Source organism: Pseudomonas parafulva NBRC 16636 = DSM 17004 (assembly GCF_000730645.1).
Taxonomy (GTDB): domain Bacteria; phylum Pseudomonadota; class Gammaproteobacteria; order Pseudomonadales; family Pseudomonadaceae; genus Aquipseudomonas; species Aquipseudomonas parafulva.
Map to the genome: position 1 here is coordinate 111,827 of NZ_BBIU01000011.1, position 51,882 is coordinate 163,708.

Sequence of the window (51,882 nt, forward strand, 5' to 3'; positions counted from 1 at the left end):
ATGGCCACATCGATGAGGTCCAGCGACTTGTTGAAGCTCTCGAACGTGGCAATCCGCTGCCCCAGCTCGGCGAAGCTGTAGCCAAATCCCCCAACACCTTTATCCAGGTAGGCGACCATCTGATCAGCAAACCCGCTGAACAGATCATTGATCGCCGCCTGGATTTGCTCCTGGGTTTGACCCTTGGTGGATATCTGCTTGCGGGCAATGGTCAGGCCAGAAAAGGCGCCCTCACCCACAGACACGCCGATGCGTGCCAGTAGGTCCACCACGCTGTCTTGGGTCTCGCTGTAGGTTTGCTCCAGCGCGGCCTGGAATTCAGGGTTGAGCGCCGAGTAGCGCGTGCGTTTTTTGCTGGAACTGAACAGCCCCCCCTTTTTCTTCTGGTAGATGTACTCCCAGCCCTGAAAGTCTCCGTTGTTGACGCCCAGCTCAAAGCCGCCGTCCTTGGTCTGCCACTTGCCGCCGAACAGCGCGGAACTGACTTTACCCAGAACCGCCGAGGCCAGAGTCGAGCCAGTGAGCATGGCCGCCATCTTGCCGCCCACCAGTTTGGATGCAATCTTGTCGGTCAGGCCCAGGCTGGCCATCATGGTTTTTGCGAGGGGGTCGTATTTGATCAGGTCGAGATTCGTGACCTCGCTTGTCTTGAACCTTACGCCCTGGTCGTACAGCTTGCCGCTCTGGTAGGCGCCCGTGATGGCCGCCACCACCCACCCCACGGGGTTGGAAGCCATGGCCGCCAACTGCCCCATAAGGCCAGTGCTCACACCCGCAGCAGCGCCGCCGGCTGCCGCAGTGCCGGCATATGCTGCTCCCCCGACGCCGATGCTGCTGCCCACGGTAGCAGCGCCTTGGGCCACCGCGCCTTGAAGCGCTGCCGAGGTAGCCGCGTTCGCGGCTATCTGCGAGCTGGTAGAGCCCAAGATCGAGCTGACCACGCTGCTGAACCCACTGGAGAGGCTGCTAGTCAGTCCGCTGAACAGGTTGGCGTAATAGCTGTAGCCGCCATTGATAGCCCCACTCAGGCCGCCAGACGCCCAGCCGGAGGCAACGCTTGAGCCCACCCCTGTGATAGCACTGTAGACCTTGTAGAGCATGTTGCCGGTGCTTGCCAGCGAACTGAGCTGGCCAGTGCCGCCACCGCTCGAACCACTGCCGAGCAGTTTGCCCCACACCGAGGAAAGGCCCTGTCCATTGTCTGTACCAGTCAGCCAGTTGCTGATTGAAGCCAGCAGCGGCTTGGTAGTGAGCATGTGGATGATCTCGCCAAGAGTCTGCTTGAACCCCTTGACCAGGTCGTCCCGGAGTTTGCTCGCTCCGCTACCAATGTTGGACCAGGCGTTGGCAAAGGCTTGGTCCACACGGTCGATCGCGCCCTCGGTCATCTGCCCCCAGAGAGTGGACTTGCTCCTATTGACCTCATACTCGTTGCCGAGCTTGGCCAGAGCCGCCTGGTATGCAGCGGCATTCTCGGGATACAGCGCCATCGCCGCGTTGAGCGCCTTTTGATCCTCGATGTAGTCCTTGAGCAGCTTCTGCTCAGGATAAAGGCGCTCCATGAGCGATCCTGCCGAGGACGCCTGCTTCGCCACTTCGATAGCATCAAGCTGGGCTCGGGTGGCCGCCACCAACGCATCGTACTCGGCGCTGGACTGGGCAATGCTCTTCCCGGCCAAGGCAACCTTCACGGCCTTCTGAGCATTGTAGGAAGCCAGCGCGGCAGCCCCTTGAAGCGTCGCCTTCGCTAAAGCCGTCTGATCAGCTGCTTCCTGCTGCAGATCATAGGCCTGCTTGCTGACCGCGAGTTTGTCCTCAGCAGCCATCTGCCTGGTGATTGCGGAGGTGACCGCATCACGCGCCCCCGCCCCGGACTTCAGCAGTGCCTCCTCCACTTTCTGCTTGAGGGTGAACTCGCGGGAGCGATCGTTGCCGGCCAGGTAAGCAGCCGCCAACCCCTCAGCCGAGGCAACAGCGATGTCCGCCTGAACCTTCAGATCGGACAATGCTTTGGCTTGATTTTTGGCCTGGGTAGCTGCCTCCTTGGCCGCGCCAGTCGCCCCCTTGGTGGCCTTGGTGGCGGCATCATCCGCCGCCTTCTGCGCATCCTTGGCAGCAGCCGCAGAGCGGATTGCGACGACCATTTCGTCAGTGAGCAGCTTGTTTTCAGCGATGAACCGGTTGGCTGCCTGCAGCGCGGTTTTATCCTGAGCAGTTGCCAGTTGCTTCTGCAACTGCTCCAGATACTTCTGCCCCTCACCGGCAGCAGATGCCTTGGCAGCTGCATTCTCACGCTCCGCCCGGGTGTTGTCATCGGTAGCACCAGTCAGCTCGGCGAGCGCTTGCTTCTGGTTTTGCAGCAGCGCGCTCAGCTCGGTGACCGGCTGTTGGCTGGACTCAAGCGCCTGCGCCATGTCTTCCGTGACACCAGGCATCAGGCGAAGCTGATCAGCAACCGCTTTCCAATCGACAGTGATGCCAGCGGCCTGATCTTTGGACGCTTTTCGTACCAGGTCCAGGGTTGACTGCATGTCAGCCGGCAGGCCGACGAGCCCCGCCATCAGCCCATCCGCGCCAGCAGCCCCCATGTTGCGCAGGTCGGACTCGAACTTGTCGGCGAGCGCCCCGGACATTTGCGACAGCTTGTCTTGCGTTTCCTCAATGCTCGATCGCAGCTCCCGCAGAGTAACTGCTTGAGTTGCCCTGTTGAGCTTATTGAAACGCTCGGCGAGCTTGTCGACTGGGTCAGCTAAATCGCCGAGTTTCTTCTCGAGCGATCCAGTGTTGTCCCGCAAGGTCAGAAAAGCGGTGGCGGCGCCCACAGCCAGCATGGCAATCCCGGCTGGTCCGCCGAGCAGGCCGAGCAATGTCCGGCCAGTACCCACAATTGCGCTTTGCGCAGCACCCACTGCGGCTGTGGCTCGGGCCTCAACCATCCTGGCTTCAGCGAGCTGCAGCGCCAGCTGCTTCTCAACCGCCATGCCGCTGATGCGAGTTTTGGAAGCCGCCAGCTCTTTCTCAGCCAAGAAAACGGCGGTTTGGGCCTTCCGCTGATCCGCCTGGGCAGCAAGCAACACAGTGGCAGCCTGCGCACGACGCGCCATGAAGTCTTCAATAGCCGCCTTCGTTGCGAGCACAGAGCCTGCTGCAGAAGCGCTCAAAGACCTTGCATAGACCGCCAACGCGCCAGCTGCAGCGACGCCGGCAATCTCGGCGATGGTACCGAAATTGTCAGCCAGAACCGAAATGCCGGACGCGAGCAAACCGGTGAAGTCAGTGGATTCGTTCAGCTGACCGACGTATACAGTGAAGGCGTTGTTCAGCGCGGTCAGAGCATCGCGAACCGCAACCCCCATGCTATCTGCCAGAAGCCCGTTGGCAACTGCGCTTTTCTGCAACCCCTCGGTGAGGGTGTCGAGACTGAGCTTGCCCTGGGCACCAAGGCTGCGGATCTCCTCAGCAGTCTTACCCGTGGCCTGCGCAATGGTGTCGACGACAGTAGGCATGGCGGCGAGGATCGACTGCCAGCCGTCCGCGTCGATCTTCCCGGTTTGCAGCGCTTTAGAATAGGCATCAATGGCCGAACTGGCCTTGTCCACCGAAGCGGAGTTGGTCACCAACAGATAGCTGAAACTGTCCATGACATCCATGGACTCATCAGCACTGAGACCCATCGAGCGAAGGCTGTCGGCAGTCCGGATGTAGAGCTCTTGAGCTTCTTCCAGCGGTCGGTAAGTGCGATTCGCCGTGGCCAGAAGCCGATCCTGGACAGCGCTGTACTCCCCAAAGCTCTTGGTCGCCAGGCCGATCCGGTCCGACATCTGGGAGTAAGAGTCAGCAGTCTTGAGAATGGTCCCAATGGAAGCCGCACCAACAGCGGCCGCCAGAGCGCTCTTCAGCAATCCACCTGCAGTTTGGGCGCTCGCGCCTACACGATCGAACGCATCGTCTACCCGGGCCAGGCTGCCGTCCATCTTCTTTGAGGTGGACGCGACCGCCGATTCGCCACGCGCAATCTCCTGCCGCAACTGTGCGGTCGTGGCCTCGATCCGGACCAACATACCCTGAACGTCGCTATCTGCCATGTTTCCCCCAGGCGATAAGCAACCCGCCTGGGCGGGTCAATGGTTGGCCGCCAGACGCGATGCGGCAGCCCCCCGCAGGCCACGCCGAAGGTCTTTCGCCACGGCCGCCTTGGAGGGCTTCGTCTCCGGCTGGCCGAACGGATTGGTTTTTTTCAGGAAGTCAGCTTTCGCTTCCCAAGCCAGGATGATCTCGACCACCGGGGTTTCCCAGGCGTCGCGGGGAGACCACCCTAGCCAACCTGTGGCTATTCCGAAGAGCTCGTCGACGTAGCTGCCGTTGCCAGGTCGCTCGGTTCGTTTCCCTGCGACTCTTCGAGTTCTTCATCGGTCTTGCCGCCTGGATTCAGCAGTGCCTTCACGAACTGCAGTACCTGGGTTCCGACCTTGTTCACGCCGCCCTCGAACACAGCCTCCTCGACCGCCTCGAGCTCTTTGCGCTTGTTGGTATCGATACCGGCGCCGGCGGCAATGATGAATGCGGTGGCAGTGATGTTGGCCGCGCCCAGTGCCTGCATCGCGGGCAGAATGCCGCCGAAACGGTTCTCCAGAGCGCGAGCAGCCCGGAGGGTGGGCTTGAGGGTAAAGCTGTCGCTGCCGGCTTCGACAGTGACGGTGCCATGATTGGTCTTGGACATTGCGAGTTCCTTGAATTACGAGGGGTGAATAACGGAGGCGCGGCCAGTGGCGGCGCCTCAGGCGTGCATTACGGAGCCGGCTGTGCCTCGTAGATCTCGGAGTTGATGCCGACAGTCACGGTGCGCTTGAGAACATCCTCGGCACCGCCGACCTGCTTGCGAGACGACATGACCTTGGCGGCGAAGTAATCAGCGACACCACTTTCGTACAGCACCTTCACCGGGTAGTCGAAGCGGCTGCGATCTTTCTGTGCGGCCTGGAGAGCCAGCTGGCCTGCGTCGTCGTCCAGCAGACCGATGGACAGGTCTACAGACCCGGCATCGGCCAAGCCTTTGAGGTGCCGGGTTCGGGAGGCGGCGAGCGAGGCGAACGTGACATCACCTACCTCATCGCCGTAATCGCCGATGTTCTCAACTTCGCCGATCTCGGTGTAGGTGATGGCGGCCAGCAAGGTCAGGGCGGCAGCGTTGTCTTTGGGCAGTTCAGCGGCCAGGCGCGGGCCGATGAAAATTTTCGTGCCGGCTGCGGTAGTAACAGGCATGGGTAGTCCTCCTGGGACAGGTGATATGCCGCAACGCGGCGGTTTCAGGGGTAAATCAGTGTTGGGTGAGGACGCGCAGCGTCACCGCACCCTGGTAGGTCATGCCATCAGGCTCGCGGCTGGTCTGCTTGCGCGTGACCTGCATGCCGATGACATGACCGGTTGTGAGCACCAGCGGCTGGTTGTGAAGAAGGGCGTCGATCTTGGCCATGATCTCGTGCACCTCTTTCTGGCCCTGGTATTGGCTCCAGACCGACAGATACAGGAAGCGCTGGTCTTTGCGGCTGGCCAAGAAATCCGCTGCATCGCTGACTGCACTGTCGAGAGTCACGTAAGGAAACGGCGCGTTGTCGGGCACGCCGTCGTGTACTGGGCACGGCAGGCCCGCGGCCAAGCGGTCATACAGTGCGACCTGCAGGGCCCATGCTGGATCTGCCATGTCACTGTCCTCTGGATGCCCTGTCGAGCGTACGAGCGACTGCCGCCCTGATATCGGCGAGAACAACCTCGCGGTTTACGTCCATCGCCGGCCTGAGCCAAGGGTGGGCGGGCATGGCAGGAATGTCAGGCGATTTGCCAAACCAGTGGGTACCGTCGGTTTTGTTCGCGGCCCTCCCCGCTCGGCGGCCGTTTTCCTGGCCCTTGAAGTTGCCTTTGGTACCGTACTCAAGGAAGCGCAGGTAGAAATACCGGCGATTCGCCTTTTTACCGCGCAGACCAATCTGAGCATCCAGGCCGCTGGGGGCTACATAGGCAGTCAAAGCGGCTGCGCCGGCACCGGTATCCTTCGGCACAAACTCCTTCATGCTGGCCAAGATCTTCTCGGCCCCATCCTGCATGGCACCTCTGACCTCGTTGTCCACAGTCTGGTGGATGGCCCGAAGCGTTTTGCGCAGCCTGATATCGCCGGTCAGGCGCGAGCGGCGGGCCACCCTACTCGCCCGAGGAGGCCGTTTCAGCCCTGGACTTATCGGCGGCCTTGGCGGCGGCGGTGACCTCTTCCGCCTGGTTGTTTTCGATCAGGCTGCGGCCATCCTCTGCCTTCACATCGAAGACTTCACCTACAGCCTTTTCACCCATGGGGCCAGAGAGACTGGCCAGAGCTCGTACTTTCATGATGGTTCTCTCAAGGATTGATGACGTTGGAGCAGAGCAGCCGCAGCATGTCTCGCTCATTGCTGGGCAACACAGCTTCGATCAAGTACGTGTCGCCAGCCGTTATGTGGAAGAGACGCATACCGTTTTTGAAAACGCGTGAAAAACGCACCCGGATTTCTGCAGACACAACGTTCTGGATTTGGTTGGCAACCGGATCAACCCGCCCAGTGGGCAGCTGGATCTCTGCCCAAATAGGCTTGACCACCTCCCAAGACTTTCGCTTCCCGCCACCTGGCTCCGGCGTTAGCGTCTCTTGCTGCAATTGGCAACGATGGCGAAGCGGGCCGGCCCTCATATGCCCCACCCGACCCGGTAAGGTGTCAGCAGCGCTTGAGAACCCCGGGGCAGGTCGGTGGCTATGGTGCCGATCACGACGTCTTCGCGGTTCGCGTACAGGTGGCCCAGGATCAGCAGGCAGGCCGACTTGAACGGCGCGTTGCTGAGCATGGGCTTCTCCCCCGCAACTTCGGCTGCGATCGCCTCTGCCATTGATTGCGCATCGACGTAAACCTGGCGGTTGAGGTAGTCCATGGCCGATTGCTCAGCGGAGTCGATCAGCAGCTGCAGGTAATCGTCGTCATCGTCCGGATCACGCAGGTGGGCGCGAGCAAGCGCCATGCTGATCACAGACATGGCTCACTCCTCCAGCGGAGTGCGTGAAACCAGGTTGCGCTGCTCGAGGTCCTCAGCGTGAAGCCGCGGTACCAAGTAGCTTGGACCGCCGCGACGGCGCAGCTCGCCCTCGTCCATGAAGGAGCGCAGCGGATAAACCTTGACCTTGGCGGGGTTCACTTCTGCCGAGTCACTGGAGGTGACTTCATTCGGCCCGGACGTCTCTGGAGAGGTATGCAGCTCGCCAGCAGTCTGACCTGATTGGCTCGTCAGGTTGCCGGCATGCCCAGCATCACCGGTTGAAATGATCGCCGAAGCCAGTTCCACCGGCAGATCTGTAGCCGGACCGCCGGCCCCCTGTTCGGCACCGAGCCCTGGGTCAGTGCTGGGCACAGTGGTAGCCACACCGCCTCCAATCGCCTCAGCAGTGGCAGTGTGGCTGCTGCCGGGCGTCGAATTCGTTGCCTGGTCAGCGGGTGCTGTTGCAGCCTGCTCCGGTACTGGGGTTGGCTTGTCCTGCTTCTTGGTATTAGCCATGAGATCGCTCCTGTACGGCGCCATTACTGACGCCTTTGAAGTGGAGGGCTTACGAACCGCTGCCGGTCAGCGGACCAGTAACGAAGGCTTCGCTACGGTAGATGGCGAAGGCCAGGCGCTCCTCGGCCCGGATGGTCGCCATGTTGTTCTCGAAGTCCTTGTCGTTCTCGGTCGAGATCAGCACTTCGATTTCCATGCGGTCGAAGATCTGTGCGCCCAACTTGAACGCGCCGACGAGGAAGTCGTCCTGGGTCATGGCCTGAGTGGACACCACTGGGCGGTTCCAGAGTTTGGCGTTGGTGCCCTCCTGTGGCTGCCCGATGATGTACCGGCCCTCGCCGTCCTTGGTGAGCTCAATCGCTGCCCAGTCGATCGGGTTGAGCACAATGCCGTCGGATGGGAACTCGGCCAACTCGGCCTGGAGCAGAGCCAGGCGAAGACGGTCAATGCGTTGTTCGCCGACGACAGCGACGCCGGCAGGTGCCGCGTACAGCTGGGCAACGGTCATGAGGCCCTGCAGATTGGCGCCGGTGCCGTTTCCGTAGAGCAGTTGAGCCTCTTCCGCCATGGTCAAGCCATAGCGAGCACGGCCATCGATGTAGCTCTGCAGGGCCTTGGCGTCATCGAGCATCTGCCGACTAGCTTTGAAAAGGTGGGCGATGGTGCGCACGTTGGCCGTAGCCAGCGCGAAGGTCAGGTCGGAGTATGGCTTGGCGGTGGTCTCCGCGACGGTACGCGCGTTGTTGGTGAAGCCCGTCTCGCGGATGTACTCGATCGAGTTCGATTCGGTGGTGCCAGGCGCTACCAGGTCGCGGATGGTCAGGCGGCGTTGCGGCGGAGCAATGATCCCAGGCAGGCGCTGAGTCTGCACCAGGTCACCGCCAGTTGCAGTGGTGATAGCTGACCGCGGCACCGAGACGCGACGCGAACCGCGGAAGGACGAGTTCATATCCTTCATCTCTTCGCTTTCGATCACGAGCGCACCAACCGACTTCTGCGGCTCTTCCTGGTGATGGCGTTCACGATTGGCGTTTACGAGCTTCTGCTCAGCTTCGCCCAGGCGGGCCTGCAGCTCCCCTTGCTTCACCAGCAGCTCATCTACCTTCGCCTTCGTTTCTTCGCTCATCGCGCCAGAAGCTTTGAGCTGCTTCTCGGTGGCCTCGGCCTGACTTTTGATTTGATCGCCAATGCCCTTCAGGCTGGCGTTGAGTTCTTTGACTTGGGCTTCAAAGTCCATGGTCACTTTCCTTTCAGAGAATTGAGAATGTTGGTTGCCGCGCTCAGGGAGGCGGAGAGGTCTGGCGCGACAGCGCTGGGCTTATCGGTCGGGGCAGCGTTATGCGTACCCCCGCCGGCAGCGCGAGGCATACCGGACTTGAAATTGGCGAATAGTTCGCGGCGCTCAGAGCGGGGCATCCCGGCCTTGGCCAACGCAATGTCCATTGCCTTGAGCGCATTGCTCTGCGTCGACTCTTCAGTCTCGCGCTCGGTGATCTCGGTTGACGACAAGACGCTAGTGGCCAGGCCGATCTCCACCGCGCGCTTACCACGGATGAAGGTCTCGTCGTCCATCAGTTCAGCCATGTCATCGACAGCCTGGCCGCTGGTTTCTGCATAGAGGTCGGCCATCGCGGTATCGAACTCCTGCATGTCATCAGCCACGTCGCGCAGGTAATGACGGTTCCCCGCGAGGAACGTCCAGCAGTTGTGGATCATCAGGAAGGCGCTGCTCGCCACCTGGCGGTCACTGCCGGCCAAGTAGATGATCGATGCAGCGCTGGCAGCCATACCAAGCACCTTGGTGGTGACTTTGTGGCTGTGCTCCTTAAGGCGGTTGTAGATGGCAATGCCTTCGAACATGTCACCGCCTGGCGAGTTGATGTAAACCGTCACATCCTTTTCACCGATAGCGCGAAGCGCAGCATCGATTCGCTTGAGGGTTACACCCTCGCCGTACCAGTCCTCACCGATCACGCCGTACACGGTGATTGTGTCGGAGGTATTCTCCACGGCCGCCTGGATCGCCGGGTTCCATTTGTCGAGCGCACGCGGGCTCATCTCGCTGCGCAGGCCGCGAGACTGGATCTTGTGTTTCATGGGTTACTCCCCGGAGTTGCTTTGGAGCCAGTTCATCAGCGCCGCGCGTGCGGCTTGGCTGTCGTTTTGTTTGCCCAGTTGGTCAAGCGGCACCAGGTTCGATTGCACGGTGAGAATGTCGCCACCGGGCATGCTGGGCAGGTTCTCTTTGTGCCGACCTTCATTTCGGGTCATATAGCCGTTTTGGCCCATGGTGCTGAGGTAGGCGGCACGGCCGGCACTGTCAGCACGCAGGAAAGCTTCCAGCGAAAACTCTGCGTAGTGCTTAATCCGATCTACCGCTGTCAGGCATCGCTTGTTCACGCACTGCTCGATCGGCGCCGTGTACGTCATGATGCAATAGGTCAGGAACGCGATCTGCTGTTGCTCAAGGCCTGTGCCCCAGTTACTGCCCTTGTCGGTCTTCATCACCATCCAGGGCGGCACGCCGAACCAACGGCAGATCTCCTCGATGCTGTGCCCACGCGATTCAAGAAGTTGGGCGTCAGCCGGGTTGATGCCGATCATCTCGGGCTTCACGCCCTGTTCGAGCACCGGGCTTTTACCCGCATTCAGCGCGCCGGAGATTGTCTTGACGTAGTCTCGAAACTCAGCGCGCTGCGTCGGGTTAAGCGTCTTGTCCACAGAGAAGGCTACGGTGGGCATCATCCCGTTCTTGAAAGTGGTATTAGCCGCATCGTCGGCCGACATGGCCGAGCCGAATACATCGGCGCCGTAACGAATCGCCGACAACCCCATTCGCCCGTCCAAAGTGAAGGCTGGGATATGCAGCATGTCGGCCTGGGCGATCTCCCGGCGGGCACCCTTTCGCGGCTGGAAGAAATAACGCAGCCTGCCATCGTCGTCTGGCTCGGGAGTCACCCGCGACGGCATCAAGAAATCCAGTGCAATGACCCTTCCACCGGACCGGTGAATCTCGCAGTAGGCATTTCCCCAAAGCAGCATCGAAGCCACAACCGCCTGCCAGAAGTGGAAAGCCGCCATGTCCTCGTTCGGGCTGTTGTGCACCACATCGTAGAGCGGGAAGTCTCGCGCCGTCTCACGCCCGCCGTCCGGAAGGCGCCGGTAGATGCTGAGCGGCAAGCCTGCAACCGAGGTAGAGATGATGCGCACGCACGCCCAGACCGCCGATAGGCGCATGGCCTTGTCGACCGTGACAGCCTTGCCGCTACTGGACTGGGCGCCCAAGCAAGCGCTCCAGAACCCACCGTCCGACAACCGAATGCTCTTGCCCAGCCAGCTGCTCATGCTTGCCGAGGGTTTGGCGGCTGCAGTGCCGAGTGCTTGAGAGAGGGTTTTAATCACTGCTCAACCCTCGACGAATGAACGCTGCAATGCTGAACAGACTGACCGAGCCCGCGAGCAGAGACCAGCCCGTACCCGCCAGCATCCAGACGCCCGCGCAGGCTAGGCCGAATCCGCACACCGCGCAGATGATGAAATAGTGAAATGCGTTCATGCGATCAGTGGATCCCGAATGCCGGCCATGAAGTTTTCCATGCCGCCCTGGCCCTCTGGATTGAGGGCCATCAGCGTCACAGCGTTGAATAGCGCCATCAGCGGGTCGATTTTGGCCGAGCCGCTGGCCTGCTTAGTAATGAGGATCGAGTTGCCACGGGGCTCGACTTTGGCGTTACCGCAGCACCAGGCCATCATCGGCTGGCCCCCGTGTAGCAGCGTGCCCTCGGCCAGCTTGCGCTCGGCGGTCTTGATGGCTCCGCCTAGGCGCCAGCCCTGTGAAATGCCGTCGATCTTTTCGCGTGGTATCCCTTCTGCCTCCAGCGCATCGAGAATCGCTCCGACGCCGGCTGGGTCCAGCCCGACCTTGTCGAGCAGGCCGGCTTGCTCAACCTGTGCCACCAGTTGCGCCACCGCCTCGATGTCGTCACCGATGCGTTCAACCAGGGTCAGGTGCCCATCCTTGGCGAAGTCACGAATGCGCGGTGCTTCGGCTTTACGCCGCTCCAGTACTGATGGATGGGCCCAGGCGTGGGTCCAGGTCAGCCAGCGGCGTGTACCTTGCTCACGCCCGACTGCTGCCAGGCCAAGCAAATCATCCAGCCCCCCGCCATCCACGCCGATATCGATCACTTCGCAGCGCTCGATCAGGTCTTCCAGCGTGCGACATAGCCCGGAGGTCTGCGCCTCCCAGAAATCGGCACCCGCCCAGCGATCCGAAAGCAGTGCCAAGCCGATCTCGACATTGAGGTGCTTGGCCAAAAAGCCGCGGAACGATTCTTCTCCGTCGAGCTGGGCCTGTGCGTACCCACGCTCGATGAAGGGTTCGTCGACCGACAGCCCCAAGTTTGGGTTGGTGATGTACGCGTTGGAGAAGTCCCGGTGTTCGCCGGCGTCCAACATCGCCTTGGGGAACTCGTACAGCACCGGCAGGAACGACTTATCGGCGATCTCCCCGTCGCGAACCTTGCGGGCGTACAACAGCTTCTGCCGAAAGACCCCGGCCGGCGGCGCATCGGACTGGGTTGTGGCCCAGATGATGAAGCCCTCGGGTCTAGATGCCAGGCCACCGGTAGCCTCTCTCAGCATCGCCTCAGCATTGGCGCGTTTGCCGAACACCCACAGCTCGTCGATGAACACACCGATGGCTTTCTTGCCGGATACGGTCTCGCTGTCTGCCGCTACTACCTTGAGCGTGGCGTTAGTCTGACGGTGCGTCACGGTGCGCAGGTGATCCTGCACCTTGAGCAAGGCCTTGAGCTCTTCGTCAGCACCCACCATGTCCCGGATCGGGAGGTAGGAGTTATCCGCGATCTCCTTGGTCGGCGCCAAGATGATGAACTCACCCGACGCCCGCCAGTTGAGAATCAGTGCGGTGAGCATGATGCCGGCGGCGATGGTCGACTTGCCGTTCTTTTTGCTGATCAGCAGCATGAACTCGCTGACCAGGCGCCGGCCTGAGTCTGGGTCGTAGGCCCCGAAGATTGCGGCCACGAACTGGTTGACCCAGTCACGTACGGTCTCGCACATCAACGGACTGCCAGTGGCGTCCACCATGCGCAACGCACCGAACACGTCCAAGGCCTCTTCAGCCTCAGACGGAAATAGCGGCTCGAATGGAATCAGACTCTGGCGGGCAACGATGCGCTGCTCCCAGTCTGGGCAGGCAGTCGACCATTCCATTATTTCACCGACTGCAGCGGGCCGCGGCGAGTACCGAACTTGCCGGTAGCTGCCTTATCGGCGTTGGCCTGGGCCTGGTCCTTCTTACCGCTCTCGCCTTTTCGTGGATGGACGAATGGCATGAGCGCCTTTGCCGCGTCAACGCGTAGCTTCGGCTCGCTACCCATGTCGTTCATCACCGACAGGAGAAAGTCCTTGGGATCGCGGTGCAGGAGTGCCTGGGCCAGGTCGAAGCCGGCGGGTTCCGGCTCGGAGTTATCCTCCGGTACCGATGGCGATTCATGACCAGGCTCTGGCTCTTTGACGGCCTTGGCGGCGGGCCTGGCTTTAACATCCGGTTTAACATCGCCTTTAACATCTGGGGGCATCAGCCCCAGGGCGCGTAGCTTCATCAGCTCAGCCGCTACATCCTTGTCTTTGACCAGCCGAGAGCCCGCCGCAGACGCTGTCTTCTCGGAATAACCGGCCGCCACGGCAGCGTCTCGATTGGACGCACCTTCCCTCAGCGCAGCGATGAAAGCGCGCTTGCGGGATGTTAAAGCCATTTAACAAAAATCCTGTGGGGGAAAAAAATCTGTACGTGTGGTCGGGAGCGGTCTAGCTAGATGAGAATCCCTAGCTTTTGACCCCCCTACCCCATTGAGGCACGTCACTGGCGTGCCTCGGACAAGAGCCCGCACCTATTTAGTGCACCGCGCGGTCAACCCACTACGCCTGCGGCCTCTTCGGCCTGCTTGACCGTGTCGTGGCAGGGCTTGCAGAGCGGTTGCCAGTTGTCCTGGTTCCAGAACAGATCTCGGTCACCGCGGTGCGGCACGACGTGGTCGACAATAGTGGCGGCAGTCGTTCGCCCGATCTTCGCGCAGTAGGCGCAGAGCGGGTGTTCTTCGAGATATCGTTCCCTCGCCTTCTGCCACTTGTAGTTGTACCCGCGCTGCGAGCTGGTCATTCCACTACGCCAACTGCTGGGGTCTACCAGCTTGATCCTAGTGTTTGCGGCTTCCTGTAGGCGGGGGCTGATCGTCTTGAGCCTGGCCATTAACGCACCTCGACCACGATGCCGCGCTCTATCCAGCGCGTGACGCGACCAAGGTGAGGATCACGCCCGGTGAGGTGACACGCGAGCAGCACGCCAGCCAAGTAATACTTCAACCACCAGCGGTGGCGGAAAGCGATCGTTGCGTAAGCCTTGGCCATGGCCGGTGTTCCTTATCTCTTGTACCAGGTCAGTTGGTAGCACCGTGCACCAGCCGGTATCTCAGCTATGGGCCAGCGCAGGCAGTCCATGTGCTTTCGCTCTGGCCGGGTTCGGCTCACCCTCAGCGTCTGCACCAGGTAGGCGGAACCAGCAGCAGTGGTTATGTAGTCACCAACCGCGATGCCGTCGGCGCCGTCCACGTAAAGCTTGCAGGGTGTACACGGCGCTCGTGACCTAGCCACCTCTCACCCCTCTCGGCGCATACCAATTTGGCTGGCGATATCGGTGGCGCGCTCGCGAACCTCAAGCGTTTGGCCATCGAACGTATGGACGATGGCGCAGATGCCGTGCCACTGAGAGCTGGCGCTGGCCTCGCTTACACGAGCGATAGCAGCAGGCGCCAGGTAGTGATTGTTGCCGTTGGTGCTGGTCAGCTTGATCACGGTCGTTCCTCGCTCTGTACTCGGTTGAGGGCTTCGTCAGCCTTGTCGGCGGCCTGCGTGGCGGTGGTTGCTGCCTTCGATGCCTTTGCGGCAGCGCTACCGGTCTGCCTGGCCAGCTCATCCAGGCGCTGGTCTCGCTGCAGACTGGCTTCGTCATAGGCGGCGCGGATCTCGGCGACCTGCTCCAGGTAGCTGCGGGCAAGGGCCCATTGAGCGAGCTGGTAGCCGCCGAACCCGCCACCCACCACGAGCAACAGGGCGATTACCCAAACCTCGATTCGCCGCCACCAGCGGCGGGCAATGAATTCAAGTGCGCATCTGTCCATCACGACATACCTCCGAGCTTGGTGCGCAAGCGGGCGATCTCTTCGCTTTGCAGCGACACACGCTCAGTGAGCTGGCCAACCTGGCTGGTCAGAGCCTCGATCTTCCCTTCCATGCGTCCAACTGTGGCCGCAAGGTCGTTGCGCTCCTTGGCGAACTGGTCGGCCCGGGCCTCGGCAAGCTTGCGGGCCTCGCGTTCCGAGTCGAGCAGTTCGTTCAGGCGACGCACCGTGCCGATGTCGGCGTTATCCATCGCGCGATCTGCCGCGTCTTTCGATAGGAACTTGCGCAGCCAAAGGAAGCCGCCCAGCAGGACGGTGCCCGTGCCGCCCAGCCAGGTGGCTGTGCCTGGGCCGAGATCGGTCGGGTCCATCCATTTCTCCAGAAACAAAAAAGCCCCGGCATATGCCGAGGCTTCAAGGTGGTTGCTGATGATGGTGAGTTTGCTCTCGCGCACCTACCGCAAAGTAACACGAAATATAGGGATGAGGACCGGGGATGTCAAGCGGCAAGACGGCGGGTTTCCAATGCCCCATCGACCCATGCAACACCAGCCTTCCATAACTGCCGGGTCTTCTCCTCTTTGAACCCGAGTTTCTTGCCCGCGTCCTTCAAAGATAAATCACGGGCCATGTAGTACTTCATGAGCACCGCGCCGCATTCTGGGTAGCGCTGGCACAGACGACCTAGCAGGCGATCAATTACCAAAGCCTCCTCATCAGTGATTGCAGCATCCAGGGTGGCGTTCTCCCGCGATGCACATGAGGCCACGCCTGACCCCAGGATCGCCCAACGCCCCCAGTTCTCAAGCAGTTCTTCAGCACTTCTATCCAAATGGCTCATAGCTTCCCCTCAATCCCCGGTGTAGTTGGTGCCGCCGGCGCCGAGCCGGTTGCCATCCTGATAGTTCCGCTCTGCGCCCCACGCCTTGCTGAGCGCTTGGCTGTTCGCAATAAGGCGCTGCTGGTAAATGTTCAGCAGCAAACCCAACTGAGTGACCAATACCTCCGGCGGCAATGCTTCGCCCGTGTCAGCCGATACCCAGCCGGAAGCATGGCAGGCGGTGCAAGGAAGCTCGTGGAACACCCCCATGACGACCGCCTTGCCCATGCAAACTTGGCAGTGCTTTAGATCGATCGGCTTCGCCTTGAGGGACGGACCGTGGCTCTTCCCTGTCATTTCGAATCCTCGCTTATGGTGGATACCGGAAGTGCCCCGAAGCCCGCGCGTTCTGCGGCCCGCGAGAGAATCCCTGAATCCGTCGATCTATCGCCGGTCAAGCCGTGAACCGACTCGAAACCCTTCTGATCAAGGTGTGCGTGCCACTTCTCCAGCGCCTCACGCTTGCGGGCCATAATGTCGGACTGGATGTACACCTTCACGTTGTGGCCCATGGCGTGATTGATCAGCAGCTCACCCACCAGGTGGTCAACGCCCAGGTCAGCCCAGCCTGTGCGGGCCAGCTTGCGCAGGTCATGGCTTGTCCACTCACCCTGCCCCATCACCGTGAAGACCGCCGATGCCTTGGCTTCGCTCATGGGCTTGCCCTGGCGACCCGGGAAGACGAACTCCCCGTCATAGCCCTGATTACGCTGGATCTCGCGGTAGGCCATCAGCAGGAATCGCACCTGGTCGGTCAGGGGCAAGCGGTGCTGCACGCCCGTCTTGGTGTGCTCGGCCGGGATGTACCACTCACGCTCGGCCAGGCTGATGTGGCTCCAGCGGGCCAGGCGGGTTTCGCCCAGCCGGGTGCCGTGGCAGAGCATCATCAGGGCCAGCACGCCGTGCTGTGGCTGGTTCGCCAGGGTGCTCTTCATGCGGCACATCAGGTCCCCAAGGTGTACACCACGCAGGCGCGATGGCTTGACCGTGACCTTGGCCTTCGTGAAGTCCCCGAAGCGGATACCAGCCATGGGGTTGGAGCTGATGTGGCCCAGCTTGAATGCTTGCCGGAAGGCCAGGGCCAGCAGCTGGAAGACCAACCGCACGTAGTCGATGGACAGAGTTTCCTGCAGCGGCCACATCAGCTCCCGGTCGAGCAGCGCCTTATCGATCTGGGCCAGCGGTACCTGCCCGAGGCGCGGCACCAGATGCTGCTTGATCGCCGATGCAGCGGTGCTCTTGCGCTTGCCAGACAGGTTGCGGTCCCGGACCATGCGCTCAGCAAACCAGGTCAGCAATTCACCGGTGAGTACCCAGCTCGACAGGCTAGACCTCTCGCCGGCTTCCAGGCGTAGGCGGATATCCGGCAGCGCAGCGGCCACCTTGGCGGCGCTCAGCTCTGGGAATGAGCCGATCCGGTGCCATTTGCCCTTGATGACCAGGTACCAGGACCCTCGATCACGGGACCGGTGAAAACGGAAATACAGGCCTTTGCTGGCCAGGCTGCGCAGGTCTTTCACCGACCCGGCGGCCTGCCGGCGGATCTCGGAATCGCTGATTTTCACAGCAACGGTGTTGGTCATTGCACTACCTCGGTTTTGGGCAGGGCCATGTAGGCTCTCAAGCACTCCATGGCGTCGAAATGGCCGTAGCAAACGACCGCCAGGTAACCCTCGCGAGCCAGCCGCTCGATGCAGGCGTACTGCTCAGGCGAGACAGGTGCCGGCTCAACGGTGGCCTTGAATTCGATGAACAGGCCGAAATAGCCCCCGCGGGCCAGCGTCAGTTGCAGGTCAGGAATGCCAGCTTTGGTGCCCTGGGCCTTGAGGCGTTTGGCTTCGGCCCAGCTGCGATGCCCGCCATTCGGGGTGTGATGGAGATTCGCGTACACCTCTGGATAGCGCAGCTTGATCTCAGTCATCAGGGTGGCCTGCTCGGCACCTTCGCGGTCTACGCGTTTAGCCCTGGGCTTCTTGGGCTTGAACGCAGACATGGTTGCCGTCTTCATGCGATCAGCACGCCTTCGTTGAGCAACAGCGCCTGGGTGCGCATGACGCCCTCGGCGTGATACTGGCGAGCTGTCTGACGATCCACGGCCTTGCTGCGCCCGTCGCAAGCGTCATGGCAAGCACTGCAGCACCAGGCGCCCTGCAAGTCGTGCGGCTTTTTGCCAACGCCGCAGGTGCCGGCCAGGCGGTAGTGCGCCAAAACGGTAGTCTCGGGGTTGCCGTTGCACACGCCTGGGATGCGCACCTGGCATTCGCGTCCGCGCGCAGCTTTCGTCAGTTTCGATTGCCTCACGCTAAAACCTCGCACATAGGCCAGATCAGTTGCGCCTCACGCAGCGCACCGGCTTGATCCAGGCTCTGCTCCATCAGCACCATCTGGAAGGCCTTGGAGCCTACGATTACGGTCCATACGCGCTTCATGGGGTCACCTTCAGGCCTGCGGCCTTGATGAACTGGGCGCAGGCGTGGCGCATGCCAATGGCCGAGTGATAGGCGTCCATGTGGCTATCGTCGATAGCGTCTTCCGGATCTTCGGGAGCCTCTGGCGCTGGCGGCAGCTCCACCACCAAGGCTTCGCGACTTGTCTGCCAGCCCTTCTGGAACGACTCCCAGTCGGCCTGGGCCATCGGGTCGAGGTAGTTGTTCCCCTTAGGCGGCTGGCGGCGGTGATCGCGAGAGTTGGTGCGCTCGAAGGCTTCACGCATTTCGCGCATCTTGTTGGTGTCCATCACGACTCCTCGCCTTGCAGGCTCTGCAGCAGCGTCTTGAGCTGGCGGTATTTCTCCATCGACTTGGCGCTGGATTCGCGCTCCTGCTCCACGGCCAACGCAACATCCTCGACCCGGCCGGCCAGGCGCTTCAGGTTGCTGGCCATGGTGGCGATTTCACCGGCCAGCTCGCTCAGCATTTCCAGCGGGGTGCCCTGGGCTTTCTGGTCGGCAACTACTTCGGGTTTCGGCTGCTGCTTGGCCATGACTGGCTCCTGAGTCTTCTGCTTGGCGTCTACAGGGGTGCGTTGGAAGTGGTCGCGACCCGATCTCTTGATGAGCCCGGAATCAACCAGGCTGACCAAGCAGCCCGAAACGATCCGGTTGTCCGGGGTGCTGCCGGTCAAGTTCCGCATGGCTGTCATGACCTGGACCGAAGTCCACGGCTCGTTCATGGGCACGCACTCGTAAACCTTCCTGGCCACGCCGGTTTGGCCCTGCATGAGGATTTCTTTCTTGGCTGGAGTCACACGCCCTCCCCGGCCGGCTGCCCGGCGCGCTTGATGTTCACCTGAGCGATGGCGGCACGCGTCTGCCGCTTACGCAGATAGGTTTCAACTCGGCGGCGCTGCGCATCCTTGACGCGCTGGCGGTCTTTCTTCGCCTGGGCGGCCTCGATGATGCAGCGGACCTCAGCGAGCTTCTGCCGCACTTCGGGGCTGGCCTTCGCCCGAACCTGCCCAGTGATCAGCCCGGCAATGGCTAATCCGTCCTCGCTAGGTGGCGCGATCTGCAGGTGAGCCAGATGCTTCGCGCCAGCCTCTTGGCTGATCAGTTTCGAGCGCACAGCGGATTCGATCGCGATAACGCGGCGTGCAGAGTCATAACCCAGAGAGACCTCCCACTTTGCTGGAGCCGCCTCAACCCTTGCGGCGGCCACCAGGCGTTCGTAGGCACTCATGAAGGCCATGCGAGCGCCGACCTTGTCGCCAGCCTCCAAAACTGGGCCAGAAGCAGTCATGGCCTGGCGAATCTCGGCGGTCATCACCACGGTTTCGCTTTCGTCGCTTGCCGACAGGGCGATGGCCCAGGCCTCGTCCTTGCCAGGGTGGCCGTCAGCAGCCTGGGCGTGCTTGAGGATCGCGGCCACCGTCAGCCGGCCGCCGTCGCGGCGACAGTTGCGCAGCGCACCGCTCAGGACGGGCTCGCTGTAATCACGCAGGTCCTCGACCATCATGAGCGCAGCGCCCTGGGTGAGTTGCTGACCCATCACCTCCGCGGTGGCGAACAGGGATAGCAGCAGTTGGTCTTGCTGGTCTTCACTCAGCATGGCTTGCAGCCCTCTTCGCTCGCTGCGCTTGCAACGCCTGCTCGGCGGCGCTGAAATTGGCTTGGGTTTGCTCGATCTGGCGGGCAGTGGTGCCAGTCATCTGGCGATTGGTGACCCACTGGGTGTGGTATGCCTCAGCGTTCTGGAGCAGGTCGCCCAGGCTGTGCATGCGGTTGACCAGCTTGCTGTCGTTGATCCGGACAAAGTACGCGGCGACGTGGTGGGCAACATCGACACCCAGCCGATCGACCAGCTGACCAATCTGCCCGCCGGCCTTCGCGTTCCACACCGGCCATGCGCCGTGGCGGCTGCGGTAGGCCATGGCGTAGTTAGCCCAGGCCTTGAAGGTCTTGCAGGACTGGTCTTTTGGTCCTGGCATATCCTCGGGAATTTCGCAGCGTGGGATAGTGGCTGGAACCAGCGCCAGCACGGCAGGCTGAGACGGCGCAGCCGGGGCACCCTGCGAACTGTGACTGGTATCCTGATTGGTATCCTGATTACTGGTATCTTGATTTGTCGGAGATTTTTCCGACCCTGGCTCGGATTTATTTCCGACCTTGCTCGGATTTTTTTCCGAGGTAGATCGGATTTTTTTCCGACCCTCTTTGCCCGCCCTCAAGGTCGGATATTTTTCCGACCCATCCTCTTTCTTGTTCCATGCTGCTGCCTTGTCGGTCAGCCGGAAAAGCGTGACATTCGAAGTGCTCGAAAGCTCGATCAGACCAACGTCCTGCAGCGCCTTCAGCATGCGATAAGCCGTGTCCGGCTTGTCGGTCAGCAGTGGTAGCTCTTCGATGATCTTGGCCTTGCTCAGCACGAAAAAGACACCGTTGTCGGTCGTCGTAGCCTTGGCCCAGCTAGGGCAGCCGTAAACAAACGCGAACAGGAGCGCCTGCTGGGAGTTCAGCCCCCATTCCAAGGCCTTGACCTGATTGATGGTCAGGGTGAATTGCATGTCAGGTACGCTCCTGAGTACGCGGCTTGGCGATTTCTTCTTCGGCCAACCGAGCAAGACCTTTGGTAGTGACCAGCACGCTGAAGGCCGCACGGTCGACGCCCGACTCCGGATCTGGCTTGAGCGATGTGACCTTGTGCTTGAGCAGGCCCGCGGTGATGCGGGGCTGAAAGGCGACCCAGCGTGTCGAGCCCGCGCGCCGGTAGATCCACCGGTTCTGCTCCATCCAGGCGAACAGCCTCGATGGCGCCAGCTGCAGCTGCTTCGCCGCATCGGTGATGCAGATTGCCCCGCCGGCGCCGGCCAACCGGTTGATGGCTGCGACCTTCGGAGCCTGCTTTGCCAAAGCCTCCTGAAGACGCTGGTTCTCTTCTGCCTTGTCAGCAGCAAGGCGAAGGGCCTCCGCAAAGTTGGTTGGGATCTGGACCTGGGCGATTACGCGCGCCTCTAGCTCCTGCCAGCGGTCGATGATCTTGGCGCGCAGCTCGACGCTATAGCCCGACACAACCACCAGAGTGTCCCGATAGGTGAGCAGGAACTCGGTGTACCGCTGGCCGTTCTGCTGATGGGTGTAGGGGGTCTCGTTTGATGAAACGACACCCCTTTTCACCAGCTGGCGTACCGTCTTGAGAACATTGTCGTGCGTGCTTCCCGTGAGCTGCGCGATCTCGCGCGAGGACATCACATGGTCGACAGCGTGTGAAGGGAAGCTAAACGCGCCGGGCTGGGTGTTGCGTGTATCGACTGCACTGGGCATAATCGACCTCGATGTTTTGTTGAAGAAGCCGGGCTGCCACCCGGTTTTTTTATGCCTGCGATTCAGGTACTGGATGGATCAGCAGGTGTTTCGGTCATCTACTGGCGGTTCGCCATGCAGGCGAAAATATGGGCACGCTAGGAGTTGAGGGGATAGAGGTCTGGGCGAAGGTCGTGACGAGCAACGCCAGTTGCCCTTTCAATCTGGATAACCTTACGAGCCGGTATGCCCCTGACCTTCCAGTGGGATACGGACATTGGTGTCACACCCAAAATTTGAGCTAGCGCCTTGCCGGATCCGACTGCTTGGATCGCGCGTTCGAGCGGAGTAGGTTCCATAAACATTCTGACGCCGACAGATAAACGTAAGTCAACAATACGTTTATTTAATAAACGGTGCAACCCCGGTAAACTTTGTGTTTATGACTACTGAGAATTCAGGCGATCGCCTGCGAAAACTGCTGGACGAAGTCCAGATGACCCCGACCGAGGCCGCTCGATCCTTCGGGGTGACAACTCAAAATCTAAACAACTGGTTCAGCCGGGGGATCCCCTCTCGCCAGCTCCTGGCTGTAGCTCAGCATCTAAAGGTTAGGCCTGAGTGGCTCAGCGCTGGCACCGGGCCACGAGATGCTGAGCAATATGGTGTGAAGTCGAACGCCACATATCTGGGGCCAATCGATGCCTGGGACGACGGCACACCACTTGATGATGATGAGGTTTATGTGCCGTTCCTCAAGGAAGTAGAGCTATCGGCAGGACAGGGCCGCACCATCGTTGCAGAGTCGCCGAACAGAAAGCTCAGATTTGGGAAGCTGACTCTGCGGCGGCAGAACGTGCAGCCTAGTGAGGCTGTCTGTGTCGGCGTCAGCGGCAACAGCATGGAGCCCGTTTTGCCTGACGGAAGCGTCGTAGGCATTAACAAAGGGAGCACCTCGGTGGTCGACGGCAAGATGTACGCTTTAGATCATGGCGGTCAGCTGCGTGTGAAAATGCTTTATCGCCTTCCAGGTGGCGGTATTCGGATGCGCAGCTTCAACCGTGAGGAGCATGGCGATGAGGAGTACACAGCCCAAGAGATGCTAGACCAAGAGATAACCATTCTGGGCAAGGTCTTCTGGTCATCTGTGCTCTGGTAGCTTCAGCAGTAGTGCTCTTTTTTTTAGATTGCATACTAGTGGCAGCGTAGAATCATGGTTTCCAAAACGAAACGGATTTTTCCTCATGCTAGTCGTCCGCGCCCTTGCCCTACTTCTTGCGCTCTCCGCTCTAGGCGGATGTGCATTCGGTCAAAAAATTGACTACCGAGAATCAAGCCCTTACATATTCGCCAAATCGGATGCTTCCGTTGAGATATCGGTTATCGATGAACGACCATATATCCTGAGCGCAAGCAAGAGTCCAACCTTCGTAGGCAGGATCAGAGGTCTCTACTACAACCCTTTCAACGTCAACACGGTGTCCGGGAAGCCTCTGTCATCTGACATTCAAGAAGCCCTTCGCAGAGCCTTTGATCGAGCGTCTATTCGCAGCTCGGATGCATACTCTCCATCCAGATCTGCCCCCGGCCAGAGGCTTCTGGTGTTGAAGGTCCGGGAGTGGAAAATGGACGCCTATATGAAGGTCAGATTCGATTACGATATTTCAGGTTTGGTAATCGACGAGAACGGCCGAGAAGTCGCGACCAAGAGCGCCAAGAGCAGCGGGCCAGTGGCTGATTTGATATCAGCCGGATCCGATGCTTTGAGCACTGTAGTCAATTCTGAAGAGATTATCGGTGCGCTTTCCCCTTCATCACCCGCTAAGCCATCCGCTACCCCCGCCCCGAAAGCCCCTGCAAACCAGGCTTATGATCAGTGCATGCGCAGGGTCGGGAAAATATCTGACCCGACGCTTCGCGCCTCATCTATGAGCATGTGCGACGACATTGACTAAAGCCGATACGCTCTTCAAGCCCGCCGCCGAGCGGGCTTTTTCGTGCCTGAAGAAAAGGGCCAGCATCGAAGGGTAGCCAGGCACTGGCTATCTATAAACATTTTGTGTTGACTTGTTTATAAACGTATTGTTTACTGAGCTTATTGGGTCGCTGAAGCGATCCAACAGGGTCCCCACCCTGAGCTCTTTAAAAACCAGATGAACGCCGAGCTGGCCGATGCATAGCCAGCGGACGTACCGCGCAACGGTACGCAGCGATTCGACCTCATGTCGGCGCTGGGCACAGGAGACCTCATTCGGAGGGCGTAGCTGGAGAGGCTGCGTAGTAGCGAGTAAGCGTTTGGCCTTGGGACCATGATCCCGTGTCGCGCTGGAAGCTACTGACGTGAAAGCGACCGTTGGCCTGTGCAAGTAGAAGAGATTACCGGCCCTCCGAGGGTGGGCCGGATGCTCTCCAGGTGGCCCTACTCCAGGACCACGCGGAGAGCAAAGAGATAGCAATCATCGGCGCTTACCAAGGCTGGGGGCGCCTCCTCTTACGAAGTGCACTTTCGCGAAAGGGGTTGAGCGATCTGGGCCGGTTTGAAGATAGGTCTCATCCAAATCTTTGGCGCATGCCTTGCACATGCTTGGTGGGTTATCCCACTTTGAATGGATAGCGAACTTCGAGCTGCAGCGCCAACAAACCCGTTCTATCCAATGTCCATCCGCAGGGCTAGCCGACAACGACGCGCGATTCTGTGCGCTGTTCGGCTTCTTTCCGCTCTTTTTGGATTTCTTGATGGCTGCGTTGGCCGCCTTACGATTCAGCTTCTTTTTGCTGCTGTCTTTGGCTATCTCGCGAAGCTCCAAGATCCTGTTCAGCAGCTTGAATTCGTTCCTGAGTTCCACCGTCAGATGATCCTCATCCGATGGAGGTTTTGGGTGTTTCGACTCTTTCAGCTCCATGGCATTCGCCTCCTGATCGCATCGCCCGAGATTACCAGCAGCAAATTGCCACCACCATCCCCGCAGGGCTCTGGTGCGATCAGGTGTGCCGCAATAGAGCGGCATCCAAGCGGCGCGCATGCCTCGACAGATGCAGGAAGCGCGATACCGGGTGAGCGACCGGGGCCTGAGAGACCACGTATTCACTGAAGCACCTGGGCGACCGGGTGCTTTGGGAATTCACTGGAGGAACACAAAATGGGCTTGGACGTTTCTGCATTCAGCAAACTGGTCGAGGCGCCTGACGCCGAGCGTGACAAGGACGGCGACCTGGTCGACTACGACAACTACCGCGACTTCTACTTCAACAAAGACTTCCCCGGTCGCGCCGAGGGCCTGAAAGAGGGCATGACCTACAAGCTTGGCGAGGAAGGATCAGGCTTGAGCACCGGCTACGGTCGTTACAGCGCCTGGCGCGATGAGCTGGCGAAGCTTGCCGGCTACACGCCGGATGCCACCCCAAGCGACGAATACGAAAAGCGCTTCCCCTACTTCGGTGGTGCCAACAAGGCAGGTGAAGGCCCGTTCTACGAGCAGATCCTGTTCTCGGACTGCGACGGCACTATCGGTCCGGTAGTCAGCGCGAAGCTGGCCAAGGACTACGCCGACTTTGCAGACAAGGCCGAGGCCGTTGGCGGCTACTTCTGGGGAAAGTACCAAGAATGGAAGGTTGCCTTCGAAGTCGCCGCTGACGGCGGAGCCGTAGTTTTCCACTGAGCAGACGATTCCCCGGTGCGCCTCAAGCGGGGCGCATCAGGGGGAATCCACTGGAGAACATCGCATGCAGATCAACCAGCAGAAAACGGTTCAGGTCGACGTGACCGAGCTTCGCCTTCACATCAAGGTGCGCGACGGATTTGCCGCTGGCATCCATGACGCCCAGGGCGACGAGGTGGGCAACTACGAAGGCTATGTGCCCGACTTCTTCCCGGGCAACCACTACGGCGACTACCTGATCTTGAACATCGACCTCGAGACCGGGCAGATCAAGAATTGGAAGAAACCCGGCGCCGCTGACATCGAGAGAATGCTGACGGCTGACGAGGACGACTGAACAACCGGCGCCACGTCCGCCTGACGTTAACTGCCCGATGCCCTGCTCCCCATCGCAGGCTGCATCGGGGTGTGATCTGAGTACCGTCTCCCAGCGCGCGAGCAATGGGCGGCAAACGTCATGCAGATCACACCCCGATGCAGGCACATCGTAAAGCGCATCACAGCGAACCTTATGAATCCTAAGGCGCACCCAGCTGAACATTAGCAGCATCACCTTCCCTTCACATCCGACCGCATTGGCAGGCGCCAGGCTGGCTTTTCACGCCCAGTTTGGTCACTGCGCCTGGCGCCTGACCAATGCGGTTCCTGAGGATACTCATGCAAACGATCACCTGCGGCTCATGGACAGGCCGTCTCGGCAAGATGCTGGCACCACGTGAGCTTGAAGCACTGCTCTGGGTTGCCCAGGGCCTGACCACCAAAGAGATCGCACGGCAGATGGCTGTCACGCCCGGAACCGTGGCCAACCGTATCGAGGCTGCGCTGTTCAAGCTGGAGGCCGGTCGCCGCATTGAGGCGGTTACCAAGGCCATGCGTCAGCAGATCATCAGCCCTCTCTGCATCGTGCTGGCCAGCCTAATCGCCATGCACTCGACCTTCAACGACAACGATCCGATGCGCCGCGACCGCCGTGCACCGGAGCGCCGCACCGCTCAAGTTCGAATCCTTCGCCGGGCTGAAAGCCTGGAACTTCACGCCTGAAACAAGGAGCCCCACCATGAACGCATCCATCCGCAACAGCCGTAAGCAGTACGAGCAGGTCCAGCAGGAAGCATTGGCCGCATCCGCACGCTTCCGCAGCAACTCCCGCTTCTACGTCCAACCTGCAAGCGGTAACAGCTGGGCAGTGGTCGGCGCCACCGACAACCGCTTGTATGGCCAGCGCCGGCGCTACTTCGACGCGGTGACCTACGCCGAGAGCCTCGAGCGCGCAGTCAACGCCAAGTCGGTACCGGTCGTTACTGTCACCCCGCCTGATGGCGTGCGCACCCGCTGGGCTGCGCTGTGGGCATTGGTGTTGATCATCATGGGTGGAGCGTTCTCGTCATGAGCCGCGGAGTAAACAAAGTCATCCTGGTCGGCACGCTCGGCCAAGACCCCGAAGTCCGCTATCTGCCCAACGGCAACGCCGTGACCAACCTCAGCATGGCCACCAGCGAGCAGTGGACGGACAAGCAATCAGGCCAGAGGGTCGAACGCACCGAATGGCACCGTGTCGTGCTGTTCGGGAAGGTGGCGGAGATCGCCGGGGAGTACGCCCGTAAGGGCTCCCAGCTTTACATCGAGGGCAAGCTGCAAACCCGCGAGTGGGAAAAGGACGGCATAAAACGCTACACGACCGAGGTGCACGTCGACATGCGCGGCACCATGCAGCTGCTCGGTGGCAGACCGCATGGCCAGCAGTCTGGTCAGGCACCCGATCGGCATCCGCCACAGCAGCGCCCGGCGCGTCAGCAGCAGAACCAGCAGTCCGCGCCACCGGACAATGACAGCTTCGACGATGATATACCGTTTGCGCCTCTCCACTACCTGGCTGGTGCGTAGCCATGATCGCAACCATGTCCCAGGCCGTGGCAGCCGTGAAGTACGCGGCCGCCATGGCCAGGTCTACTGGCAAGCCCTGGGGAGTTTACCGAGGCAACAAGCGGCTTTTGCTTGTGATGCCTGCGGAATCGACAAACAAAACACCAATCGAGACCTGCAACCCTTGAGGCCTATTCGAAAGTTAACCCAGCATCGCCGGCGACAGCGGCACCTGAACCTGCCGCCAAGCGGGCTTACCGAAGATCGAGGAGTTGCAGCGCATGAGAATCGACCTTCCAGGCCAGTTCGACCTGCCGATACAGGTTGCCCACCAGTCACCACCAGCACCTGAAGGAAGCCGAGAAGATCTGGCCCTTCGAATCGCCAGAGCCTTGGTCAAGTACGAAGCCCGTCCCTCTTCTGCCCTCTGGATAGAAATTCAGGCCTGTGCCAAGGCCATCCTGAAGTAACGACCACCGAACGATCAATTAACCGCCACCAGTCATGGAGGGCGGCTCACATCCTGGAGAAAGTCATGACCCAATCTGCACTGCAATCCATCGCCGCCGCCGAGCTCCCAGAGCGGGGGCAGCCACTGGCGGGCGGCATCTTCGTCACCCGCTACTGGCTGAATGGCCAAGAACGCGCCCTGGTGCTGCTGCCGGACGAACTGAGCGGCAAGTGGGGCGAGTACGGCGTGGAGATCAAAGGAGCCAGCAGCTACAGCGACGGCGAGGCCAATACACGCGACATGGCCGAGGCCGGCAGCGAGATCGCCGTGAAGGCACTGGAACTGGGCGCGTTCATCCCATCCTGCTTGGAAGGTCAACTGGTAATGGCAGCCAAGGCTGATGGCCTGGTGACCTTGCGCGAGGATCGATTCCACTGGCTGAGCTCGCAGTTCTCCGCCGACTACGCCTACTACGTGGACTTTGAGGATGGCTGGCTCATCGGCTACGGCAAGGACGTCGAGCGTCTCGTCCGCCCCGTCCGCAGCCTCATCCTTCAGTAATTCACCCATTCATTCCTTTCTTTGCAGGCGATTCCGGGTTCGTCAGGACGGCGATCAGACCAGAAGCGCGCCGGGAAGCGCCGGCCGCCTGCACCTAATTCCATCAGGAGCACCCCATGGAGCAAGTCAGCATCAGCATCGACGCCGGCGTGGCGTCCCGGATCATCCAACGCGAGTTCGACCGCCTGCTGAACTATGCAGCACAAGATGCAGCGCCTTCCGGCGTTCCGGCTTTGGGCTCGTATTGGCCAGGGCAAGGCGGCTACAACGCCGGCCTGGTTCGCGGCGAGGATGGCGGCCCCGACTACTACCTGATCGTGCCAACCCTGTCCGAGCAATTGCGCGCTGAGTGGGGTGGTCGCGGTGAGGAATGCGAAGGCGCCTCCAGCATGAGCGACGGTCTTGCCAATACCCGGGCCCTGCTAGCCGACAGCAATGAACACCCGGCCGCCAAGCTGGCCAGCGAGTTCACTGCTGACGAGCACAATGACTTCTACCTTCCTGCTCGGCGCGAACTTCAGGTGGCCGAGGCCAACGTGCCAGAACTGTTCGAAAAGGCCTACCACTGGTCGTCTTCGCAGTTCTCCGCCTACTTCGCCTACATCATGGGCTTTGAGGTTGGCTGGCTCTACTACGACGGCAAGATCAACGAGCGTCTCGTCCGCCCCGTCCGCAGATTTATTCCGTAATTCAATTCTTCATTCATGGGCGCCCTGGCGCCCTCGCTTTTAGGAGGCCAGGATGGCCCTGCACACAGAGCTTGAGATCCACAAGGTGGCCGAGGAACTACTCGGCCTTTCGCTCGACCTGGTTCGAAACATCCCGCGTGACCTCAAGCAGGTCGTCGGCTCGAAAATCAGGGACGAATGCCTGCAAGCTCTGGTGCTGATAGGCCGCGCCAACATGGCGCGGGACAAGCTCCCGCACCTGAACCTCCTGCTGGAAAGCGTCTGGATGCTGAACTACCTGCTGCGCGCCCTCACCAATAAGGGGCTCATCAGCAAAGGGCAGCATGCCAAGGCCATGAAACTCACGGCCTCCGTGGGCCGCCAGGCAAACGCCTGGAAGAAATCCGCAACCGCGTCCGTTGCTTGAGGGTTAAGGCCCTCCTGCCTGCACGCTGAATCTGGTCGTGCCGCTGATCTGTGATCACCGCCATGCGCACCACGGATACCGCCAGCGGGGCTGGTAGGTCCGGCGCAGTCGTCAAGCTGAGAAATCGTCCTGGCGACGTAGATAGCACGATAGGTCGCAGTTCTCCGCCAACAACGCCTACAACATGGACTTTGAGGATGGCTGGCTCAACAACAACGACAAGAACAACGAGCGTCTCGTCCGCCCCGTCCGCAGATTCACCCGTTGCGAGCTTTACCTTCGAGGAATTGGCCCAGGCCTACTACGATTGCCGGCGGCACAAGCGGAACACTGCGAGCGCCCGACGCTTCGAAGTGGACATGGAAGCAAATCTCCTCGACCTATTCGACGAGCTCCAGGCCGGAACCTACCGACCTGGCCGCTCAATCTGCTTTGTGGTCACCAGGCCAAAGGCCCGCGAGGTCTGGGCCGCCGACTTCCGCGACCGCATCGTGCATCACCTTTTGTACAACCGCATCGGCCCCGCTATCGAGCGCAGCTTCATAGCGGACAGCTGCGCCTGTATCCCAGGGCGCGGCACGCTGTACGCCGGTAAACGCATGGAGGCGAAGATCCGCAGCCAGACCCACAACTGGTCACGGCCTGGCTTCTACCTCAAGTGTGACCTGGCCAACTTCTTCGTGTCGATCGATAAGCGCGTGCTGGGCAGGCAGCTTGCCAGCCGCATCCAAGACCCATGGTTCAGAAATCTGGCCCTGCAGGTGCTCATGCACGACCCGCGTGAGAGCTACGTCGAGCGGAGCGCGGCGCACCTGTTTAACCGGGTACCGCAGCACAAGCGCCTCACCGCGCAGCCGGCTTACCTTGGCCTGCCCATCGGCAACCTCTCGTCGCAGTTCTTCGCCAACGTCTACCTCGACGCCCTGGACAAGTTCTGCAAGCACACCCTCAAGGCCAGGCATTACATCCGATACGTCGACGACTTCGTGCTACTGCATGAGTCGCCCCAGCAGCTGAACGATTGGCTTCGGCAGATCGAAGACTTCCTGCCCAGCCTGGGCGTCAGGCTCAACCCGTCGAAGACCATCCTTCAGCCGATTGATCGCGGCCTGGACTTCGTCGGGCATGTGATCAAGCCTTGGAGGCGCACCACTCGCAAGAAGTCGGTCGCCCAGGCCATAAAGGGCACCGCTGCAGCGCCCGCAGAGAACCTACGCGAGACGGCAAACAGCTATTTCGGCCTGCTTGGTCAAGCCAGTCATAGCCAGAAAGACCGTGCGGCACTGGCCAATCTAGTGCTCAGGCGCGGGCATGTGGTCAATGGCGCACTGACGCAGACCTATCCGAAACGATAAATCAACACTTCTGCCGCATCCGGCCACGGAGGGCGGCGCATGCATGGAGAAAGCCATGAGCTACTTCTACAAGACCGAATCGCCGAAAGTCCTGGCCGCCGTGCGCGCCTGGGACGAGAAGAAAGCGGCCTGGAACGCCCAGCGCGAGAAGCTTGGCCAAGCATTCGGCGCCGATGCCTCACCAATGTACAGCGGATCCCGAAACTACGTGGGAGGCATCAAGCTCAGCGCCAGCCGCGACCTGGACGTGCACTGGTGCCGCCCTGATGAATACGGCTACCGCTCGTTGCGCCTGGCGGCCAAGCACGCCAAGGGTACTGACAAAGAGGTCCGTGCAGCCGAGAAGGCCGAGCACCAGCGCCTGGAAGAACTTTGGAAGGCACATTGCCCGGACGCTATCGACCGGGACGAAATGTGGGAAGCCATCGGCGTCGAGCGCGGCGGCATCTGGCTCAGTGGCGGGGTGTGCTTCAGCTACGGCGATACCGTGTACCTGAACCTGGGCAGCAAGGCGGCTGACGGCGATGTCGACGGACTGGTTGAGATCGTCAGCAGCGAGTACGAGGACGCCCGCCAGCGAGTGCTCAGCGCGCGCAAAGCCGCCTGATCGAGGAGTGGAACATGAGCAACCACAACCACAACTGCGACTACGTCCGCCGCCACTACGATGTGCCGGCTGAGATCGGGCGCCGGGTGATAGCCAACGGCGAGCCAGGCGTAATAATGGCCGACCGTGGCCACTACATCGGCGTCATCCTCGACAGCGACCCGAAGAAGCGCCTCCGCAACTACCACCCCACCTGGGAAATGCAGTACGGCGAGATGGCCGAGAAGCTGCCGCTTAAGCGCTACCAGGTGCTGGTCGCTGGCTGGGACTGGTGGGACATCACCAACCGCACCATAGTAGATGTTTTCGCCAGCACGCCCTCGCAGGCCAAGTACAAGGCCTATGAGCGCTGCGAGTATCACGACATCGAATGCATGTTCGGCTTCAAGGTTCGCCGGGCCTGACCCCACTCAGACCGCCAGCCTCAGCCCTTACGGTATGTCTCAGGCGACCAGGCACTGATGAAGACGATGACCCCGAGGATCAGAAGGTAAAGCCAGGGCTGGCTTGGGTATGAGAAAGCCCATACCTGGGCACTCACAAAAGCGGCGCCACCCACAACAAGGCGCTGCCGGCGGGTTAACTTCTGCCTAAACGCTATCAGCTTTGTCTTCCATGCCATTACCACTCTCCTTGTTTGGTAAACGTCGAAGCATATCACTCGGCGCTGCCCTCCAGCGCCTTCCCCTATTCAACGATAACGCCTCCCCGGCGAGAGGAGGCGTTCAATGTGCACCTTCAGCGTATAAGGGCTCTCAACTGATCGAGCTCTCTCACCGCCTCCGCTTTATATTCTGCACTTTGGGGCCCGCTGCTTCCCATGATCGATCGTTCAGCTCGATCAAGCGCCCACTCTGGGAGTGTTCCATGTCGTTTCTTGCCTTCTTCCAGAAGGGCTACGACCAAGTGCTGTAGAGCCTCAACTTTCGCATTCAGTGTCATCTTTCAGTCCTCTCCGGCTCCATGCCGGGCTAATTACCTTGATTCTTTTCGACTATTTACGCCACCCCGGCGAGGATCGCCCATGCCTGAATTTCAGAAAAAAAGTACCTTGGATTTCAAAACTCAGTACAGACTCGGATTTTTCCCTCAGGATGACGAGTTAGTGGTTGACTTTTTCTGCGGGGGCGGCGGCGCCGGTACCGGGCTGGAGATGGGTCTGGGCCGACCAGTGACGGTCGCCAAGAACCACAGCCCCGCGGCCATCAGCATGCATACCGCCAACCACCCGGCGGCCCGCCACTTCACCACCGACGTGTTCGAGGGTGACCCTGACGAAGAATGCCAGGGCCGGGCCGTGGGCTGGTTCCACATGAGCCCCGACTGCACACACCACAGCCAGGCCGCCGGCGGACAGCCGCGCAAGCGCGAGATCCGCAACCTGTCGTGGATCGGCCTCAAGTGGGGCGGCAAGAAGAAGCCCCGGGTGATCAGCCTTGAGAACGTGAAGCAGATCCTGCAGTGGGGGCCGCTGATCGCCAAGCGCGACAAGGCTACCGGCCGGGTGATGAAGCTGGACGGCACCGTGGCCACAGCTGGCGAGCGCGTGCCAGTGCAGCAGCAGTTCCTGGTACCCGATCCGAAACGCCGCGGCATCACCTGGCGCCGGTTCGTGCATCTGCTCGAAGGCATGGGCTACCAGGTGGAATGGCGGATCATCAAGGCCTGCGACTTTGGGGCGCCAACCAGCAGGGAGCGCCTGTTCATGATTGCTCGCTGCGATGGCCAGCCCATCGTGTGGCCAGAGCCGACCCATGCCAAGAACCCCGCCAAGGGGCAGCAGAAGTGGCGCACCGCCGCCGACTGCATCGACTGGAGCGTGCCGAGCAAGAGCATTTTCGGCCGCAAGAAAGAGCTGGCAGCCGCAACGCTGCGCCGGGTGGCCAAGGGCATGAAGAAGTTCGTGCTGGACAACCCGCAGCCATTCATCGTCCCGATCGCTAACTGGTCGGGCGAGCTGGCCCAGTCTGCCGACGAGCCGCTGCGCACTGTGACCTCATGGCCGCGCGGTGGCTCCTTTGCCATGGCCAGCCCTACCCTGGTGCAGACCGGATATGGCGAGCGCGCCGGTCAGCAGCCCCGCGTGCCTGGTCTGGATCAGCCGCTTGGCACCGTCGTGGCAGGCGGCGTGAAGCATGCGCTGTCGAGCGCGGTGATCCTGCCGGCCACGCATCAGGGCGCCGACCGAGTGAACGACCCCAGCGAGCCGCTGCCCACAGTCACAGCCGCCAACCGAGGCGAGCTGATGATGGCAAGCCCGATAATGGTCGGGGCCGGCGGGCCGGTGTATGCAGGCCGTCCTGTAAGTGCTGCCCAGCCCATGGGTACCTTGATGACCCGCAGCCATCGCGCACTGGTGACGGCCTTTATTGAGCAGGCAAACGGCGGGTTCAACATGACGCCAGGCCGCAGCATGGATGACCCCATGAGCACGGTCACAAACACCGGCAGCCAGCAGCGCATGGTGACGGCCAACCTGGCCACGCTGCGTCGTAATTGCGTGGGCCGCGCAGTGGATGAGCCAGTTCCAACCATGACTGCCGGCGCCGAGCACCACGCCCTGGTCGAGTACAAGCTGTCTGCAGAGCATGAAGAGGGCGCCCTGCGCGTCGCCGCTTTCCTCATCAGCTACTACGGCGCCGAGAACATCAGCGGCTGCGACTCACCGGCACCTACAGTAACCACCAAGGATCGCCTGGGCCTGGTCACCGTGTACTTCAAAGGCACCCCGTACGTGATCGTCGACATCTGCCTGCGCATGCTGCAGCCGCACGAGCTCTACCGCGCCCAGGGCTTTCCCTCCAGCTACATCATCGACAAGGGCGCCGACGGCAAGCCGTTCACCAAGACCGAGCAGGTGCACATGTGCGGCAACAGCGTCAGCCCGCCGCCTATGGCGGCCCTTGCCCGGGCAAACGATCCATGGCGCGCTGCCACATCAATAGCCGCCTAAAAAATAGACCCGACGAACGGCAGTCTGAGACAGCCAGAATAGGGGGCATCCGCTTCCCACTATCAATGCATGTGAGTCATTACCTGATTCCATGACCCAATAGAGGAATAGCTATGCCTAGCAAAATCTGTAAACGCTGCAAGGAGTACCACGAGCAGGAAATCAATAGCTCACTTGGCGCAGGGTTCCTCCTTGCCGTCATCCTTGCAACCATCGCCCACTACTACGGCTTCTGGCACTTCGCGTAACCCTCCAACACAGGGGTAGCCGTACGGCTACCCCATCTTGAATGGACAGACGATCCCATGCCCACAGAAAACCGATCCAGCAACACAGAGATGGCCGCTCAACTGAGCCCGTGTCCGCACTGCGGTCAGCAAGATGCCTTCGTTGAGCAGCTCGACAGCGATGCCTCAGTCGTCATCTGCCAGGGCCGAATTGACGAGCACTCAGCCTGCCTTGCTCGCGGCCCAGTCGGAGTTCAGCAGCACGCATGCGAAGACCAGCCGGGCCATGACCAGGCAGTGAAAGAGTGGAACAAGCGCGCAGCAGCTGTGCACCAGCCCGACCCTATAGCCTGGATGGTTGGCACTGCCTTCTGGTGGACCAAAGAAGAGGCAGAGAGGGATGCGGCGGAGACGGGGCTGCCGATTGTTGGTCTGGGACCGATGGCAGCAGCCGCGCCAGCCGAGTCGCAGCAGGGCGAGCCGTTGGCGTTGCCTAAGCGCAAGATGCATCACCTAGATCCCTCATTCCTTTCTGAGAGTGACAAAGGCTGGAACGCCTGCCTCGACGAAATCACCAAGCTGGGGCCGCTCTTCACCCACGCCGACCCTGCCGAGGTTGAGCGGCTGCGCGAGCGCGGGGACGTAAACGCTGATCGAGCAAATAAGGCTGTGGCAGAGGGGAATACCCTGCGCGCCCAGCTGGCCGAGGCGCATGCGCTGCTGCGTGAGTGCCAGCCATGCCTGGAGAAAGCGGGATACGGAACCTGGCAAATCGATGAAATGCTATCCGCCAGCGCAGAGCCGAGCGCGCCGGTTGTTCAGATCCCCGAAGGCTACTGCGTCATGCCACGACAACTTACCGCCGAGAACGGCGCCAAGGCCATGCTGCTCGGTGAGTTCAAGCTGGAGGTTACCCGCGAATGCCCCGAGTGTGCGGAGCTCGAGGAGCCAGCCGAAGGATGCGAGATCTGCGATGGCGAGGGTGAGTACGGCCAGCGCCACGTGATCCCCTGGGACAAGATCAAGTTCATCTACAGCGAAGCCGTGAAGGGCCTTGCGCTCAAGCAGTAACCCCACCCCGCTGTAACCCCTCTCCCCTCTATTCACTGCCGCGATATGGCGGCAAAGGAATCGTCATGCCTGAAGAAACCAAGCTGATCCAGCCTGTACCGGTTGTGCGCGATGAAAATGGCTTTTGGACCGACCCGGCCTGGCCTTCCTCCGACGATGAATTAATACCGTACTCCTGGTTCGATGAGCGCGGGCTGGAGATCAAGCAGGTAGATTTCGAGTACGACGCATCTGAGACCCTGCAAGCAGCCTGGTACCACGACGGCAACGCAGACTGCACCACTTGGAATCCGAGCCAGCCGGCCGGCGATGGCTGGTTCATCTTCTCCATCCATGACACAGAGGACGGCCCGATCTGCGTTTGGGTTCGCCACAAGGTGGGTGCATGACCCGTCTTGCCATCTGCCTCCTGCTGCTAGCCACCGGCGCCAACGCGGCCCCCAAGCCACACGAGAACGTCATCGACGTGCAGCACGACAGCCAGCGCGGCGTGACCTGCTACCTGCTGAATGGGGTCGGCATCAGCTGCATCCCCGACAGCCAGCTGCAGGCCGGCAACGAGCGCCAGCTCTCCCCGCACGAAACCCAACCCGAACCTACACCCGCTCTGGCGCCTGGGCGCTGGATTGATGAGAGGTATGAGCTGTGACTGAACACATTGAAGCTGCAGCATGCGGCTATTCGGTGGGCGACTGGGAGTGCCGACCAGGCGGCTACCTGTTCTATGCCGGGGACGGCGAAGGCTACGACCCAGAGGATTGCACATACCTGTGCCCACACTGCCGCACCCAGGACTATCTTGAGTCGGCCAAGGAGGAAGCCGAATCAGTCTCCAGCTACGGCGGCACCGGCGGAAGCGGGACGGGCCTGACCATTTGGATGGCGGCCGAGCGACAGGCTCTGGAGGCAAACCGCGCTGCTTCTCTCAAAGCCCTGGCCAGTCTTGGTCCTGTGCGGGCCCTAGATGATGAAGAAGTCGTGCTTTGCAACACGCAGCAGGTGGTGTCATGACCGACCTGATCGAAGTGAAGAAGTGCACCTGCCCTTCCGGCGATGGTTCGCTGCGCTGGCCATGTCCTGTTCATCCGCCGGGCCGCACTGATGATGCAGTGGGTGCGGGCGAGATGCTCGAGCGCTTCACCCTGCATGAGTTGGAGGCCGTGCTGAAAGGCGCCAAGCCCTGTGACCTGCGCCCAAGGGAAACGACTGCCCAGTACCTGTATCGCGGCATTCAGCGGCTGGTCAAGGAGCGGGACAGGCTTCGCGAAGATCGCGACGGGCTGCTCGAAAATGGAGCGCACCTCCTATGATCCCGCGCAAAGGCTACCTTCGCCGGAAGCTGGAGGCGACTCTACTGCGCTTTGCCGCCGGCATCCTCATGCACCGCAACTGCGCCAGGTCGCTCGTTGTCAGCCGGCGCGACAACGACGACATGTGGCACATGGCCGAAAGGCTCGAATCCATCGCTGACCGCATTTCGAGCGGTTACCCAAACGCCTGACCCCTTACCCCTACTACTCAAGCCCGCCGACATGCGCGGGCGAGGAGCAACCATGTCTGATTTTCAGACCACGACCGAACCCGTGGCCAGGAAGCGCCACGCCTGCTGCGAATGCCGCGGGCATATCGAGCCTGGGAAAAGATACCAACTGGTGGCTGGCTGCTGGGAAGGTTCGATGGAGAGTTTCAAAACCTGCCTTCCATGCGCGCAAGCCCGCGACTGGGCAACTGCCCAGCCTGAATGGGTGGGTGACGGGGAGCACCTCTATTACTTCGGCATGCTGGAAGAGGACTTGGCCAACCTGGCTCCGGAGATTTCACCAGGTTACGGCCGCCGTTTCCGAGCCTATCGGCTGCAGGTGCAGATCTGCCGCCGCCGTGACGCTGCGCACTCACAGAAAGCAGCCTGACCACCAACCTGCCGCCGCCGGCGGCGTGGAGACCAACATGTGCAAAGTCACCCTCGACGAATGGGCGCACGATCACTTCAGAACGCCGCCCAGCAGCAACACTCTTCGCCGTTGGGCCCGTGAGGGCCTGATCACCCCGGCCCCGGTAAAGCACGGTCGCAGCTACTATGTTGAGGCCGATGCCTGCTACCGGGAGCCAGAGCCGCTGCCCCGCGTTCCAGTGGGCAGTTCCCTTGTTAATCGAATTGCGAGTGCACGATATGGCGCCCAGGCCGCGTAATCCTGGATCAAAGGACCTACCGCCCAACCTCTACAGAAAGACCGACAAGCGTAACGGGGTCACCTACTATACGTATCGCGACCCCGTGAGCAATCGGATGTTTGGCCTGGGCAGCGACAAGGCAAAAGCGATCGCTGAGGCGGTCTCCGCCAACATGGCCCTGCAGGTCGCACCGCCTACCTTGTCAGCGCGCTTAGCGCCCGAATCGAGCGCGCCTGATCGGAAACTCAGCGAGTGGATCGTCGAGTACTTGGCAGACCTGAAGGAACGGGAGCTTTCAGAATCGAGCATGCGCAACCTTCGGATGCGACTGAACCGGGTCGAGAAAGCATTCGGAGAGCGCGGTATCCGCACGCTGACGACCATGGACATCGCGGATTACCTATCGACCTACGTTAAAGAGGGTAAAGCCCAGATGGCCAGGGCTATGCGCTCCCTACTGCGCGACCTGTTCATGGGGGCCATGGCCAGGGGCTGGGTCGAAGCCAACCCAGTCGAAGCTACCAAAGCCGCACGAGTTAAGATCAAGCGCCAGCGCCTAACGCTAGAGCTGTGGAAAGCGATATATGAGGAGGCTGCACAGCCATGGCTCAAGCGCGCCATGGAACTCGCTCTTATAACCGGTCAGCGCCGTGAGGACATTGCTTCATTCGTTTTCAGGGATGAGGTGGACGGATTCCTGCAGGTCGTCCAATCGAAGACGGGGGCCAGGCTAAGGATCAGCACCAGCGTAACACTGGAATGCATCAGCCTGAGCCTGGGTGAAGTGATACGGCGTTGCCGGGATCGAGTGCTGTCGAAGCACCTGGTGCACCACCACCGGACAATCAGCCGCGCAAAGGCGGGATCTCCCATCATGCTCGACACAATCAGCAAAGAGTTCGCGGCGGCGCGTGACAGAGCCGCTGCGAAGCTTGGGCTCGACATGGGCGCCAGCCCGCCAACCTTTCACGAACAGCGATCATTGGCTGCTCGGCTGCATGAGGAAGAGGGTCGAGACGCACAGCGACTGCTGGGTCACCGTTCGGCCAAGATGACCGACCTATACCGCGACAGCCGTGGCGCTGAGTGGATCGATGTCGCATAATCCTGCGACTAATTTTTGGGAGATATTGGGGAGGTTTTGGGGATAAATCCCACCCCCTTTAAATTCAATGACTTACACTCTTTACGGCATCAAAGCCTGCGACACCATGAAAAAAGCACGAACCTGGCTCGACGACCAGGGCATCGTCTACGAATTCCATGACTACAAGACCCAAGGTATCGACCGTGACAGCCTGAACCGCTGGTGTGGCGAACACGGCTGGGAAGTCATCCTCAACCGTGCCGGCACCACCTTTCGCAAGCTGGATGACGCCAGCAAGGCAGACCTCGACCAGGCCAAGGCCGTCGAGTTGATGCTGGCCCAGCCGTCGATGGTCAAACGCCCGGTGCTGGACCTTGGCGCGCGTACGCTGGTGGGCTTCAAGCCCGACCTTTACGCAGCGGCCCTGGCCTGACCACCCCCTATTTCGCACGAGGTAATTCCATGTCCAATACTCTGTTCAGCCTGGCCTTCGGTGTCGGCTCCCAGAACCGCCAGGGCGCCTGGCTGGAAGTGTTCTACGCACAACCCCTGCTCAACCCGAGCGCTGAACTGGTCGCAGCTATCGCCCCGGTACTGGGCTATGAAGGCGGCAACCAGGCGATCGCCTTCAGCAATGCCCAGGCCGCACAACTGGCCGAAGCCGTACGGGGCGTGGACGCAGCCCAAGCGGCACTGCTGACCCGCCTGGCCGAGAGCCACAAGCCGCTGGTCGCCACGCTGCTGGCCGAAGACGCCGCCCTGGCCTCCACGCCTGAGGCATACCTCAAGCTGCACCTGCTGTCGCACCGCCTGGTCAAACCCCACGGCGTGAGCCTGGCGGGTATCTTCCCACTGCTGCCGAACGTGGCTTGGACCAACCTGGGCGCAGTCGACCTGGCCGAGCTGGCCGAGCTGCAACTGGAGGCGCGCCTGAAGGGTGAGCTGCTGGAAGTGTTTTCGGTAGACAAGTTCCCGAAAATGACCGACTACGTGGTACCTGCCGGCGTGCGCATCGCCGACACCGCCCGAGTGCGCCTGGGCGCCTACATCGGTGAAGGCACCACCATCATGCACGAAGGTTTCGTCAACTTTAACGCGGGCACCGAAGGCCCGGGCATGATCGAAGGCCGCGTCTCGGCGGGGGTGTTCGTTGGCAAGGGCTCAGACCTGGGCGGCGGTTGCTCGACCATGGGCACGCTGTCGGGTGGCGGCAACATCGTCATCAAGGTAGGCGAAGGCTGCCTGATCGGCGCCAACGCGGGTATCGGCATTCCGCTCGGCGACCGCAACACCGTCGAAGCCGGCCTCTACATCACCGCAGGTACCAAGGTGAACCTGCTGGACGAGAACAACGAGCTGGTCAAAGTGGTCAAGGCCCGCGACCTGGCCGGGCAGACCGACCTCCTGTTCCGTCGCAACTCGCTCAACGGTGCAGTGGAATGCAAGACCCACAAGTCGGCCATCGAGCTGAACGAGGCGCTGCACGCGCACAACTGAAAACCTGACAAGGTTTGAAGTGTTAAGATCGGGTCTGGTGCACATGCGCCAGACCCGATTTTCATTCCAGGCCCCGCGAACATGCTCCAGCCCTCCCCCTGGCGTGCCGATTTCCCCGCCATCGCCGCTCTGCAACGCCAGCACCAGACTTACCTGGACAGCGCCGCAACCGCCCAAAAGCCCCAGGCGCTACTCGATGCCCTGGCCCACTATTACGGCAACGGTGCGGCCAATGTGCACCGGGCCCAGCACCTGCCCGGTGCCTTGGCAACCCAGGCGTTCGAGACCAGCCGCAACAAGGTGGCGGCCTGGCTCAATGCCGAGCAGGCCAGCCAGATTGTGTTCACGCACGGTGCGACATCAGCGCTCAACCTGCTGGCATATGGCCTGGCGCATCGCCTTGAGGCGGGCGAAGAAATCGCCATCAGTGCCCTTGAACATCATGCCAACCTGCTGCCCTGGCAGCAGTTGGCCCAACGCCGCAACCTGCGCCTGGTGGTACTGCCGGTGGATGCGAGTGGTCATATCGACCTGGAGCAGGCACTGCAACTGATCGGCCCGCGCACCCGTGTGCTGGCTGTCAGCCAGTTGTCCAACGTGCTGGGCACCTGGCAGCCGCTGTCAGCACTGTTGGCCCATGCCCGTGCGCAGGGCGCGATAACGGTGGTGGACGGTGCCCAGGGCGTGGTGCATGGCCAGCGGGATGTGCAGCAGTTGGGGTGCGACTTCTACGTGTTCTCCAGCCACAAGCTCTACGGCCCCGATGGCGTCGGGGTGCTGTACGGGCGCAGCCAAGCGCTACCCCTGCTGAGGCATTGGCAGTTCGGCGGTGAAATGGTGCAAGTGGCCGACTATCAAAGCGCCAGCTTCCGCCCTGCACCGCTGGGGCTGGAAGCCGGTACGCCGCCTATCGCCGGGGTGATCGGCCTTGGTGCAACCCTCGGCTACCTGGGTAGCCTGGACGCTTCGGCGATCAGCGCCCACGAGGCCACCTTGCACCAGCATCTGCTGCGCGGCCTGGCCGAGCGCGATGGCATACGGTTGGTGGGTGCGCCCGACACGGCACTGGCCAGCTTCGTGGTGGAAGGCGTCCACCACGCTGACATCGCCCACCTGCTGACCGAGCAGGGTATCGCCGTACGGGCCGGCCACCACTGTGCGATGCCCCTGCTCAACGGGCTTGGGCTGGACGGTGCCATCCGTGTTTCCTTGGGGATGTACAACGACGGTGACGATCTGCAGCGGTTCTTCAGCGCGCTGGATCAGGCACTGGAGCTGCTTCGATGAGCTTGCCGGAGCAGGCGCAGCAGGCGCTGGATACGTTTGCCCAGGGCAAGGGCTGGGAGCAGCGGGCCCGCTTGCTGATGCAATGGGGCGACCGGCTGGAGCCTTTGACAGCCGCCGACAAGACCGAAGCCAACCGGGTGCATGGGTGCGAAAGCCTGGTGTGGCTGGTGGCAGAGCAGGTGGATGGGCGTTGGCGGTTTAAGGCCAGCAGTGATGCCCGCCTGTTGCGAGGCCTGCTGGCCCTGGTTCTGGTGCGGGTGCAAGGCCTGGCGGTTGCAGACCTGGCGGCGCTCGACCTGCGCGACTGGTTCAGCCAGCTGGGGCTGGAGCGCCAGCTGTCGCCCTCGCGCACCAACGGGCTGCATGCGGTGGTGCAGCGGATGGCGGAACTGGCCTCTGGCCGCTGATCGCCACCTACGGGGCTGGGCGCTCGGAGGGGCGGCGGGCGCCAGCTACCAGCTTTTCCACCGCCTTGCTCGCCGCCACCATGCCGAAGGTGGCTGTCACCATCATCACCGCACCAAAGCCACCGGCGCAGTCCAGCCGCACGCCCTCACCCACGAAGCTTTTCTGCAGGCACACACTGCCATCCCCTTTGGGATAACGCAGCTGCTCGCTGGAAAACACACAAGGCACACCGTAATTGCGGCTGACGTTGCGCGAGAAGTTGTAATCGCGGCGCAGGGTTGAGCGCACCCGCGAGGCCAGCGGGTCGTTGAAGGTCTTGTTGAGGTCGGCCATCTGCACCTGGGTTGGGTCGATCTGCCCGCCCGCGCCACCGGTGGTGACCACGGCGATCTTGCGGCGGCGACACCAGGCGATCAGCGCCGCCTTGGCCATCACGCTGTCGATGCAGTCGATCACGCAATCCAGGTGCTCGGTGATGTATTCCACCATGGTGTCACGGGTGACGAAATCGGCCACCGCATGCACCTTGCACGCCGGGTTGATCGCGCGCAGGCGCTCGGCCATGACGTCCACCTTGGCCCGCCCTACCTGCCCCTCCAGGGCATGGGCCTGGCGGTTGGTGTTGCTGACGCAGACATCGTCCAGGTCGAACAGGGTAAGCTCGCCCACGCCACTGCGTGCCAGCGCCTCGGCCACCCACGAGCCTACGCCGCCAACCCCCACCACCGCCACGTGGGCCTGCTGCAGGCGTTGCAACCCCTGGTCGCCATACAACCGGGCGACACCGGCGAAGCGTGGATCCTCTGTACTCATGCTCAACCCCCAAAAAACCGGCGCGCAGTATAAGCGAGCCTGCCCTCAGCCTGCACCGTTAGGAAAGATCCTATCAACCCTGCTTTAATGTCCTATCACCTCGACACATATGGACGACAATGTCTTCACGTAAATTCGGCCTGAACCTGGTTGTGGTCCTGGCCATCGCCGCGTTGTTCACCGGCTTCTGGGCGCTGATCAACCGCCCTGTTTCGGCGCCTGCGTGGCCTGAGCAGATCTCCGGTTTCTCCTACTCGCCGTTCCGCCTGGGGGAGAGCCCGCAGAAAGGCCAGTACCCCGACGACAACGAGATGCGCCAGGACCTGGAGCAGTTGAGCAAGCTAACCGACAGCATTCGTATCTACACGGTGGAAGGCACCCAGGCCGATATTCCGAAGCTGGCCGAGGAGTTTGGCCTGCGGGTCACCTTGGGCATCTGGATCAGCCCTGACCTGGAGCGCAACGAGCGGGAAATCGCCACCGCCATTGAGCTGGCCAATACCTCGCGCAGCGTCGTGCGTGTGGTGGTCGGCAACGAGGCGTTGTTCCGCGAAGAGGTCACCCCGGAAAACCTGATCAAGTACCTGGACCGGGTGCGCGCTGCCGTTAAAGTGCCGGTGACCACCAGTGAACAGTGGCACATCTGGAAGCAGAACCCGCAGCTGGCCAAGCATGTCGACCTGATTGCCGCGCACATCCTGCCGTACTGGGAATTCGTGCCCATGAAGGACTCGGTGGCATTCGTGCTGGACCGGGCCCGTGAGCTCAAGCACCAGTTCCCACGCAAACCCCTGCTGCTGTCAGAGGTCGGTTGGCCCAGCAATGGCCGCATGCGCGGTGGCGCCGACGCCACCCAGGCCGACCAGGCGATCTACCTGCGCACCCTGGTCAACACCCTCAACCGTCGAGGCTTCAACTACTTTGTCATCGAGGCCTATGACCAGCCGTGGAAAGCCAGTGACGAGGGGTCGGTAGGCGCCTACTGGGGCGTGTTTAACGCCGAGCGCCAGCAGAAATTCAACTTCGAGGGCCCGGTGGTGGCGATCCCGCAGTGGCGCGCCTTGGCGGTGGCCTCGGTGGTGCTGGCACTGATCGCCTTGATGGTGCTGTTCATCGACGGCTCTGCCTTGCGCCAGCGGGGGCGCACTTTCCTCACCTTCATCACCTTCCTGTGCGGGTCGGTGCTGGTGTGGATTGCCTACGACTACAGCCAGCAATACAGCACCTGGTTCAGTTTGACGGTAGGCGTGCTGCTGGCCCTCGGGGCGCTGGGCGTATTCATCGTGCTGCTTACCGAAGCCCACGAATTGGCCGAGGCGGTGTGGATCCACAAACGCCGCCGCGAGTTCCTGCCGGTGCAGGGCGACAGCCCCTACCGGCCCAAGGTCTCGGTGCATGTGCCGTGTTACAACGAACCGCCAGAGATGGTCAAACAGACCCTCGATGCCCTTGCCGCACTGGACTACCCCGACTACGAAGTGCTGGTGATCGACAACAACACCAAGGACCCGGCTGTGTGGGAGCCGCTGAAGGCCCACTGTGAAAAGCTCGGCGAACGTTTCAGGTTTTTCCACGTGGCACCGCTTGCCGGTTTCAAGGGCGGCGCCCTGAACTACCTGATTCCGCACACGGCCAAGGACGCCGAAGTGATTGCCGTGATCGACTCGGACTACTGCGTGGACCGCAACTGGCTCAAGCACATGGTGCCGCACTTCGCCGACCCGAAGATTGCCGTGGTGCAATCACCCCAGGACTACCGCGACCAGCACGAGAGCGCGTTCAAGAAGCTGTGCTACAGCGAGTACAAAGGCTTTTTCCACATTGGCATGGTCACCCGCAACGACCGGGACGCCATCATCCAGCATGGCACCATGACCATGACCCGGCGCAGTGTGCTGGACGAACTGGGCTGGGCCGAATGGTGCATCTGCGAGGACGCCGAACTGGGCCTGCGGGTCTTCGAAAAAGGCCTTTCGGCAGCCTATGCCCACAACAGCTACGGCAAGGGCCTGATGCCCGACACCTTCATCGACTTCAAGAAGCAGCGGTTCCGCTGGGCCTATGGGGCCATCCAGATCATCAAGCACCACGCGGGCGCCCTGCTGCGCGGCAAGGGCAGCGAACTGACACGCGGCCAGCGCTACCACTTTTTGGCCGGCTGGCTGCCCTGGATCGCCGATGGCATGAACATCTTCTTCACCGTCGGCGCGCTGCTGTGGTCGGCGGCCATGATCATCGTGCCGCACCGGGTGGACCCGCCGCTGATGATCTTCGCCATCCCGCCGCTGGCGCTGTTCTTCTTCAAGGTGGGCAAGATCATCTTCCTGTATCGCCGCGCAGTCGGGGTTGACCTCAAGGACGCCTTCGCCGCCGCGCTGGCCGGGCTGGCGCTGTCGCACACCATCGCCAAGGCCGTGCTGTATGGCTTCTTCACCAGCAGCATGCCGTTCTTCCGCACGCCAAAGAACGCCGACAGCCATGGGTTGCTGGTGGCCATTTCCGAGGCACGGGAGGAGCTGTTCATCATGGTACTGTTGTGGGGCGCAGCCTTGGGCATCTACCTGGTGCAAGGGCTGCCAAGCTCGGACATGCGCTTCTGGGTGGCGATGTTGTTAGTGCAGTCGCTGCCGTATCTGGCGGCGCTGGTGATGGCGTTTCTCTCGTCGCTGCCCAAGCCGGAGGAGAAGGCCGTGCAGGCGCAGCAAGGTTGAGATTGGGGGCTGTTTTGCAGCCCGGTCGCCGCAGTTCGTCGTCACGACGGGCCGAGGCGATCGGGCAGTGAAGGCTGACACCATTTGATATAAGATAACGGCCCTCAGATTTCCCCGCCTTGCCTTGCCCGGAGTTACCCATGACGGCCCACGCCGACCTCTCGCCTACCCTTCAACTGGCCTGCGACCTGATCCGGCGCCCCTCGGTCACCCCCGTTGACGCCGATTGCCAGGCGCAGATGATGCACCGCCTGGGCGCCGTGGGTTTCCACCTTGAGCCCATGCGCATCGAAGACGTCGACAATTTCTGGGCCACCCACGGCAACCAGGAAGGCCCGGTGCTGTGCTTCGCTGGCCATACCGACGTGGTGCCGACCGGGCCAGTGCAGCAATGGCAGCATGAACCGTTCGATGCATTGATCGATGCTGACGGCATGCTTTGCGGCCGGGGTGCTGCCGACATGAAGGGCAGCCTGGCCTGCATGGTGATCGCCAGCGAACGCTTCGTGCAGGACTACCCGAACCACCGCGGCAAGGTGGCCTTCCTGATCACCAGCGACGAAGAAGGCCCGGCCCACCACGGCACCAAGGCGGTGGTCGAGCGCCTGCAGGCGCGCAACGAGCGCCTGGACTGGTGCATCGTCGGCGAGCCGTCCAGCACCCGCCTGCTGGGCGACGTGGTGAAAAACGGCCGGCGCGGCTCGCTCGGTGCCAAGCTGACCGTGCGCGGCAAGCAAGGCCATGTGGCCTACCCACACCTGGCGCGTAACCCCATTCACCTGGCCGCACCGGCACTGGCGGAGCTGGCCGCCGAGCACTGGGACGAGGGCAATGCCTTCTTTCCGCCCACCAGCTTCCAGATCTCCAACCTCAATTCCGGCACTGGTGCCACCAACGTGGTGCCGGGCGAACTCCACGCCCTGTTCAACTTCCGTTTTTCCACCGAATCCACGGTAGAAGGCCTGCAAGCGCGGGTAGCGGCGATTCTCGACAAGCACCAGTTGGACTGGTCGGTGGAGTGGGCACTGTCGGGGCTGCCGTTCCTCACTGAGCCAGGCGAGCTGCTCGACGCCGTGGCGGCCAGCATCAAGGGCGTCACCGGCCGTGACACCGTGCCCTCCACCAGCGGCGGCACCTCGGATGGCCGTTTCATTGCCACCATGGGCACCCAGGTGGTGGAGCTCGGCCCGGTCAACGCGACCATCCACCAGGTCGACGAGCGAATCCTGGCCAGCGACCTCGACCTGCTGACCGAGATCTATTACCACACCCTGGTAAGGTTGCTGGCCTGATGCTCACCTGCCCACTCTGCCAGGCGCCGCTCAGCCAGCTGGACAATGGCGTGGTATGCCCTGCCGGGCATCGCTTCGACCGCGCCCGCCAAGGCTACCTGAACCTGCTGCCAGTGCAGCACAAGAACAGCCGTGACCCGGGTGACAACCAGGCCATGGTCGAAGCCCGACGCAACTTCCTCGACGCCGGCCACTATGCGCCGGTCGCCAAACGCCTGGCGGAGCTGGCCAGCGAGCGGCAACCCGGCGCCTGGCTGGATATCGGCTGTGGCGAGGGCTACTACACAGCCCAGCTTGCCCAGGCGCTGCCGGATGCCCAGGGCTACGCCCTGGATATCTCCCGTGAAGCGGTAAAGCGGGCGTGCCGGCGTGCCCCAGCCGTGACCTGGATGGTCGCCAGCATGGCCCGGGTGCCGCTGGCAGACCAAAGCTGCCAGTTCGTGGCCAGCGTGTTCAGCCCGCTGGACTGGGCCGAAGCAAGGCGCGTACTCAGCCCCGGTGGTGGCCTGATGCGTGTCGGCCCCACCAGCGGCCACCTGATGGAACTGCGCCAGGCGCTTTACGATGAAGTGCGGCCCTATGCCGACGACAAGCACCTTGGCCTAGTCCCCCCTGGTATGGCTCATGCCCATAGCGAAACCCTGGAGTTCCGCCTGAGCCTGGTTGCCCCCCAGGCCCGCGCCGACCTGTTGGCCATGACCCCACACGGCTGGCGCGCCAGTGCCGACAAACGTGCGCAGGTGATCGAGCACCCCGCGCCATTCGACGTTACAGTGTCCATGCGGTACGACTATTTCGTGCGCCAAGACTGAGCACACCCGGAGCCTTCATGCGCCAACCTGATATCGAGATCTACCTGAGGGACGCGGACGTCGACCACAAGCAGCTTGCCCAGTGGCTGACCCAGGCAATAGCCCCTTGCAGTGACTGGCAGCAGAAAGGCCAGACCTTCAAATGCCAGGCCGGTAACATTCCGGTCACCTGGTTACCCAAAGCTGTGGGGAAATGGAACAGCCTTTACCTGGAAAGCGACCAGACGCCGTGGGCCGATGATGTGGCCTGCGCCCGCGCTGCTTTCGCTGCGCTGGGCGTGGAAGTGCGCTGCGCACCGGGCGGCTGGGTAGAGGAAGACGGCGAGGAAGATGCCGACCGGTGGGTGCGCATCAGTGCCGACGGTGAAGAAGAAATCACCTGGCGTACCTGACTGCACCACGCCTGTCGTGAAGCCTGGCCTGCCGGTCACACCGGCAAGCCCGCTTGCGCCACAAACCCTGCATTGCGTGGCTCAGAGGCCTACCACGTCCTCGGCTTGCAAGCCTTTCTGGCCCTCGATGCAGGCGTATTCCACGCGTTGCCCTTCGACCAGGGTACGATGCCCCTCACCGCGGATCGCCCGATAGTGGACAAACACATCCGCGCCCCCCTCGCGCTGAATGAAGCCGTAACCCTTGGCATCGTTGAACCACTTTACATTCCCAGTCTCACGAGACGACATCTGAACTACTCCGGATTTTTATTGTGAACTTCACCTTGCCGACCCATGAACGCATGCCTGGGTCGACGCCGCTTGGGCGAATATCCTGCAAGTGGCAGGCCGATTTTATGACCCAGAACAAAAAATTTTGATGACCATGGCGCCGTTCGGCGGTTTTTGCTGAACTTGCGCATATACGGCAGACTAAATGGCTGAATACCCCTCGAACCCTTCACCCAGGGCACACACCCCATGACCCGTTCCCCCCTGCGCCGCCTGATTTTCGGCGGCCTGCGTCGCCTGTTGTACCTGTGGGTGCGCTCCGAAACCATCAACCAGTCGTCCCTGAGCCTCAAGCTCGACCGCAGCCGCCCGGTGTTCTATGCCCTGCCCTCTCCGGCATTGACCGACCTGGTGGTGCTGGACCATGAATGCACCAAGGCCGGGCTGCCACGCCCCGTACTGCCGGTGGCCGTCGGCGGGCTGCATGAACCCGCCGCGTTCTTCTACCTCACCCCCGAACCCGACTGGCTCGGGCGCCATGACAAAAGCGGCGCCCCCCCCACGCTGGAGCGACTGGTCGCGGCAGTCAGCCAGCACCCTGAAGAGGACGCGCAGATCATTCCCGTCAGCGTGTTCTGGGGTCAGACACCTGCCAGCGAGTCGAGCCCGTGGAAGCTGCTGTTCGCCGACAGCTGGGCCGTGACCGGGCGCCTGCGCCGGCTGCTGACAGTGCTGATTCTGGGGCGCAAGACGCGGGTGCAGTTTTCCGCCCCCATCCACCTGCGCGAACTGGTAGAGCAGAACAAAGGCCACGAGCGAACCGTACGCCTGGCCCAGCGCCTGATGCGCGTGCATTTTCGCAACCTGCGCACTGCCGTCATCGGGCCGGACATCTCGCACCGGCGCAACCTGGTCAAAGGCCTGGTGCATGCGCCCCTGGTGCGCCAGGCCATCGCCGAGCAAGCCCAGCGCGAGAACATCCCGCAAGCCAAGGCAGAAGCCCAGGCCTTGCGTTACGGCAACGAAATCGCCTCGGACTACACCTACACCGCCATACGCTTCCTTGAGGTGGTACTCAGCTGGTTCTGGCACAAGATCTATGACGGCATCAAGGTCAACCATATCGAGCAGGTGCAAGGCATCGCGCCGGGTCATGAGGTGATCTACGTGCCCTGCCACCGCAGCCACATCGACTACCTGCTGCTGTCGTACCTGTTGTTCCGCAACGGCCTGACGCCGCCCCACGTCGCCGCCGGCATCAACCTGAACATGCCCGTGGTCGGCAACCTGCTGCGCCGGGGCGGCGCGTTCTTCATGCGCCGCACGTTCAAGGGCAACCCGCTGTACACCGCCGTGTTCAACGAATACCTGCATACGCTCTACACCAAGGGCTTCCCGGTGGAATACTTCGTCGAAGGCGGGCGCTCACGCACCGGGCGCATGCTGCAGCCCCGCACCGGCATGCTGGCCATTACCTTGCGCAGCTTTTTGCGGTCATCCCGTACGCCGATCGTGTTCGTCCCGGTGTACATCGGCTATGAACGCGTGCTCGAGGGCCGCACGTACCTGGGCGAACTGCGCGGCGCCAGCAAGAAAAAAGAGTCGATATTCGACATCTTCAAGGTGTTCGGCGCACTCCGTCAGCGCTTCGGCCAGGTATCGGTCAACTTCGGCGAACCTATCAAGCTGGCGGGTTTTCTGGATGAGCAGCAGCCCGGCTGGCGTGAACAGGACCATGCGCCGCAGTTCCGCCCGGCCTGGCTCAACGAAACCACCACCCGCCTGGGCGAAACCGTGGCTAGGCACCTGAACGGCGCGGCGGCCATCAACCCGGTCAACCTGGTGGCGCTGGCGCTGCTGTCTACCAGCCGCCTGGCGCTGGACGAGCGGGCGCTGGTTCGCGTGCTCGACCTGTACCTGGCACTGCTGCGCAAAGTGCCCTACTCGCCCCATACCACGCTGCCCGAGGGCGATGGCCAGGCCCTGATCGAACACGTGCGCGGCATGGACCTGGTGGCCGAGCAGAAGGACGCACTGGGCCGCATCCTTTACCTGGACGAGGGCAACGCGGTACTGATGACGTATTACCGCAACAATGTGCTGCATATTTTTGCCCTGCCGGCCCTGCTGGCAAGCTTCTTCCTCAGCAACTCACGGATGAGCCGCGAGCTGCTGGGCCAATATGTGCACGCGCTGTACCCCTACCTGCAGGCCGAGCTGTTCTTGCGCTGGTCGCCTGAGCAGTTGGACGAGGCAATTGACCAGTGGCTTGCGGCGCTGGTGGAGCAAGGCCTGCTACGCCAGGACAATGACGTGTACATACGCCCGTCGCCCAGCTCGCGACAGTTCGTCTTGCTGACCCTGCTGGCGCGCAGCATCACCCAGACCCTGCAGCGCTTCTACATGGCCACTTCGCTGCTGCTCAACAGCGGCCAGCACAGTTTGAGCGCCGAAGCCCTGGAAGACCTGTGCGTGATGATGGCCCAGCGGCTGTCGATTCTGCATGGCCTGAACGCGCCGGAGTTTTTCGACAAGACGCTGTTCCGCCATTTCATCCAGACCCTCGTCACCCAAGGCGTGCTGCGCGCCGATGGGCAAGGCAAACTGGGCTATCACGACAAGCTGGGCGACGTGGCCGAAGCGGTGGCCAAACGCGTGCTGTCGGCCGAACTGCGCCTTTCGATCCGCCAGGTGGCACTGCACCGCGATGACGGCTTGAGCACCTCGGCGCTGTGAACATTCATTCTCTGTGTAAGGAAAGCCCCCTATGTTGCGTACCCCACTGCGTCTAACCACCCTGTGCGCCGGCCTGCTGCTGTCGGCCAGCGCCCTGGCGCTGTCTTTGTCCGACCTGAGCCAGAAAGACGCCACCGGCGGCCTCAAGGATGCGCTCACCCAAGGGGCACAGTTGGCCGTCAAGCAGCTCAGCGCACCCGGCGGTTTCAACAACAACCCTGATGTGCGCATCGAACTGCCCGGCAACCTGGGCAAGGCGGCCAAGGCCATGAAGATGTTCGGCAAGGGCGAGCAGGTCGAGGCCCTGGAAACCAGCATGAACAAGGCCGCCGAGGCCGCCGTGCCACAGGCGCAGGCAATTCTGGTCAACGCGGTGAAGAACATGACCGTGACCGACGCCAAGGGCATCCTCAGCGGCGGTGAAGACGCTGCCACCCAGTACCTGAACAAGAGCAGCCGCGAGCAGATCCGTGCCAAGTTCCTGCCCATCGTCAAGCAAGCCACCGACCAAGTGGGTGTGGTCCAGCAATACAACGCCTTCGCTGCGCAGGCCAAAGGCCTGGGCCTGGTAAAAAACGACCCCAATATTGAAAGCTACGTGACGGAAAAGGCACTGGACGGCCTGTTCGAGATGATCGGCAAACAAGAGCAGAGCATCCGCCAGAACCCTGCACAGGCGGCCACCAGCCTGGCCAAGAAGGTGTTTGGCGCACTGTGATTCTGAAGTGTCGGGGCTGCCTTGCAGCCCCTTCGCCGCAGCGCTTCGTCACCACGAACTGCAGCGATGTAGCCTAGTCGCTTTTCCTGACCCTGAACCAGGCCGCATACAGCGCTGGCAGAAACAGCAAGGTCAAGGCGGTAGCCACGATCAGCCCCCCCATGATCGCCACCGCCATCGGCCCGTAGAACACACTGCGCGACAACGGGATCATCGCCAACACGGCCGCCAGCGCAGTCAGCACAATGGGGCGGAAGCGTCGCACCGTGGCCTCGATGATTGCTTGCCAACGGCCAAGGCCGGCGGCGATGTCCTGCTCTATCTGATCCACCAGAATCACCGAATTGCGCATGATCATCCCCGCCAGGGCAATGGTGCCGAGCATGGCGACGAAGCCGAACGGCTGGCGGAACACCAGCAGGAACAGGGTTACCCCGATCAACCCAAGCGG

Annotated in this window: 72 protein-coding genes (2 of these 72 only partly in view); 35 read left to right on the plus strand and 37 right to left on the minus strand. The window is 61.6% G+C overall.

All coding sequences use genetic code 11. From position 1 onward, the window contains the following. The 29 genes from PPA02S_RS23320 to PPA02S_RS23185 form a co-directional block, all read right to left on the minus strand. Window positions 1-4,085: the 5' portion of a tape measure protein gene (locus PPA02S_RS23320; protein ID WP_050577105.1), read on the minus strand. Its footprint begins 1,510 nt before the window's first position; only the first 4,085 of its 5,595 coding nucleotides appear in the window; its start codon is at window positions 4,083-4,085; its stop codon lies beyond the left edge, outside the window. 36 nt (window positions 4,086-4,121) lie between these two features. Further along, on the minus strand, window positions 4,122-4,283 hold the full coding sequence (locus PPA02S_RS22560; protein WP_345940168.1) for a hypothetical protein: 162 nt from the start codon (window positions 4,281-4,283) through the stop codon (window positions 4,122-4,124). 47 nt (window positions 4,284-4,330) lie between these two features. Further along, window positions 4,331-4,720: a hypothetical protein gene (locus PPA02S_RS08755; RefSeq protein ID WP_042141505.1), complete on the minus strand. Its 390-nt coding sequence runs from the start codon at window positions 4,718-4,720 to the stop codon at window positions 4,331-4,333. A gap of 68 nt (window positions 4,721-4,788) precedes the next feature. Beyond that, window positions 4,789-5,262: a phage tail tube protein gene (locus PPA02S_RS08760; RefSeq protein ID WP_028634961.1), complete on the minus strand. Its 474-nt coding sequence runs from the start codon at window positions 5,260-5,262 to the stop codon at window positions 4,789-4,791. Window positions 5,263-5,317: 55 nt separating this feature from the next. After that, the gene (locus PPA02S_RS08765; protein WP_028634960.1) at window positions 5,318-5,701 is read right to left on the minus strand and encodes a DUF3168 domain-containing protein; all 384 of its coding nucleotides are present in this window, start codon (window positions 5,699-5,701) and stop codon (window positions 5,318-5,320) included. 1 nt (window position 5,702) lies between these two features. Then, window positions 5,703-6,194 (minus strand): HK97-gp10 family putative phage morphogenesis protein, encoded by a 492-nt coding sequence (locus PPA02S_RS08770; protein ID WP_028634959.1) that lies wholly within the window; start codon window positions 6,192-6,194, stop codon window positions 5,703-5,705. Window position 6,195: 1 nt separating this feature from the next. After that, window positions 6,196-6,378 carry a hypothetical protein gene (locus tag PPA02S_RS23000; RefSeq protein ID WP_154660098.1) on the minus strand — a complete coding sequence of 61 codons (183 nt, stop codon included), beginning with the start codon at window positions 6,376-6,378 and terminating at the stop codon, window positions 6,196-6,198. 10 nt (window positions 6,379-6,388) lie between these two features. Continuing rightward, the gene (locus PPA02S_RS08775) at window positions 6,389-6,715 is read right to left on the minus strand and encodes a phage head closure protein (RefSeq protein ID WP_028634958.1); all 327 of its coding nucleotides are present in this window, start codon (window positions 6,713-6,715) and stop codon (window positions 6,389-6,391) included. Continuing rightward, entirely contained in the window at window positions 6,712-7,053 is a 342-nt protein-coding gene (locus PPA02S_RS08780) for a head-tail connector protein (RefSeq protein ID WP_028634957.1), read from the minus strand. Before PPA02S_RS08780 ends, PPA02S_RS08775 begins: the two co-directional genes overlap by 4 nt. A gap of 3 nt (window positions 7,054-7,056) precedes the next feature. Next, entirely contained in the window at window positions 7,057-7,569 is a 513-nt protein-coding gene (locus PPA02S_RS08785) for a hypothetical protein (RefSeq protein WP_028634956.1), read from the minus strand. Between the two features lie 49 nt (window positions 7,570-7,618). Beyond that, a complete protein-coding gene (locus PPA02S_RS08790) occupies window positions 7,619-8,806 on the minus strand; it encodes a phage major capsid protein (RefSeq protein WP_028634955.1) in 1,188 nt (395 codons plus the stop codon). A 2-nt stretch (window positions 8,807-8,808) separates the two neighbouring features. Beyond that, complete coding sequence (locus PPA02S_RS08795) at window positions 8,809-9,666, minus strand: head maturation protease, ClpP-related (RefSeq protein WP_028634954.1); 858 nt, start codon at window positions 9,664-9,666, stop codon at window positions 8,809-8,811. A gap of 3 nt (window positions 9,667-9,669) precedes the next feature. Beyond that, the gene (locus tag PPA02S_RS08800) at window positions 9,670-10,971 is read right to left on the minus strand and encodes a phage portal protein (RefSeq protein ID WP_028634953.1); all 1,302 of its coding nucleotides are present in this window, start codon (window positions 10,969-10,971) and stop codon (window positions 9,670-9,672) included. A gap of 150 nt (window positions 10,972-11,121) precedes the next feature. Beyond that, window positions 11,122-12,807 (minus strand): terminase large subunit, encoded by a 1,686-nt coding sequence (locus tag PPA02S_RS08805; RefSeq protein ID WP_028634952.1) that lies wholly within the window; start codon window positions 12,805-12,807, stop codon window positions 11,122-11,124. Then, window positions 12,807-13,352, minus strand: coding sequence for a terminase small subunit (locus PPA02S_RS08810; protein ID WP_028634951.1), 546 nt, complete (start codon window positions 13,350-13,352; stop codon window positions 12,807-12,809). Before PPA02S_RS08810 ends, PPA02S_RS08805 begins: the two co-directional genes overlap by 1 nt. 155 nt (window positions 13,353-13,507) lie before the next feature. Then, window positions 13,508-13,846 (minus strand): HNH endonuclease, encoded by a 339-nt coding sequence (locus PPA02S_RS08815; protein WP_028634950.1) that lies wholly within the window; start codon window positions 13,844-13,846, stop codon window positions 13,508-13,510. Continuing rightward, a complete protein-coding gene (locus tag PPA02S_RS23180) occupies window positions 13,846-14,004 on the minus strand; it encodes a hypothetical protein (RefSeq protein WP_169338824.1) in 159 nt (52 codons plus the stop codon). The genes PPA02S_RS08815 and PPA02S_RS23180 overlap by 1 nt, the downstream gene beginning before the upstream one ends. 12 nt (window positions 14,005-14,016) lie before the next feature. Beyond that, the gene (locus PPA02S_RS23325; RefSeq protein ID WP_080667899.1) at window positions 14,017-14,247 is read right to left on the minus strand and encodes a hypothetical protein; all 231 of its coding nucleotides are present in this window, start codon (window positions 14,245-14,247) and stop codon (window positions 14,017-14,019) included. A 3-nt stretch (window positions 14,248-14,250) separates the two neighbouring features. Next, entirely contained in the window at window positions 14,251-14,448 is a 198-nt protein-coding gene (locus PPA02S_RS08820) for a hypothetical protein (protein WP_028634949.1), read from the minus strand. After that, window positions 14,445-14,774, minus strand: coding sequence for a hypothetical protein (locus tag PPA02S_RS08825; protein ID WP_028634948.1), 330 nt, complete (start codon window positions 14,772-14,774; stop codon window positions 14,445-14,447). The genes PPA02S_RS08820 and PPA02S_RS08825 overlap by 4 nt, the downstream gene beginning before the upstream one ends. After that, window positions 14,774-15,145 carry a hypothetical protein gene (locus PPA02S_RS08830; RefSeq protein WP_028634947.1) on the minus strand — a complete coding sequence of 124 codons (372 nt, stop codon included), beginning with the start codon at window positions 15,143-15,145 and terminating at the stop codon, window positions 14,774-14,776. Before PPA02S_RS08830 ends, PPA02S_RS08825 begins: the two co-directional genes overlap by 1 nt. 128 nt (window positions 15,146-15,273) lie before the next feature. Beyond that, the gene (locus PPA02S_RS08835; protein ID WP_028634946.1) at window positions 15,274-15,615 is read right to left on the minus strand and encodes an antiterminator Q family protein; all 342 of its coding nucleotides are present in this window, start codon (window positions 15,613-15,615) and stop codon (window positions 15,274-15,276) included. A gap of 9 nt (window positions 15,616-15,624) precedes the next feature. Further along, a complete protein-coding gene (locus PPA02S_RS08840) occupies window positions 15,625-15,951 on the minus strand; it encodes a hypothetical protein (RefSeq protein WP_028634945.1) in 327 nt (108 codons plus the stop codon). Beyond that, window positions 15,948-17,237: a tyrosine-type recombinase/integrase gene (locus PPA02S_RS08845; protein ID WP_028634944.1), complete on the minus strand. Its 1,290-nt coding sequence runs from the start codon at window positions 17,235-17,237 to the stop codon at window positions 15,948-15,950. Before PPA02S_RS08845 ends, PPA02S_RS08840 begins: the two co-directional genes overlap by 4 nt. Continuing rightward, window positions 17,234-17,662, minus strand: a complete 429-nt coding sequence (locus PPA02S_RS08850; RefSeq protein ID WP_028634943.1) for a VRR-NUC domain-containing protein — start codon at window positions 17,660-17,662, stop codon at window positions 17,234-17,236. The genes PPA02S_RS08845 and PPA02S_RS08850 overlap by 4 nt, the downstream gene beginning before the upstream one ends. Continuing rightward, window positions 17,659-17,955 carry a DUF1364 domain-containing protein gene (locus PPA02S_RS08855; RefSeq protein WP_028634942.1) on the minus strand — a complete coding sequence of 99 codons (297 nt, stop codon included), beginning with the start codon at window positions 17,953-17,955 and terminating at the stop codon, window positions 17,659-17,661. The genes PPA02S_RS08850 and PPA02S_RS08855 overlap by 4 nt, the downstream gene beginning before the upstream one ends. Further along, a complete protein-coding gene (locus PPA02S_RS23435; protein WP_256217567.1) occupies window positions 17,952-18,083 on the minus strand; it encodes a hypothetical protein in 132 nt (43 codons plus the stop codon). Before PPA02S_RS23435 ends, PPA02S_RS08855 begins: the two co-directional genes overlap by 4 nt. Continuing rightward, a complete protein-coding gene (locus PPA02S_RS08860; protein ID WP_033728179.1) occupies window positions 18,080-18,391 on the minus strand; it encodes a phiTE_015 family protein in 312 nt (103 codons plus the stop codon). The genes PPA02S_RS23435 and PPA02S_RS08860 overlap by 4 nt, the downstream gene beginning before the upstream one ends. Next, entirely contained in the window at window positions 18,391-18,636 is a 246-nt protein-coding gene (locus tag PPA02S_RS23185) for a hypothetical protein (protein WP_169338823.1), read from the minus strand. The genes PPA02S_RS08860 and PPA02S_RS23185 overlap by 1 nt, the downstream gene beginning before the upstream one ends. 70 nt (window positions 18,637-18,706) lie before the next feature. Here PPA02S_RS23185 and PPA02S_RS23440 point away from each other — a divergent pair, with 70 nt between their 5' ends. Further along, entirely contained in the window at window positions 18,707-18,841 is a 135-nt protein-coding gene (locus tag PPA02S_RS23440) for a hypothetical protein (RefSeq protein ID WP_268933357.1), read from the plus strand. Between the two features lie 55 nt (window positions 18,842-18,896). Here the strand turns inward: PPA02S_RS23440 and PPA02S_RS08870 are convergent, their stop codons facing one another. The 4 genes from PPA02S_RS08870 to PPA02S_RS22570 all read right to left on the minus strand — a co-directional run bounded on the left by PPA02S_RS08870 (window position 18,897) and on the right by PPA02S_RS22570 (window position 21,756). Further along, the gene (locus PPA02S_RS08870) at window positions 18,897-19,700 is read right to left on the minus strand and encodes a hypothetical protein (RefSeq protein WP_028634940.1); all 804 of its coding nucleotides are present in this window, start codon (window positions 19,698-19,700) and stop codon (window positions 18,897-18,899) included. Beyond that, window positions 19,690-20,655, minus strand: a complete 966-nt coding sequence (locus tag PPA02S_RS08875) for a hypothetical protein (RefSeq protein ID WP_028635067.1) — start codon at window positions 20,653-20,655, stop codon at window positions 19,690-19,692. The genes PPA02S_RS08870 and PPA02S_RS08875 overlap by 11 nt, the downstream gene beginning before the upstream one ends. A 1-nt stretch (window position 20,656) precedes the next feature. Continuing rightward, entirely contained in the window at window positions 20,657-21,337 is a 681-nt protein-coding gene (locus tag PPA02S_RS08880) for a Rha family transcriptional regulator (RefSeq protein ID WP_028634939.1), read from the minus strand. Between the two features lie 212 nt (window positions 21,338-21,549). After that, window positions 21,550-21,756: a transcriptional regulator gene (locus tag PPA02S_RS22570; protein ID WP_328804761.1), complete on the minus strand. Its 207-nt coding sequence runs from the start codon at window positions 21,754-21,756 to the stop codon at window positions 21,550-21,552. 131 nt (window positions 21,757-21,887) lie between these two features. Between PPA02S_RS22570 and PPA02S_RS08885 the strand changes: the two genes are divergently transcribed. Together PPA02S_RS08885 and PPA02S_RS08890 are read left to right on the plus strand one after the other, a co-directional pair. Beyond that, window positions 21,888-22,550 (plus strand): S24 family peptidase, encoded by a 663-nt coding sequence (locus tag PPA02S_RS08885; protein WP_272867587.1) that lies wholly within the window; start codon window positions 21,888-21,890, stop codon window positions 22,548-22,550. A gap of 85 nt (window positions 22,551-22,635) precedes the next feature. Continuing rightward, window positions 22,636-23,346, plus strand: a complete 711-nt coding sequence (locus PPA02S_RS08890) for a hypothetical protein (protein WP_050577104.1) — start codon at window positions 22,636-22,638, stop codon at window positions 23,344-23,346. A gap of 501 nt (window positions 23,347-23,847) precedes the next feature. On the opposite strand, the gene PPA02S_RS23005 is transcribed toward PPA02S_RS08890, so the two are convergent. Then, window positions 23,848-24,294, minus strand: coding sequence for a hypothetical protein (locus PPA02S_RS23005; RefSeq protein WP_154660097.1), 447 nt, complete (start codon window positions 24,292-24,294; stop codon window positions 23,848-23,850). A gap of 237 nt (window positions 24,295-24,531) precedes the next feature. Between PPA02S_RS23005 and PPA02S_RS08900 the strand changes: the two genes are divergently transcribed. The 26 genes from PPA02S_RS08900 to PPA02S_RS09025 all read left to right on the plus strand — a co-directional run bounded on the left by PPA02S_RS08900 (window position 24,532) and on the right by PPA02S_RS09025 (window position 41,683). Next, window positions 24,532-25,050 (plus strand): hypothetical protein, encoded by a 519-nt coding sequence (locus tag PPA02S_RS08900; protein WP_028634936.1) that lies wholly within the window; start codon window positions 24,532-24,534, stop codon window positions 25,048-25,050. Window positions 25,051-25,114: 64 nt separating this feature from the next. Then, on the plus strand, window positions 25,115-25,387 hold the full coding sequence (locus PPA02S_RS08905) for a hypothetical protein (protein ID WP_028634935.1): 273 nt from the start codon (window positions 25,115-25,117) through the stop codon (window positions 25,385-25,387). A gap of 320 nt (window positions 25,388-25,707) precedes the next feature. Beyond that, window positions 25,708-26,091: a response regulator transcription factor gene (locus PPA02S_RS08910; RefSeq protein WP_028634934.1), complete on the plus strand. Its 384-nt coding sequence runs from the start codon at window positions 25,708-25,710 to the stop codon at window positions 26,089-26,091. A 16-nt stretch (window positions 26,092-26,107) separates the two neighbouring features. Continuing rightward, window positions 26,108-26,440 (plus strand): hypothetical protein, encoded by a 333-nt coding sequence (locus tag PPA02S_RS08915; RefSeq protein ID WP_028634933.1) that lies wholly within the window; start codon window positions 26,108-26,110, stop codon window positions 26,438-26,440. Beyond that, entirely contained in the window at window positions 26,437-26,934 is a 498-nt protein-coding gene (locus tag PPA02S_RS08920; RefSeq protein ID WP_028634932.1) for a single-stranded DNA-binding protein, read from the plus strand. The genes PPA02S_RS08915 and PPA02S_RS08920 overlap by 4 nt, the downstream gene beginning before the upstream one ends. A 260-nt stretch (window positions 26,935-27,194) precedes the next feature. Beyond that, a complete protein-coding gene (locus tag PPA02S_RS08925) occupies window positions 27,195-27,383 on the plus strand; it encodes a hypothetical protein (protein ID WP_028634931.1) in 189 nt (62 codons plus the stop codon). Window positions 27,384-27,448: 65 nt separating this feature from the next. Beyond that, window positions 27,449-27,925 (plus strand): Lcl C-terminal domain-containing protein, encoded by a 477-nt coding sequence (locus PPA02S_RS08930; RefSeq protein ID WP_028634930.1) that lies wholly within the window; start codon window positions 27,449-27,451, stop codon window positions 27,923-27,925. A 116-nt stretch (window positions 27,926-28,041) separates the two neighbouring features. Then, the gene (locus PPA02S_RS08935; RefSeq protein WP_028634929.1) at window positions 28,042-28,614 is read left to right on the plus strand and encodes an Lcl C-terminal domain-containing protein; all 573 of its coding nucleotides are present in this window, start codon (window positions 28,042-28,044) and stop codon (window positions 28,612-28,614) included. A gap of 52 nt (window positions 28,615-28,666) precedes the next feature. Next, window positions 28,667-29,020 (plus strand): four helix bundle protein, encoded by a 354-nt coding sequence (locus PPA02S_RS08940; protein ID WP_028634928.1) that lies wholly within the window; start codon window positions 28,667-28,669, stop codon window positions 29,018-29,020. A 197-nt stretch (window positions 29,021-29,217) separates the two neighbouring features. Further along, the gene (locus PPA02S_RS08945; protein WP_080667898.1) at window positions 29,218-30,375 is read left to right on the plus strand and encodes an RNA-directed DNA polymerase; all 1,158 of its coding nucleotides are present in this window, start codon (window positions 29,218-29,220) and stop codon (window positions 30,373-30,375) included. A 55-nt stretch (window positions 30,376-30,430) separates the two neighbouring features. After that, a complete protein-coding gene (locus tag PPA02S_RS08950) occupies window positions 30,431-30,982 on the plus strand; it encodes a Mu-Gp12 family protein (protein WP_028634926.1) in 552 nt (183 codons plus the stop codon). A gap of 14 nt (window positions 30,983-30,996) precedes the next feature. After that, entirely contained in the window at window positions 30,997-31,386 is a 390-nt protein-coding gene (locus PPA02S_RS08955; protein ID WP_028634925.1) for a hypothetical protein, read from the plus strand. Between the two features lie 620 nt (window positions 31,387-32,006). Further along, window positions 32,007-33,935 (plus strand): DNA cytosine methyltransferase, encoded by a 1,929-nt coding sequence (locus PPA02S_RS08965; RefSeq protein ID WP_028634923.1) that lies wholly within the window; start codon window positions 32,007-32,009, stop codon window positions 33,933-33,935. 305 nt (window positions 33,936-34,240) lie between these two features. Further along, window positions 34,241-35,233: a Lar family restriction alleviation protein gene (locus tag PPA02S_RS08970; protein ID WP_154660096.1), complete on the plus strand. Its 993-nt coding sequence runs from the start codon at window positions 34,241-34,243 to the stop codon at window positions 35,231-35,233. A 65-nt stretch (window positions 35,234-35,298) separates the two neighbouring features. Then, window positions 35,299-35,622, plus strand: coding sequence for a hypothetical protein (locus PPA02S_RS08975; protein WP_028634922.1), 324 nt, complete (start codon window positions 35,299-35,301; stop codon window positions 35,620-35,622). Next, on the plus strand, window positions 35,619-35,882 hold the full coding sequence (locus PPA02S_RS08980) for a hypothetical protein (protein ID WP_028634921.1): 264 nt from the start codon (window positions 35,619-35,621) through the stop codon (window positions 35,880-35,882). Before PPA02S_RS08975 ends, PPA02S_RS08980 begins: the two co-directional genes overlap by 4 nt. Continuing rightward, entirely contained in the window at window positions 35,879-36,244 is a 366-nt protein-coding gene (locus tag PPA02S_RS08985; RefSeq protein WP_052364735.1) for a hypothetical protein, read from the plus strand. Before PPA02S_RS08980 ends, PPA02S_RS08985 begins: the two co-directional genes overlap by 4 nt. Beyond that, on the plus strand, window positions 36,241-36,543 hold the full coding sequence (locus PPA02S_RS08990) for a hypothetical protein (protein WP_028634919.1): 303 nt from the start codon (window positions 36,241-36,243) through the stop codon (window positions 36,541-36,543). The genes PPA02S_RS08985 and PPA02S_RS08990 overlap by 4 nt, the downstream gene beginning before the upstream one ends. After that, window positions 36,540-36,734, plus strand: coding sequence for a hypothetical protein (locus PPA02S_RS08995; protein ID WP_028634918.1), 195 nt, complete (start codon window positions 36,540-36,542; stop codon window positions 36,732-36,734). Before PPA02S_RS08990 ends, PPA02S_RS08995 begins: the two co-directional genes overlap by 4 nt. A 52-nt stretch (window positions 36,735-36,786) precedes the next feature. Further along, window positions 36,787-37,143 carry a hypothetical protein gene (locus tag PPA02S_RS09000; protein WP_028634917.1) on the plus strand — a complete coding sequence of 119 codons (357 nt, stop codon included), beginning with the start codon at window positions 36,787-36,789 and terminating at the stop codon, window positions 37,141-37,143. Window positions 37,144-37,180: 37 nt separating this feature from the next. Then, on the plus strand, window positions 37,181-37,423 hold the full coding sequence (locus PPA02S_RS22575; protein ID WP_080667897.1) for an excisionase: 243 nt from the start codon (window positions 37,181-37,183) through the stop codon (window positions 37,421-37,423). Continuing rightward, window positions 37,404-38,510 (plus strand): phage integrase Arm DNA-binding domain-containing protein, encoded by a 1,107-nt coding sequence (locus tag PPA02S_RS09005; protein WP_028634916.1) that lies wholly within the window; start codon window positions 37,404-37,406, stop codon window positions 38,508-38,510. The genes PPA02S_RS22575 and PPA02S_RS09005 overlap by 20 nt, the downstream gene beginning before the upstream one ends. 67 nt (window positions 38,511-38,577) lie before the next feature. Next, on the plus strand, window positions 38,578-38,925 hold the full coding sequence (locus PPA02S_RS09010) for an ArsC family reductase (RefSeq protein WP_028634915.1): 348 nt from the start codon (window positions 38,578-38,580) through the stop codon (window positions 38,923-38,925). Window positions 38,926-38,954: 29 nt separating this feature from the next. Further along, window positions 38,955-39,989 (plus strand): 2,3,4,5-tetrahydropyridine-2,6-dicarboxylate N-succinyltransferase, encoded by a 1,035-nt coding sequence (dapD, locus tag PPA02S_RS09015; protein WP_028634914.1) that lies wholly within the window; start codon window positions 38,955-38,957, stop codon window positions 39,987-39,989. An 81-nt stretch (window positions 39,990-40,070) separates the two neighbouring features. Continuing rightward, entirely contained in the window at window positions 40,071-41,276 is a 1,206-nt protein-coding gene (locus PPA02S_RS09020; protein ID WP_028634913.1) for a cysteine desulfurase, read from the plus strand. Continuing rightward, window positions 41,273-41,683, plus strand: coding sequence for a SufE family protein (locus PPA02S_RS09025; RefSeq protein ID WP_028634912.1), 411 nt, complete (start codon window positions 41,273-41,275; stop codon window positions 41,681-41,683). Before PPA02S_RS09020 ends, PPA02S_RS09025 begins: the two co-directional genes overlap by 4 nt. 7 nt (window positions 41,684-41,690) lie before the next feature. Here PPA02S_RS09025 and tcdA read toward each other — a convergent pair whose 3' ends face one another. Further along, window positions 41,691-42,497 (minus strand): tRNA cyclic N6-threonylcarbamoyladenosine(37) synthase TcdA, encoded by an 807-nt coding sequence (gene tcdA, locus PPA02S_RS09030; RefSeq protein WP_033728175.1) that lies wholly within the window; start codon window positions 42,495-42,497, stop codon window positions 41,691-41,693. Window positions 42,498-42,616: 119 nt separating this feature from the next. Here tcdA and PPA02S_RS09035 point away from each other — a divergent pair, with 119 nt between their 5' ends. The 4 genes from PPA02S_RS09035 to PPA02S_RS09050 all read left to right on the plus strand — a co-directional run bounded on the left by PPA02S_RS09035 (window position 42,617) and on the right by PPA02S_RS09050 (window position 47,704). Continuing rightward, complete coding sequence (locus PPA02S_RS09035) at window positions 42,617-45,208, plus strand: glycosyltransferase (RefSeq protein WP_028634910.1); 2,592 nt, start codon at window positions 42,617-42,619, stop codon at window positions 45,206-45,208. Window positions 45,209-45,348: 140 nt separating this feature from the next. Beyond that, the gene (gene dapE / locus PPA02S_RS09040) at window positions 45,349-46,500 is read left to right on the plus strand and encodes a succinyl-diaminopimelate desuccinylase (protein ID WP_028634909.1); all 1,152 of its coding nucleotides are present in this window, start codon (window positions 45,349-45,351) and stop codon (window positions 46,498-46,500) included. Beyond that, window positions 46,500-47,312, plus strand: a complete 813-nt coding sequence (locus tag PPA02S_RS09045; RefSeq protein WP_028634908.1) for a putative RNA methyltransferase — start codon at window positions 46,500-46,502, stop codon at window positions 47,310-47,312. The genes dapE and PPA02S_RS09045 overlap by 1 nt, the downstream gene beginning before the upstream one ends. Window positions 47,313-47,329: 17 nt before the next feature. Beyond that, the gene (locus PPA02S_RS09050; RefSeq protein WP_028634907.1) at window positions 47,330-47,704 is read left to right on the plus strand and encodes a hypothetical protein; all 375 of its coding nucleotides are present in this window, start codon (window positions 47,330-47,332) and stop codon (window positions 47,702-47,704) included. A gap of 81 nt (window positions 47,705-47,785) precedes the next feature. Here PPA02S_RS09050 and PPA02S_RS09055 read toward each other — a convergent pair whose 3' ends face one another. Continuing rightward, entirely contained in the window at window positions 47,786-47,995 is a 210-nt protein-coding gene (locus PPA02S_RS09055; RefSeq protein WP_028634906.1) for a cold-shock protein, read from the minus strand. Between the two features lie 231 nt (window positions 47,996-48,226). On the opposite strand from PPA02S_RS09055, the gene plsB reads away from it, so the two are divergent. Both plsB and PPA02S_RS09065 read left to right on the plus strand, forming a co-directional pair. Then, on the plus strand, window positions 48,227-50,713 hold the full coding sequence (gene plsB, locus PPA02S_RS09060; RefSeq protein ID WP_028634905.1) for a glycerol-3-phosphate 1-O-acyltransferase PlsB: 2,487 nt from the start codon (window positions 48,227-48,229) through the stop codon (window positions 50,711-50,713). A gap of 31 nt (window positions 50,714-50,744) precedes the next feature. Continuing rightward, on the plus strand, window positions 50,745-51,431 hold the full coding sequence (locus PPA02S_RS09065) for a DUF4197 domain-containing protein (protein ID WP_028634904.1): 687 nt from the start codon (window positions 50,745-50,747) through the stop codon (window positions 51,429-51,431). Window positions 51,432-51,504: 73 nt separating this feature from the next. On the opposite strand, the gene PPA02S_RS09070 is transcribed toward PPA02S_RS09065, so the two are convergent. Further along, window positions 51,505-51,882: the final stretch of an efflux RND transporter permease subunit gene (locus PPA02S_RS09070; protein WP_028634903.1), read on the minus strand. 2,691 nt of this gene lie beyond the right edge of the window; the window shows 378 of its 3,069 coding nt (coding positions 2,692-3,069); its start codon lies off the right edge, out of view; it ends in the stop codon at window positions 51,505-51,507.

Excerpts from the sequence above, each read along its gene's own strand:
- PPA02S_RS08755 (WP_042141505.1), bottom strand. The coding sequence starts at position 4,720 with ATGTCCAAGACCAATCATGGCACCGTCACTGTCGAAGCCGGCAGCGAC.
- PPA02S_RS08760 (WP_028634961.1), bottom strand. The coding sequence starts at position 5,262 with ATGCCTGTTACTACCGCAGCCGGCACGAAAATTTTCATCGGCCCGCGC.
- PPA02S_RS08765 (WP_028634960.1), bottom strand. The coding sequence starts at position 5,701 with ATGGCAGATCCAGCATGGGCCCTGCAGGTCGCACTGTATGACCGCTTG.
- PPA02S_RS23000 (WP_154660098.1), bottom strand. The coding sequence starts at position 6,378 with ATGAAAGTACGAGCTCTGGCCAGTCTCTCTGGCCCCATGGGTGAAAAG.
- PPA02S_RS08775 (WP_028634958.1), bottom strand. The coding sequence starts at position 6,715 with ATGAGGGCCGGCCCGCTTCGCCATCGTTGCCAATTGCAGCAAGAGACG.
- PPA02S_RS08780 (WP_028634957.1), bottom strand. The coding sequence starts at position 7,053 with ATGTCTGTGATCAGCATGGCGCTTGCTCGCGCCCACCTGCGTGATCCG.
- PPA02S_RS08785 (WP_028634956.1), bottom strand. The coding sequence starts at position 7,569 with ATGGCTAATACCAAGAAGCAGGACAAGCCAACCCCAGTACCGGAGCAG.
- PPA02S_RS08790 (WP_028634955.1), bottom strand. The coding sequence starts at position 8,806 with ATGGACTTTGAAGCCCAAGTCAAAGAACTCAACGCCAGCCTGAAGGGC.
- PPA02S_RS08795 (WP_028634954.1), bottom strand. The coding sequence starts at position 9,666 with ATGAAACACAAGATCCAGTCTCGCGGCCTGCGCAGCGAGATGAGCCCG.
- PPA02S_RS08805 (WP_028634952.1), bottom strand. The coding sequence starts at position 12,807 with ATGGAATGGTCGACTGCCTGCCCAGACTGGGAGCAGCGCATCGTTGCC.
- PPA02S_RS08810 (WP_028634951.1), bottom strand. The coding sequence starts at position 13,352 with ATGGCTTTAACATCCCGCAAGCGCGCTTTCATCGCTGCGCTGAGGGAA.
- PPA02S_RS08815 (WP_028634950.1), bottom strand. The coding sequence starts at position 13,846 with ATGGCCAGGCTCAAGACGATCAGCCCCCGCCTACAGGAAGCCGCAAAC.
- PPA02S_RS23180 (WP_169338824.1), bottom strand. The coding sequence starts at position 14,004 with ATGGCCAAGGCTTACGCAACGATCGCTTTCCGCCACCGCTGGTGGTTG.
- PPA02S_RS08825 (WP_028634948.1), bottom strand. The coding sequence starts at position 14,774 with ATGGACAGATGCGCACTTGAATTCATTGCCCGCCGCTGGTGGCGGCGA.
- PPA02S_RS08830 (WP_028634947.1), bottom strand. The coding sequence starts at position 15,145 with ATGGACCCGACCGATCTCGGCCCAGGCACAGCCACCTGGCTGGGCGGC.
- PPA02S_RS08835 (WP_028634946.1), bottom strand. The coding sequence starts at position 15,615 with ATGAGCCATTTGGATAGAAGTGCTGAAGAACTGCTTGAGAACTGGGGG.
- PPA02S_RS08840 (WP_028634945.1), bottom strand. The coding sequence starts at position 15,951 with ATGACAGGGAAGAGCCACGGTCCGTCCCTCAAGGCGAAGCCGATCGAT.
- PPA02S_RS08845 (WP_028634944.1), bottom strand. The coding sequence starts at position 17,237 with ATGACCAACACCGTTGCTGTGAAAATCAGCGATTCCGAGATCCGCCGG.
- PPA02S_RS08850 (WP_028634943.1), bottom strand. The coding sequence starts at position 17,662 with ATGAAGACGGCAACCATGTCTGCGTTCAAGCCCAAGAAGCCCAGGGCT.
- PPA02S_RS23435 (WP_256217567.1), bottom strand. The coding sequence starts at position 18,083 with ATGAAGCGCGTATGGACCGTAATCGTAGGCTCCAAGGCCTTCCAGATG.
- PPA02S_RS08860 (WP_033728179.1), bottom strand. The coding sequence starts at position 18,391 with ATGGACACCAACAAGATGCGCGAAATGCGTGAAGCCTTCGAGCGCACC.
- PPA02S_RS23185 (WP_169338823.1), bottom strand. The coding sequence starts at position 18,636 with ATGGCCAAGCAGCAGCCGAAACCCGAAGTAGTTGCCGACCAGAAAGCC.
- PPA02S_RS23440 (WP_268933357.1), top strand. The coding sequence starts at position 18,707 with ATGAGCCCGGAATCAACCAGGCTGACCAAGCAGCCCGAAACGATCCGG.
- PPA02S_RS08870 (WP_028634940.1), bottom strand. The coding sequence starts at position 19,700 with ATGCTGAGTGAAGACCAGCAAGACCAACTGCTGCTATCCCTGTTCGCC.
- PPA02S_RS08875 (WP_028635067.1), bottom strand. The coding sequence starts at position 20,655 with ATGCAATTCACCCTGACCATCAATCAGGTCAAGGCCTTGGAATGGGGG.
- PPA02S_RS08880 (WP_028634939.1), bottom strand. The coding sequence starts at position 21,337 with ATGTCCTCGCGCGAGATCGCGCAGCTCACGGGAAGCACGCACGACAAT.
- PPA02S_RS22570 (WP_328804761.1), bottom strand. The coding sequence starts at position 21,756 with ATGTTTATGGAACCTACTCCGCTCGAACGCGCGATCCAAGCAGTCGGA.
- PPA02S_RS08885 (WP_272867587.1), top strand. The coding sequence starts at position 21,888 with ATGACCCCGACCGAGGCCGCTCGATCCTTCGGGGTGACAACTCAAAAT.
- PPA02S_RS08890 (WP_050577104.1), top strand. The coding sequence starts at position 22,636 with ATGCTAGTCGTCCGCGCCCTTGCCCTACTTCTTGCGCTCTCCGCTCTA.
- PPA02S_RS23005 (WP_154660097.1), bottom strand. The coding sequence starts at position 24,294 with ATGGAGCTGAAAGAGTCGAAACACCCAAAACCTCCATCGGATGAGGAT.
- PPA02S_RS08900 (WP_028634936.1), top strand. The coding sequence starts at position 24,532 with ATGGGCTTGGACGTTTCTGCATTCAGCAAACTGGTCGAGGCGCCTGAC.
- PPA02S_RS08905 (WP_028634935.1), top strand. The coding sequence starts at position 25,115 with ATGCAGATCAACCAGCAGAAAACGGTTCAGGTCGACGTGACCGAGCTT.
- PPA02S_RS08910 (WP_028634934.1), top strand. The coding sequence starts at position 25,708 with ATGCAAACGATCACCTGCGGCTCATGGACAGGCCGTCTCGGCAAGATG.
- PPA02S_RS08915 (WP_028634933.1), top strand. The coding sequence starts at position 26,108 with ATGAACGCATCCATCCGCAACAGCCGTAAGCAGTACGAGCAGGTCCAG.
- PPA02S_RS08920 (WP_028634932.1), top strand. The coding sequence starts at position 26,437 with ATGAGCCGCGGAGTAAACAAAGTCATCCTGGTCGGCACGCTCGGCCAA.
- PPA02S_RS08925 (WP_028634931.1), top strand. The coding sequence starts at position 27,195 with ATGAGAATCGACCTTCCAGGCCAGTTCGACCTGCCGATACAGGTTGCC.
- PPA02S_RS08930 (WP_028634930.1), top strand. The coding sequence starts at position 27,449 with ATGACCCAATCTGCACTGCAATCCATCGCCGCCGCCGAGCTCCCAGAG.
- PPA02S_RS08935 (WP_028634929.1), top strand. The coding sequence starts at position 28,042 with ATGGAGCAAGTCAGCATCAGCATCGACGCCGGCGTGGCGTCCCGGATC.
- PPA02S_RS08940 (WP_028634928.1), top strand. The coding sequence starts at position 28,667 with ATGGCCCTGCACACAGAGCTTGAGATCCACAAGGTGGCCGAGGAACTA.
- PPA02S_RS08945 (WP_080667898.1), top strand. The coding sequence starts at position 29,218 with ATGGCTGGCTCAACAACAACGACAAGAACAACGAGCGTCTCGTCCGCC.
- PPA02S_RS08950 (WP_028634926.1), top strand. The coding sequence starts at position 30,431 with ATGAGCTACTTCTACAAGACCGAATCGCCGAAAGTCCTGGCCGCCGTG.
- PPA02S_RS08955 (WP_028634925.1), top strand. The coding sequence starts at position 30,997 with ATGAGCAACCACAACCACAACTGCGACTACGTCCGCCGCCACTACGAT.
- PPA02S_RS08965 (WP_028634923.1), top strand. The coding sequence starts at position 32,007 with ATGCCTGAATTTCAGAAAAAAAGTACCTTGGATTTCAAAACTCAGTAC.
- PPA02S_RS08970 (WP_154660096.1), top strand. The coding sequence starts at position 34,241 with ATGCCCACAGAAAACCGATCCAGCAACACAGAGATGGCCGCTCAACTG.
- PPA02S_RS08975 (WP_028634922.1), top strand. The coding sequence starts at position 35,299 with ATGCCTGAAGAAACCAAGCTGATCCAGCCTGTACCGGTTGTGCGCGAT.
- PPA02S_RS08980 (WP_028634921.1), top strand. The coding sequence starts at position 35,619 with ATGACCCGTCTTGCCATCTGCCTCCTGCTGCTAGCCACCGGCGCCAAC.
- PPA02S_RS08990 (WP_028634919.1), top strand. The coding sequence starts at position 36,241 with ATGACCGACCTGATCGAAGTGAAGAAGTGCACCTGCCCTTCCGGCGAT.
- PPA02S_RS08995 (WP_028634918.1), top strand. The coding sequence starts at position 36,540 with ATGATCCCGCGCAAAGGCTACCTTCGCCGGAAGCTGGAGGCGACTCTA.
- PPA02S_RS09000 (WP_028634917.1), top strand. The coding sequence starts at position 36,787 with ATGTCTGATTTTCAGACCACGACCGAACCCGTGGCCAGGAAGCGCCAC.
- PPA02S_RS22575 (WP_080667897.1), top strand. The coding sequence starts at position 37,181 with ATGTGCAAAGTCACCCTCGACGAATGGGCGCACGATCACTTCAGAACG.
- PPA02S_RS09005 (WP_028634916.1), top strand. The coding sequence starts at position 37,404 with ATGGCGCCCAGGCCGCGTAATCCTGGATCAAAGGACCTACCGCCCAAC.
- PPA02S_RS09010 (WP_028634915.1), top strand. The coding sequence starts at position 38,578 with ATGACTTACACTCTTTACGGCATCAAAGCCTGCGACACCATGAAAAAA.
- dapD (WP_028634914.1), top strand. The coding sequence starts at position 38,955 with ATGTCCAATACTCTGTTCAGCCTGGCCTTCGGTGTCGGCTCCCAGAAC.
- PPA02S_RS09020 (WP_028634913.1), top strand. The coding sequence starts at position 40,071 with ATGCTCCAGCCCTCCCCCTGGCGTGCCGATTTCCCCGCCATCGCCGCT.
- PPA02S_RS09025 (WP_028634912.1), top strand. The coding sequence starts at position 41,273 with ATGAGCTTGCCGGAGCAGGCGCAGCAGGCGCTGGATACGTTTGCCCAG.
- tcdA (WP_033728175.1), bottom strand. The coding sequence starts at position 42,497 with ATGAGTACAGAGGATCCACGCTTCGCCGGTGTCGCCCGGTTGTATGGC.
- PPA02S_RS09035 (WP_028634910.1), top strand. The coding sequence starts at position 42,617 with ATGTCTTCACGTAAATTCGGCCTGAACCTGGTTGTGGTCCTGGCCATC.
- dapE (WP_028634909.1), top strand. The coding sequence starts at position 45,349 with ATGACGGCCCACGCCGACCTCTCGCCTACCCTTCAACTGGCCTGCGAC.
- PPA02S_RS09045 (WP_028634908.1), top strand. The coding sequence starts at position 46,500 with ATGCTCACCTGCCCACTCTGCCAGGCGCCGCTCAGCCAGCTGGACAAT.
- PPA02S_RS09050 (WP_028634907.1), top strand. The coding sequence starts at position 47,330 with ATGCGCCAACCTGATATCGAGATCTACCTGAGGGACGCGGACGTCGAC.
- PPA02S_RS09055 (WP_028634906.1), bottom strand. The coding sequence starts at position 47,995 with ATGTCGTCTCGTGAGACTGGGAATGTAAAGTGGTTCAACGATGCCAAG.
- plsB (WP_028634905.1), top strand. The coding sequence starts at position 48,227 with ATGACCCGTTCCCCCCTGCGCCGCCTGATTTTCGGCGGCCTGCGTCGC.
- PPA02S_RS09065 (WP_028634904.1), top strand. The coding sequence starts at position 50,745 with ATGTTGCGTACCCCACTGCGTCTAACCACCCTGTGCGCCGGCCTGCTG.